This is a genomic window from Micromonospora mangrovicola, assembly GCF_047200535.1.
Classification (GTDB): Bacteria; Actinomycetota; Actinomycetes; order Mycobacteriales; family Micromonosporaceae; genus Micromonospora.
Window position 1 is genome coordinate 1 of the sequence record NZ_JBJZOG010000020.1, and the last position, 57,671, is coordinate 57,671.

General features: G+C 73.4%; 44 protein-coding genes (1 of these 44 running past the window's edge). 26 read left to right on the forward strand and 18 right to left on the reverse strand.

The window, feature by feature from the left end:
- Positions 1 to 196: 196 nt before the first annotated feature.
- The gene (locus tag ACL02O_RS10915; protein WP_412817889.1) at positions 197 to 2,851 is read right to left on the reverse strand and encodes an ATP-binding protein; all 2,655 of its coding nucleotides are present in this window, start codon (positions 2,849 to 2,851) and stop codon (positions 197 to 199) included.
- A gap of 110 nt (positions 2,852 to 2,961) precedes the next feature.
- Here ACL02O_RS10915 and ACL02O_RS10920 point away from each other — a divergent pair, with 110 nt between their 5' ends.
- Positions 2,962 to 3,309, forward strand: a complete 348-nt coding sequence (locus ACL02O_RS10920; RefSeq protein WP_412817890.1) for a nuclear transport factor 2 family protein — start codon at positions 2,962 to 2,964, stop codon at positions 3,307 to 3,309.
- Between the two features lie 20 nt (positions 3,310 to 3,329).
- Positions 3,330 to 4,712 (forward strand): MFS transporter, encoded by a 1,383-nt coding sequence (locus ACL02O_RS10925; protein ID WP_412817955.1) that lies wholly within the window; start codon positions 3,330 to 3,332, stop codon positions 4,710 to 4,712.
- Positions 4,713 to 4,764: 52 nt separating this feature from the next.
- Here the strand turns inward: ACL02O_RS10925 and htpG are convergent, their stop codons facing one another.
- Entirely contained in the window at positions 4,765 to 6,657 is a 1,893-nt protein-coding gene (htpG, locus tag ACL02O_RS10930; protein ID WP_412817891.1) for a molecular chaperone HtpG, read from the reverse strand.
- Positions 6,658 to 6,794: 137 nt separating this feature from the next.
- Between htpG and ACL02O_RS10935 the strand changes: the two genes are divergently transcribed.
- From ACL02O_RS10935 to ACL02O_RS10945, 3 genes are read left to right on the forward strand one after another with little or no spacing between them, the layout of a single operon-like run.
- Positions 6,795 to 7,523 carry a FadR/GntR family transcriptional regulator gene (locus tag ACL02O_RS10935; RefSeq protein ID WP_412817892.1) on the forward strand — a complete coding sequence of 243 codons (729 nt, stop codon included), beginning with the start codon at positions 6,795 to 6,797 and terminating at the stop codon, positions 7,521 to 7,523.
- Positions 7,520 to 8,347 carry a sterol desaturase family protein gene (locus ACL02O_RS10940; protein WP_412817893.1) on the forward strand — a complete coding sequence of 276 codons (828 nt, stop codon included), beginning with the start codon at positions 7,520 to 7,522 and terminating at the stop codon, positions 8,345 to 8,347. Before ACL02O_RS10935 ends, ACL02O_RS10940 begins: the two co-directional genes overlap by 4 nt.
- Positions 8,344 to 8,985, forward strand: coding sequence for a lysoplasmalogenase (locus tag ACL02O_RS10945; RefSeq protein ID WP_412817894.1), 642 nt, complete (start codon positions 8,344 to 8,346; stop codon positions 8,983 to 8,985). Before ACL02O_RS10940 ends, ACL02O_RS10945 begins: the two co-directional genes overlap by 4 nt.
- A 73-nt stretch (positions 8,986 to 9,058) precedes the next feature.
- Here the strand turns inward: ACL02O_RS10945 and ACL02O_RS10950 are convergent, their stop codons facing one another.
- The 3 genes from ACL02O_RS10950 to ACL02O_RS10960 are packed head-to-tail and all read right to left on the reverse strand — an operon-like array spanning position 9,059 to position 10,707.
- Positions 9,059 to 9,400: a TfoX/Sxy family protein gene (locus ACL02O_RS10950; RefSeq protein ID WP_412817895.1), complete on the reverse strand. Its 342-nt coding sequence runs from the start codon at positions 9,398 to 9,400 to the stop codon at positions 9,059 to 9,061.
- 12 nt (positions 9,401 to 9,412) lie between these two features.
- Positions 9,413 to 10,387, reverse strand: coding sequence for a TIGR03086 family metal-binding protein (locus ACL02O_RS10955; protein WP_412817896.1), 975 nt, complete (start codon positions 10,385 to 10,387; stop codon positions 9,413 to 9,415).
- Positions 10,387 to 10,707 (reverse strand): ArsR/SmtB family transcription factor, encoded by a 321-nt coding sequence (locus ACL02O_RS10960; RefSeq protein ID WP_412817897.1) that lies wholly within the window; start codon positions 10,705 to 10,707, stop codon positions 10,387 to 10,389. The genes ACL02O_RS10955 and ACL02O_RS10960 overlap by 1 nt, the downstream gene beginning before the upstream one ends.
- Positions 10,708 to 10,799: 92 nt before the next feature.
- On the opposite strand from ACL02O_RS10960, the gene smpB reads away from it, so the two are divergent.
- The 7 genes from smpB to ACL02O_RS10995 all read left to right on the forward strand — a co-directional run bounded on the left by smpB (position 10,800) and on the right by ACL02O_RS10995 (position 15,702).
- Positions 10,800 to 11,285 (forward strand): SsrA-binding protein SmpB, encoded by a 486-nt coding sequence (smpB, locus tag ACL02O_RS10965; protein WP_412817898.1) that lies wholly within the window; start codon positions 10,800 to 10,802, stop codon positions 11,283 to 11,285.
- A 41-nt stretch (positions 11,286 to 11,326) separates the two neighbouring features.
- A complete protein-coding gene (locus tag ACL02O_RS10970) occupies positions 11,327 to 11,788 on the forward strand; it encodes an HIT family protein (RefSeq protein WP_412817899.1) in 462 nt (153 codons plus the stop codon).
- A gap of 137 nt (positions 11,789 to 11,925) precedes the next feature.
- Positions 11,926 to 12,819, forward strand: a complete 894-nt coding sequence (locus ACL02O_RS10975) for an SGNH/GDSL hydrolase family protein (protein WP_412817900.1) — start codon at positions 11,926 to 11,928, stop codon at positions 12,817 to 12,819.
- 234 nt (positions 12,820 to 13,053) lie between these two features.
- Entirely contained in the window at positions 13,054 to 13,572 is a 519-nt protein-coding gene (locus ACL02O_RS10980; RefSeq protein WP_412817901.1) for an MFS transporter, read from the forward strand.
- A 50-nt stretch (positions 13,573 to 13,622) separates the two neighbouring features.
- Complete coding sequence (sqr, locus tag ACL02O_RS10985; RefSeq protein WP_412817902.1) at positions 13,623 to 14,852, forward strand: type III sulfide quinone reductase, selenoprotein subtype; 1,230 nt, start codon at positions 13,623 to 13,625, stop codon at positions 14,850 to 14,852.
- A gap of 5 nt (positions 14,853 to 14,857) precedes the next feature.
- Positions 14,858 to 15,172 (forward strand): TusE/DsrC/DsvC family sulfur relay protein, encoded by a 315-nt coding sequence (locus ACL02O_RS10990; RefSeq protein ID WP_412817903.1) that lies wholly within the window; start codon positions 14,858 to 14,860, stop codon positions 15,170 to 15,172.
- A 14-nt stretch (positions 15,173 to 15,186) separates the two neighbouring features.
- Positions 15,187 to 15,702 carry a DsrE/DsrF/DrsH-like family protein gene (locus tag ACL02O_RS10995; protein WP_412817904.1) on the forward strand — a complete coding sequence of 172 codons (516 nt, stop codon included), beginning with the start codon at positions 15,187 to 15,189 and terminating at the stop codon, positions 15,700 to 15,702.
- A 49-nt stretch (positions 15,703 to 15,751) separates the two neighbouring features.
- Here the strand turns inward: ACL02O_RS10995 and ACL02O_RS11000 are convergent, their stop codons facing one another.
- A complete protein-coding gene (locus ACL02O_RS11000; RefSeq protein WP_412817905.1) occupies positions 15,752 to 18,394 on the reverse strand; it encodes a glycoside hydrolase family 3 N-terminal domain-containing protein in 2,643 nt (880 codons plus the stop codon).
- A gap of 237 nt (positions 18,395 to 18,631) precedes the next feature.
- Between ACL02O_RS11000 and ACL02O_RS11005 the strand changes: the two genes are divergently transcribed.
- Positions 18,632 to 19,867 (forward strand): ricin-type beta-trefoil lectin domain protein, encoded by a 1,236-nt coding sequence (locus tag ACL02O_RS11005; protein WP_412817906.1) that lies wholly within the window; start codon positions 18,632 to 18,634, stop codon positions 19,865 to 19,867.
- Positions 19,868 to 19,927: 60 nt separating this feature from the next.
- On the opposite strand, the gene ACL02O_RS11010 is transcribed toward ACL02O_RS11005, so the two are convergent.
- On the reverse strand, positions 19,928 to 20,710 hold the full coding sequence (locus ACL02O_RS11010) for a metal ABC transporter permease (protein ID WP_412817907.1): 783 nt from the start codon (positions 20,708 to 20,710) through the stop codon (positions 19,928 to 19,930).
- A 5-nt stretch (positions 20,711 to 20,715) separates the two neighbouring features.
- The gene (locus ACL02O_RS11015; protein ID WP_412817908.1) at positions 20,716 to 21,414 is read right to left on the reverse strand and encodes a metal ABC transporter ATP-binding protein; all 699 of its coding nucleotides are present in this window, start codon (positions 21,412 to 21,414) and stop codon (positions 20,716 to 20,718) included.
- A gap of 64 nt (positions 21,415 to 21,478) precedes the next feature.
- On the opposite strand from ACL02O_RS11015, the gene ACL02O_RS11020 reads away from it, so the two are divergent.
- A complete protein-coding gene (locus ACL02O_RS11020; protein WP_412817909.1) occupies positions 21,479 to 21,676 on the forward strand; it encodes a hypothetical protein in 198 nt (65 codons plus the stop codon).
- A 58-nt stretch (positions 21,677 to 21,734) separates the two neighbouring features.
- Here the strand turns inward: ACL02O_RS11020 and ACL02O_RS11025 are convergent, their stop codons facing one another.
- Together ACL02O_RS11025 and ACL02O_RS11030 are read right to left on the reverse strand one after the other, a co-directional pair.
- Entirely contained in the window at positions 21,735 to 31,427 is a 9,693-nt protein-coding gene (locus ACL02O_RS11025) for a hypothetical protein (protein WP_412817910.1), read from the reverse strand.
- A gap of 252 nt (positions 31,428 to 31,679) precedes the next feature.
- Complete coding sequence (locus ACL02O_RS11030; protein WP_412817911.1) at positions 31,680 to 37,478, reverse strand: WD40 domain-containing protein; 5,799 nt, start codon at positions 37,476 to 37,478, stop codon at positions 31,680 to 31,682.
- Positions 37,479 to 37,574: 96 nt separating this feature from the next.
- Here ACL02O_RS11030 and ACL02O_RS11035 point away from each other — a divergent pair, with 96 nt between their 5' ends.
- A complete protein-coding gene (locus ACL02O_RS11035) occupies positions 37,575 to 38,801 on the forward strand; it encodes an ArsB/NhaD family transporter (protein ID WP_412817912.1) in 1,227 nt (408 codons plus the stop codon).
- Complete coding sequence (locus tag ACL02O_RS11040; RefSeq protein ID WP_412817913.1) at positions 38,798 to 39,637, forward strand: PhzF family phenazine biosynthesis protein; 840 nt, start codon at positions 38,798 to 38,800, stop codon at positions 39,635 to 39,637. Before ACL02O_RS11035 ends, ACL02O_RS11040 begins: the two co-directional genes overlap by 4 nt.
- A gap of 9 nt (positions 39,638 to 39,646) precedes the next feature.
- Here the strand turns inward: ACL02O_RS11040 and ACL02O_RS11045 are convergent, their stop codons facing one another.
- On the reverse strand, positions 39,647 to 40,162 hold the full coding sequence (locus ACL02O_RS11045) for a winged helix-turn-helix transcriptional regulator (protein WP_412817914.1): 516 nt from the start codon (positions 40,160 to 40,162) through the stop codon (positions 39,647 to 39,649).
- A 113-nt stretch (positions 40,163 to 40,275) separates the two neighbouring features.
- Here ACL02O_RS11045 and ACL02O_RS11050 point away from each other — a divergent pair, with 113 nt between their 5' ends.
- Together ACL02O_RS11050 and ACL02O_RS11055 are read left to right on the forward strand one after the other, a co-directional pair.
- A complete protein-coding gene (locus tag ACL02O_RS11050; protein WP_412817915.1) occupies positions 40,276 to 41,067 on the forward strand; it encodes an SDR family oxidoreductase in 792 nt (263 codons plus the stop codon).
- Between the two features lie 28 nt (positions 41,068 to 41,095).
- Positions 41,096 to 41,419 (forward strand): nuclear transport factor 2 family protein, encoded by a 324-nt coding sequence (locus ACL02O_RS11055; protein WP_412817916.1) that lies wholly within the window; start codon positions 41,096 to 41,098, stop codon positions 41,417 to 41,419.
- 17 nt (positions 41,420 to 41,436) lie between these two features.
- Here the strand turns inward: ACL02O_RS11055 and ACL02O_RS11060 are convergent, their stop codons facing one another.
- On the reverse strand, positions 41,437 to 41,886 hold the full coding sequence (locus ACL02O_RS11060; protein ID WP_412817917.1) for a hypothetical protein: 450 nt from the start codon (positions 41,884 to 41,886) through the stop codon (positions 41,437 to 41,439).
- Positions 41,879 to 43,219, reverse strand: coding sequence for a molybdopterin-dependent oxidoreductase (locus tag ACL02O_RS11065; RefSeq protein ID WP_412817918.1), 1,341 nt, complete (start codon positions 43,217 to 43,219; stop codon positions 41,879 to 41,881). The genes ACL02O_RS11060 and ACL02O_RS11065 overlap by 8 nt, the downstream gene beginning before the upstream one ends.
- A 167-nt stretch (positions 43,220 to 43,386) precedes the next feature.
- On the opposite strand from ACL02O_RS11065, the gene ACL02O_RS11070 reads away from it, so the two are divergent.
- Positions 43,387 to 44,448 carry an NAD-dependent epimerase/dehydratase family protein gene (locus tag ACL02O_RS11070; RefSeq protein WP_412817919.1) on the forward strand — a complete coding sequence of 354 codons (1,062 nt, stop codon included), beginning with the start codon at positions 43,387 to 43,389 and terminating at the stop codon, positions 44,446 to 44,448.
- 55 nt (positions 44,449 to 44,503) lie between these two features.
- On the opposite strand, the gene ACL02O_RS11075 is transcribed toward ACL02O_RS11070, so the two are convergent.
- Entirely contained in the window at positions 44,504 to 46,024 is a 1,521-nt protein-coding gene (locus tag ACL02O_RS11075; RefSeq protein WP_412817920.1) for a hypothetical protein, read from the reverse strand.
- A gap of 145 nt (positions 46,025 to 46,169) precedes the next feature.
- On the opposite strand from ACL02O_RS11075, the gene ACL02O_RS11080 reads away from it, so the two are divergent.
- Genes ACL02O_RS11080 through ACL02O_RS11090 form a run of 3 tightly spaced genes read left to right on the forward strand, consistent with a single transcriptional unit; the run spans position 46,170 to position 48,153 of the window.
- Positions 46,170 to 46,844, forward strand: a complete 675-nt coding sequence (locus ACL02O_RS11080; RefSeq protein WP_412817921.1) for a glycosyltransferase family 2 protein — start codon at positions 46,170 to 46,172, stop codon at positions 46,842 to 46,844.
- Positions 46,841 to 47,527: a TIGR04282 family arsenosugar biosynthesis glycosyltransferase gene (locus ACL02O_RS11085; protein ID WP_412817922.1), complete on the forward strand. Its 687-nt coding sequence runs from the start codon at positions 46,841 to 46,843 to the stop codon at positions 47,525 to 47,527. Before ACL02O_RS11080 ends, ACL02O_RS11085 begins: the two co-directional genes overlap by 4 nt.
- Positions 47,524 to 48,153 (forward strand): methyltransferase domain-containing protein, encoded by a 630-nt coding sequence (locus ACL02O_RS11090; RefSeq protein ID WP_412817923.1) that lies wholly within the window; start codon positions 47,524 to 47,526, stop codon positions 48,151 to 48,153. Before ACL02O_RS11085 ends, ACL02O_RS11090 begins: the two co-directional genes overlap by 4 nt.
- Before the next feature lie 78 nt (positions 48,154 to 48,231).
- Here ACL02O_RS11090 and sigJ read toward each other — a convergent pair whose 3' ends face one another.
- A complete protein-coding gene (sigJ, locus tag ACL02O_RS11095) occupies positions 48,232 to 49,113 on the reverse strand; it encodes an RNA polymerase sigma factor SigJ (protein ID WP_412817924.1) in 882 nt (293 codons plus the stop codon).
- A 144-nt stretch (positions 49,114 to 49,257) separates the two neighbouring features.
- On the opposite strand from sigJ, the gene ACL02O_RS11100 reads away from it, so the two are divergent.
- Entirely contained in the window at positions 49,258 to 50,046 is a 789-nt protein-coding gene (locus tag ACL02O_RS11100; RefSeq protein WP_412817925.1) for an SDR family oxidoreductase, read from the forward strand.
- A gap of 42 nt (positions 50,047 to 50,088) precedes the next feature.
- Here ACL02O_RS11100 and ACL02O_RS11105 read toward each other — a convergent pair whose 3' ends face one another.
- The 3 genes from ACL02O_RS11105 to ACL02O_RS11115 all read right to left on the reverse strand — a co-directional run bounded on the left by ACL02O_RS11105 (position 50,089) and on the right by ACL02O_RS11115 (position 54,086).
- The gene (locus ACL02O_RS11105; RefSeq protein ID WP_412817926.1) at positions 50,089 to 50,502 is read right to left on the reverse strand and encodes a PPOX class F420-dependent oxidoreductase; all 414 of its coding nucleotides are present in this window, start codon (positions 50,500 to 50,502) and stop codon (positions 50,089 to 50,091) included.
- Between the two features lie 205 nt (positions 50,503 to 50,707).
- Positions 50,708 to 51,541, reverse strand: coding sequence for a polysaccharide deacetylase family protein (locus tag ACL02O_RS11110; protein WP_412817927.1), 834 nt, complete (start codon positions 51,539 to 51,541; stop codon positions 50,708 to 50,710).
- 319 nt (positions 51,542 to 51,860) lie between these two features.
- Positions 51,861 to 54,086 carry a hypothetical protein gene (locus tag ACL02O_RS11115; RefSeq protein ID WP_412817928.1) on the reverse strand — a complete coding sequence of 742 codons (2,226 nt, stop codon included), beginning with the start codon at positions 54,084 to 54,086 and terminating at the stop codon, positions 51,861 to 51,863.
- 914 nt (positions 54,087 to 55,000) lie between these two features.
- Here ACL02O_RS11115 and ACL02O_RS11120 point away from each other — a divergent pair.
- From ACL02O_RS11120 to ACL02O_RS11130, 3 genes are all read left to right on the forward strand, one after another.
- On the forward strand, positions 55,001 to 55,930 hold the full coding sequence (locus ACL02O_RS11120) for a glycosyltransferase family 2 protein (protein ID WP_412817929.1): 930 nt from the start codon (positions 55,001 to 55,003) through the stop codon (positions 55,928 to 55,930).
- Positions 55,927 to 57,246, forward strand: a complete 1,320-nt coding sequence (locus ACL02O_RS11125) for a hypothetical protein (protein ID WP_412817930.1) — start codon at positions 55,927 to 55,929, stop codon at positions 57,244 to 57,246. The genes ACL02O_RS11120 and ACL02O_RS11125 overlap by 4 nt, the downstream gene beginning before the upstream one ends.
- Before the next feature lie 62 nt (positions 57,247 to 57,308).
- On the forward strand, positions 57,309 to 57,671 hold the start of the coding sequence (locus ACL02O_RS11130; RefSeq protein ID WP_412817931.1) for a GNAT family N-acetyltransferase. Its footprint extends 681 nt past the window's final position; the window shows 363 of its 1,044 coding nt (coding positions 1–363); the start codon lies at positions 57,309 to 57,311; the stop codon falls past the right edge of the window.

Here is a 57,671-nt window from a genome sequence, read left to right on the forward strand (position 1 = left end):
GTCACCGATGTCGGGGCCGGCCCGCTGCGGGTAAACGGGCTGGGCTGACCTGGCTCCTGGCCGAGCTCGACTGATTCGCCGACCAGCTGGGCAACGACGCAAACTCCGGCTGCGGCACCGACCCGACGATTGCCAGGGGTTCCCCGCGAGCCGGCCGGCAGGATCCGGGCGAAACGCGACGGGCCGCCAGCTCTGGTCAGGGGTTCTTCAGGTTCAGGTCGGCCAGTTCGGCGCGGGAGGCCACCCCGAGCTTGGGATACGCCTTGTACAGGTGGTAGCCGACCGTGCGGGCGGACAGGAACAGCTGCGTCGCGATGTCCTTGTTGGACAGGCCCGCGGCGGCGAGCCTGACGATCTGCAACTCCTGCGGGGTGAGCCGGGCGGCGCCCAGCTCGGTACGGGTCCGCGCCGCCCAGGGCGCCGCCCCCAACCTCTCGAAGCCATCCAGCGCGGCCGACAGGTACGTGCGGGCCTCGGACCGGCGGCGGGCCCGGCGCAGCCATTCCCCGTACAGCAGTGCGGTGCGGGCCTCGTCGAACGGCCGGTTGAGCCGGCGGTACGCGGACAGCGCCGCGAGGTACGACTCGCCCGCCGCCTCATCCGGACCGAGCAGCGCCAGGCAGCGCAGCACGACCGCGTCGATCCACGGCTGCCGGGCGTGCGCGGCCCAGCGCTGGAACTGGGTGAACGCCTCGGCAGCCGCGTCCGGCCGGCCCGCCCGGACCGCGGCCTCCACCAGGTCCGGGGTGCTGCGAATGGCCGGGATGTGGAACCGGGCCCGACCCTCGGCCAGCGGCGCCAGCCACGTCAGCGCCGACTCGGCGCGGCCGTGACCGAGTTCCAGCAGGCCGTGCGCGGCGTACACCCAGGGCACCTGCCAGGCCGGGTCGCGGCCCGCGACGCGCGCGAGCGCCTCGTCGGTGATCCGCCGGCACTCCTCCTCGTCCCCGGTCACCGCGCTCCGGTACGCAAGCGGTTCGCCGAGCCGGTCGATCCACTGGCGCTGGTCGATGTCGCGGGCGATCGCCAGGCCCTCCTCCGCCGCCGCGGCCCCTTCGGCCTGCCAACCGGCGAACTGCCAGCCACACGCCAGGTAGAACAGCGCCTGCGGCAGCCAGCCCACCCGGCCCTGCCGGCGCGCCAGGGCCACCTGTTCCTCGGCCACCTCGATGGTGACCGCCTCCTGTCCGAGGATCAGCCCGAGCCCGGCGATGAGGACGGCCGCACCCGGCTCGTTCGCGGCCGCGCGGGCCGCCGCGATCATCGCCCCGGGCGCCGCCCAGTCGATGCCGTCACCACCGTCCGCCGAACCGACGACCGGGGTGGCGGCGTGAATCAACAGGCGGGCTAGTGGCGTCAGCGGGTCGTCAGGCACCAGCGCTGACCGCAACCGCGCCACCGACTCCGACAGCTCCCGCTCCCCCGCGTACCAGCCGACATGCAGCGCCTCCACCAGCATGCTCAGCGCCAGGTGCTGATCGGTGGTGGTGACCCGGGCGGCACCGCGCAGCAGCCGCTCGTGCGCGGACGGCAGCGCCCCACGCCAGAAGTCCGCCGCGGCGCGCACCGCGGTCAGCCGGGCCGCCAGTACCGCGTCCCCGGGGCCGCAGCGCTCGGCCCGGGCGGCGAGCACGTCGGATTGGTCCAGGTCGCCGGCCTCGGCCGCGGCCTCGGCTGCCAGGGTGAGCCGGCGCAGCTCGGCGGCGGGTTCGGCGGAGAGCTGCGCCGCCCGCTCGTACGCGGCGGCCGCGGCGGCATGCCCGGCGCGCTCACCGGCCCAGGCCGCGGTGCGTTCCAGCTCGGCGGCGACCCGCTCGTCGGCGCCGGTGGTCGCCGACGCCAGGTGCCAGGCACGACGATCGGCGTCGACCGGGCGGTCCAGCGCGGCGGCCAGTGCGTCGTGGACGGCGATGCGCCGGCCGGGCGGCGTGCCGTGCCACACCGCGGCCCGGACCAGTGGGTGCCGGAACGACACCATCGCGTCCGCGGTCACCAACCCGGCCCTTACCGCGGCGTCCAGCTCCGCGCTGCCCGCACCCAGCTTGCCGGCGGCCCGCAGCAGCACGCCGAGCTCGCCGGTGTCCTCGGCGGCGGCCACCTCCAGCAGGGTGCGCACGCTCTCCGGCAGCGTCCGTACCTGCGCCTGGAACGCGTCGCGCAACCGGTCGGGGAGCACCCCGCCGCCGGACGTCGCCACGGCCGGCAGCTCGATCAGTGCCAGCGGATTTCCGACCGCCTCGGCGAGCAACCGGTAGCGGGCGCCGGCGTCCAGGTCGGCGGCGTGCAGCGCGAGCAGCGCAGCCGCGGCGGACGGGTCGAGCCCCCGCAGCGGAAGCTCCGGCACCCCGGGCGCCGGGAAGCCGTCGGTGCGGGCGGCGAACAGCATGCCGACCGGCTCGGCGCCGAGCCGGCGCGCCGCGAACAGCAGCGCGTCGGCCGAAGCCCGGTCGAGCCACTGGGCGTCGTCCACGACGGCCAGCAGCGGGCCGGCGTCGGCCAGCTCGGACAGCAGCGACAGCACCGCGAGGCCGACCAGAAACCGATCCGGCGCGCCCGCCGCGACCAGCCCCAACGCGCCGCGCAACGCCTCGGCCTGCACCGCCGGCACTCCATCGAGCCGATCCAGCACCGGGTGCAGCAGCAGGTGCAGGCCCGCGAACGGCAGCTCGGCCTCCGACTCCACGCCGGCGGCACGCAGCACCCGCAGCCCCGCGTCGCCGGCGTGCTCGAGCAGCGCGGTCTTGCCGATGCCCGGCTCACCGCGGAGCACCAGCGCACCGCTGCCGCCGGACCGCACGGTGTCCAGCAGCTTGCCGAGCACCGCCAGCTCCGAGTCCCGCCCGTACAGCATGCCGAGACGTTACCGGCACCCGCCGACAGAAGTACTGATGCGCGACGGATTCCGTGATCAGCGCCGCTCCATAGCGTCAGCAGCACCTGAGAACGAGATGGAGGAACCTCATGAAGGTCATCGACCGGTACCTGGAGAGCTGGAACGAGACCGACCCGGCGCGGCGGCGGGCGCTGATCGACGAGGTGTGGGCCGAGCACGGCCGGTACACCGACCCGCTCGCGGACGCCGAAGGCCGGGACGCGATCGACGCGACCATCGCCGCCGTGCAGGGTCAGTTCCCGGGGCTGCGGTTCAGCGCCGGCCCGGTGGACGCACACCACCACATCGCCCGGTTCACCTGGACTCTCGGCGGCGACGGCACGGAGCCGCTGGTGGTCGGCTTCGACGTCGCGGTGCTCACCGACGACGGCCGGATCGCGGCGATCCACGGCTTCCTGGACAAGGTTCCCGCGTGACCACCCTGGAGGGACCAACCATGACCACCACCGCCGCGCCGGCAACCACGCCACCACGGGCCGACACCGGCTGGGGCGCCCTGCTGGTGCTGCTGACCGGAACGTTCGTCACGCTGCTGGACTTCTTCATCGTCAACGTGGCGATCCCGTCGATCCAGGTGGACCTGCGGGCCGGGCCGTCGGCCGTGCAGTGGGTGGTCGCCGGGTTCGGGCTGGCGCTGGCCGCGGGTCTCATCACCGGCGGCCGGCTGGGCGACCTGTACGGGCGGCGCCGGCTGTACGTGATCGGCCTCGGCCTGTTCACGCTCGCCTCGGCGGCCTGCGGGCTGGCGCCGACCGCCGGCGTGCTGGTCGGCGGCCGGGTCGTGCAGGGTGTCGCCGCCGCGCTGCTGATGCCGCAGGTGCTGGCAATCATCAACACCGTCTACACGGGCGACCGGCGGTCCCGCGCATTCAGCGCCTACGGCGTCGCGGTGGGACTGGGCGCGGTGTTCGGACAGCTCATCGGCGGGCTGTTGATCCGCGCGGACGTCGCCGGCCTCGGCTGGCGCAGCATCTTCCTGATCAACGTGCCGATCGGCGCGGCGGCGGTGGCGGCCGCCCGGCGCCTGGTACCCGGGTCGCGCTCCGCGACCGGTGCCCGCCTGGACCTGGTCGGCACCGTGCTGGTCACCATCGGCCTGCTGGCCATCGTGTATCCGCTGGTGGCCGGCGAGCCGGCCGACTGGTGCCTGGCCGCCCTGCCGCCGCTGGCCGCGTTCGCGCTGCACCAGCGCCGACTGGCGGCGCAGGGCGGCGCACCGCTGGTGAACCCACGCCTGTTCACCGACAGCTCGTACACCGTGGGAGTACTGGTCAGCCTCGCCTTCCAGCTCACGATGGCGTCGTTCTTCCTGGTCCTGGCGCTGTACCTGCAGGACGGGCGCGGCCTGTCGGCGCTCGCCTCCGGGCTGCTCTTCGTGCCGCTCGGCGTCGGGTACCTGGTCACGTCGATGCTGTCCGGCCGGACCGCCGCCCGGTCGGGCCGCCGGACGCTCACCATCGGCACGCTGGTGGTCGCGGCCGGGTACGGCCTGCTCGCGCTCGCCGCGGACGCTCCGATCGGCTGGCTGGTGCCGGGGCTCACGGTGGCCGGCGCGGGGATGGGCTTCGTGGTCGCGCCACTGCCGTCGATCGTGCTGGCCGGTGTGTCACCGCGGCACGCGGCGGCCGCCTCCGGGGTGCTGTCCACGGCCCAGCAGGCCGGCAACGCGATCGGCGTGGCCCTGATCGGCAGCGTGTTCTACCACGCGCTCGACGCCGGCCCCGTCCCGCACGCGTTCACGCTCAGCCTCGACGTTCTGGTGGCGCTGGGCGTCGCGGTGGCGGTCCTGGTCCGGTTGCTGCCCCACCGCGCGGCCTGACCGACCGGAGAAGCCGGCCCCGGCGCTCGCCGGGGCCGGCTTCTGGCAGGGGCTAGAGGGTACGGGCGAGCCGGTCGGCGAGGATCCGGGTGAACCGGGACGGGTCGGCCAGTTCCCCGCCCTCGGCCAGCAGGGCCATGCCGTACAGCAGCTCGGCGGTCTCGGTCAGCGCGGCGGCGTCGGCGCGCTGCTCGTGGGCCTTGCGCAGCCCGGTCACGAGGGGGTGGGTCGGGTTGAGCTCGAGGATCCGCTTGACCTGGGGCACCTCCTGGCCCATCGCCCGGTACATCTTCTCCAGCGTCGGGGTCATGTCGTGCGCGTCGCCCACGACGCAGGCCGGCGAGGTGGTGAGCCGGGTGGAGAGCCGGACCTCCTTGACGCTGTCGGCGAGCGCGCCGCTCATCCAGCCGAGCAGGTCGGCGTACTCCTGCCGCTCGGCCTCGGCCTTCTCCTTCTCCTCGTCGGTCTCCAGGTCGACCTGGCCCTTGGCGACCGAGCGCAGGGTCTTCCCGTCGTACGCGCCGACCCGCTCGACCCAGACCTCGTCGACCGGGTCGGTGAGGATCAGCACCTCGTAGCCCTTGGCGCGGAACGCCTCCAGGTGCGGGGAGTTCTCGATGGTGGCCCGGTTCTCGCCGGTGGCGTAGTAGATCTCGGCCTGGCCGTCCTTCATCCGCTCGACGTACCCGCGCAGCGTGGTCAGCTCGGCCGGGTCGTTCGTGGAGGCGGCCCGGACCAGGTCGAGCAGCGCCTCGGTGTTGTCCGGGTCCTCCAGCAGGCCCTCCTTGACCACCGCGCCGAACTCGCTCCAGAAGGTGCGGTACAACTCCGCCGACATCTCCTTGAGGGTGGCGAGAACCTTCTTGACCAGGCGGCGGCGCACGGCGCGGATCTGCCGGTCCTGCTGGAGGATCTCCCGGGAGATGTTCAGCGACAGGTCGTGCGCGTCCACCACGCCCTTGACGAAGCGCAGGTAGTTGGGCATCAGCGCGTCGCAGTCTTCCATGATGAACACGCGCTTGACGTAGAGCTGCACGCCGCGGCGGCCCTGCGGGGTGAACAGGTCGAGCGGGGCGTGCGAGGGCAGGAACAGCAGCGCCTCGTACTCGAAGGTGCCCTCGCCGCGCATGTGGATGGTCTCGAGGGGGTCGGCCCAGTCGTGCGCGACGTGCCGGTAGAACTCCTTGTACTCGGCCTCGTCGACCTCGTCGCGGTTGCGCGCCCAGAGCGCCTTCATCGAGTTGAGGGTCTGCTCCTCGCGGGTCGTCGCGCCGTCCTCACCGGAGCGCTCGACGGTCATCCGGATCGGCCAGGAGATGAAGTCGGAGTATCGCTTGACGACCTCGCGGATGCTCCACTCGGCGGTGTAGTCGTGCAGGTTGTCCTCGGTGTCGGCGGCCTTGAGGTGCAGGGTGACCGAGGTGCCCTGCGGGGCGTCGTCGACCGGCTCGACGGAGTAGGTGCCCTCGCCGGTGGACTCCCAGCGGGTGCCGCCGTCCTGGCCGGCGCGGCGGGTCAGCAGGGTCACCTTGTCGGCGACCATGAAGGTGGCGTAGAAGCCGACGCCGAACTGGCCGATCAGCTCCTGGGTGGCGGCGGCGTCGGTGGACTCACGCAGCTTGCGCAGCAGCTCGGCGGTGCCGGACTTGGCGATGGTGCCGATCAGGGCGACCACCTCGTCCCGGGACATGCCGATGCCGTTGTCCCGGACGGTCAGCGTCCGGGCGTCCTTGTCGACCTCGATCTCGATGTGCAGGTCGGCGGTGTCGACCTGGAGGTCCTTGTCGACCAGCGACTCCAGCCGCAGCTTGTCGAGCGCGTCCGACGCGTTCGAGATGAGTTCCCGCAGGAAGACGTCCTTGTTCGAGTAGATCGAGTGGACCATCAGCTGGAGCAGCTGACGGGCCTCGGCCTGGAACTCCAACGTCTCAACCCGGTCGCTCACACCGACTCCCTTCCACCACTTCACGGACTCCGGCGGAAAGGATACGAGGCGTGCGCACCGGGGCAGCGCAGGGTGGCGGAAATCCGTCTGGTCCAACCAGTTGACGGGTTGATGTGTCCGGGGCCACACTGCTGGCCATGGCCTTCGCTCCCGTCCCCCGCGCCTCGGTCTCCGACCACGTCTTCGGCCAGCTCCGCGACGCCATCGTCAGCGGCCGCTACCGGCCCGAGGAGACCCTCCCCGGCGAACGGGAGCTGGCCGCCGCGTTCGAGGTGAACCGGCACGCGGTACGCGAGGCGCTGCGCCGGCTCCAGCAGCTCGGCCTGGTCCGGGTCAGCCAGGGCGGCGCGACCCGGGTGCTCGACTGGCGGGTGCACGCCGGGCTGGACCTGGCGCTGTCGCTGGCGCGCTCCGGCGACGTACTCCCGGTGGCGACGCTGGTCCGCGACATGCTGGAGATGCGGGCCTGCGTCGGCATCGACGCGGCCCGGCTCTGCGCCGAGCGCGCCGACCCGGCGGTCATCGCCGCGTTGGTCGCCGCCGCCGACGAGTACGGCTCGCTCGCGCCCGACCTGGCCCGGATGGCCGAGGCCAACATCGCGATCTGGCGGCTCGTCGTGCGCGGCAGCGGCAACACCGCCTACCTGCTGGCGTTCAACAGCCTGGTTGCCGGCACCCTGGCCATCGGTGACGTCCCCCCGGACGCCCGCGCCGCCGAACTGCTCGACGTGGCCGGCCACCGGCGGCTCGCCGCCGCCATCGAGGCCGGCCAGGGCGCGGCAGCCGCCCGGCACGCCCGGGCCCTGCTGACCGCCCCGGTCACCGCCCCCACCACCCCCGCCCCCCGAACGGAGGCCCGAGCATGATCCCCGCCGTGCTCTACGCCGTCCCGGCGTTCCTGCTGCTCATCATCATCGAGGCGGTCTCGTACCGGTTCCTGCCCGACGACGACGAACGCGGCTACGAGGTGCGCGACACCACCACCAGCCTCTCCATGGGGCTGGGCAGCCAGCTCATCGGCGTGCCGTGGAAGCTGCTCACCGCCGGCGCATACGCGGGCCTGTGGCTGATCGCGCCGATCCACCTCTCCCCCGGCAACTGGTGGACCTGGGTGATCGTCTTCTTCGCCGACGACATCGCCTACTACTGGTTCCACCGGCTGCACCACGAGGTACGCGTGCTCTGGGCCAGCCACGTGGTGCACCACTCCAGCGTCTACTACAACCTCTCCACGGCGCTGCGGCAGAGCTGGACGCCGATGACCTCACTGCCGTTCTGGCTGCCCCTGGCCCTGCTCGGCATCCCGCCGTGGATGATCTTCCTGCAGCAGTCGATCAGCCTGCTCTACCAGTTCTTCCTGCACACCGAGCGGATCAACGTGCTGCCCCGGCCCGTCGAGCTGATCTTCAACACGCCGTCGCACCACCGGGTCCACCACGGCTCCAACGCCGAGTACCTGGACCGCAACTACGGCGGCATCCTGATCGTCTGGGACCGGCTCTTCGGCACCTTCGAGCCGGAACGCGCCGCAGTCCGCTACGGGCTGACCAAGAACATCACGACCTACAACCCGCTTCGGGTGGCCACCCACGAGTTCGCCGCGATCTGGTCCGACGCCCGCGCCGCCCGCACCTGGCGGGACCGCCTCGGCTACGTCTTCGGCCGGCCCGGCTGGCAGCCCGCCCGGTGAGGCGCCCCTGGCTGGCCCTGTTCGGGGCCGTCGCCGCGGTCGAGCTGGTCGGGGTCGCGCTCGGCTCGACCGCGGTGCAGTGGGCGGCCAAGCCGCTGCTCGCCCCGCTGCTGCTGGCGTACCTGTGGTCGGTCCGGCGACGGGTCGACGGTGTCGCGGTCGGCCTGGTGTTCGCCACCGCCGGGGACGTGGCCCTGCTCGTACCGGGCCGCACCGCGTTCCTGGTCGGCATGGGCTGCTTCCTGGGCACCCAGGTCGGCTTCGCCACCGCGTTCCTGCGGCGGGGTCGCCCAGCGCCGCCCGCGGTGGCCGGCTACCTGGTCACCTGGGCGGCGGCGAACGCCCTGCTCTGGGGCGCGCTCGGCCCGCTGCGGCTGCCGGTGCTCGGCTACAGCCTGGCGCTGTCCCTGATGGCCGCCGCGGCGACCGGGGTATCGGCGCGCACGGCGGCCGGTGGCGCGCTCTTCCTCGTCTCCGACCTGCTGATCGGGGTGGGGGCGGCGCGCGGCGACCTGCCCGGCCAGGGCCTGCTGGTGATGACCACGTACGTCGCGGCGCTCCTGCTGATCACGACCGGCTGGGCCGCCGCCCCCGCGGGGGCCGGGGCGGCCCGCCATCCGGCGCCGTCCGTGCGTTGATCCACTTCGGACGCCGCAGGTCGCGGTATCCATCGCCCCGGACACCGCAACCTGCCGCACTCCCAGTTATCCGTTACTTCTTCAGCTTGGGCGGCAGCGTCGCGACGTACGCCTGCGCCTTGTTGATCCACAGGGTCGCCTGCTCTGTGGTGAATGACCGCGGCAGGGACAGGTAACCGCTCATCGGCCGCTCGGCTGGGCCGAACGGTCCCGCACCTTCGATCGTCGCCAGTTCGGCCAGGTCGTCGGTGGCGAGCTTCACGCCGACCGTCGAGCCGAACAGCCCGGCGAACATGTTGCCGTTGACGAACGCCCCGAGGTTGCCGAACATCGGCTTGACCTCCATCCCCGGCCCGTCGGGGATGTGGGAACGGAAGAACTGCTTGTCCGCCTCGGTGGGCTTGGGCATCTGCATCGTCGGCTCCGATCAGGCAGCCACGGGGCGACGACCGGTGAAGGCGGCCAGCCGCTCCATCGGGTCGGCGCCCGACGCCGGGGCGACCTCCTCGGCGAACGCCGAACCGCGGGCCCCGGGGACGAGCTGCTCGGCGAGCTTGTGGACGTAGGCCACGACCTCGTCACTGACGACCAGGACGGCGCCGCTGCCCTGGGCCATGTCCCATGCGTGCAGCAGGAATTCCACCGGCATGATGCCCGCGGCGAACCTGGCCGGCATCTCGCCGCCGCCGGGGCCGGGGACGGTGCCGTCGAGACCGCGAGCGCACCATCCCTCGATGGCCTGCGCCGCCATGGTCGCCACCCGATTCTCCAGCGAGCCCGTCTCGGGGTTCACGACCTCGACGCCGGCCATCGAGCCGAAGGCGACCATGGAGCCGAACAGGTGCTCGGCGAGGTCGTGGCAGGTGAACTGCGCGCACGGGGTCTGCTTGGCCCGGTCCTCGGACGTCAGCTGACGCAGGACCGCCTGAAGCGCGGCCAGGGTGGCCTCGGCGGCGGACAGCTCGTCGAGCTGCTCGGGAGCGGCGGACCACTCGTCGGGCCCGGCGTCCCCGGTGGCGGCAGCCTTCTCGAGGCGGCCGAGATAGTGGTTCCAGCCTTGGGCGTGCATCGCCGCCTGCTCATCGGTCAGCCCCTCGTGGGTGAGCGTGACCTGGGTGCCGTCGGCGACCGGCTCGAGCGTGATCGAGACGGTCGAGGTGTCGGCGGCGAGGTCCGGGTGGCCCTCCCAGCCCCAGCCGAACACGACACGCTTGCCGGGCTCGATCTCTCGGAAGGTGCCGACCGCCACGTGGCCCGGGGTGATGGTCCAGCGGTAGTCACCGCCCACGCGGAGGTCGACGCGGGCCGACACCGTCTGCCAGCGGCGCAGCCGCTCGGGTTCGGTGATGAGGGCGAACGCCTCGTCGATGTCGACGGGAAGAACGACGGTCCGGGTGAACATCAGTTATCTCTCTCAATCCGTTGAGACTGCATGGCCCTCGCGTCGGCAACCAACTGGTCGAGCTCGGCGGTCCAGAACCGGTCGATCTCGGCCTGCAGCTGACGAAGCCCCTCGGGAACAACGCGGTAGATGCGCTCCCGGCCGACCTTCTCGGCCTCCACCAGACCAACGTCCGCCAGCAACAGCAGATGCTGGGAGATCGCCGACCGGGTGACCGTGAACTCCGCCGCGACTTGACTCACCGTGCGCGGGTGCGACGCGAGCAGTTGCAGGATGCGTCGCCGCGTGGGCTCAGCCGCGGCGGACAGCGCGTCGATCACGGAAACACGTTAGCTACGGCTAACGCGTTTGTCAAAGCGGCCGACCCGCCCGGACGTGCCCCGGCGCCAGAGCAGGCGGGTATCCTGCCGGCGTGGCCAGGGAGAACGGGCGCAAGCTGATCGCCTCCAACAAGAAGGCGCGGCACGACTACACCATCCTCAAGACGTATGAGGCGGGCATCGTGCTGGCCGGCACCGAGGTGAAGTCGCTGCGCGAGGGGCGGGTGTCGCTGGTCGACGCATTCGCCCAGGAGCGCGACGGCGAGATCATGCTGTACGGCCTGCACATCGCCGAGTACGGCTACGGCACCTGGACCAACCACGCGCCCCGGCGGACCCGCAAGCTGCTGCTCAACCGGGTGGAGATCGCCCGGATCCTGGAGAAGCTGCGCGACGGCGGGATCACCCTGGTGCCGCTGTCCATGTACTTCGCCAACGGCTGGGCCAAGGTCGAGCTGGGTCTGGCGAAGGGCAAGAAGTCGTACGACAAGCGGCAGGCCCTCGCCGAGCGGGACGCCAACCGGGAGATCGCCCGGGAACTGGGCCGCCGCCTCAAGGGGCGCACGGCGGCCCGCTGAGCACCCCGTGCGACTCCGCGGGAGGCGCTAGCCTGCGGGCCATGGTCAACTCGGAACCGGCCTGCCCGATCTGTGCCAAGCACCGCGGCGAGGGACCCCTCGTCGGGGAGGCGCTCTGGGCGGACGGGCAGCTGATGATCTCCCACCATCCGGTCGGCCCGGACGGCACCGCCCTTCTGGGCCACCTGTTCGTGGAGACCCGCCGGCACGTGCCGTACCTGACCGACCTGACCGAGGGCGAGGCGGAGGCGATCGGGCGGATGGTCCGGCGGACCGCCGTCGGCCTGCGGGCGGAGCTGCGCCCCGACTTCGTGTTCACCGCCGTGGTCGGCATGGGCGTCGCCCACTTCCACCAGCACGTCTTCGTCCGTCCCGCCGGCACCCCCGACGAGTACGACTGGTTCTCCGGTCGCCGGTGGCCGGATGCTCCCCGGGGCACGGCGGCGGACATCAGCCGGCTGTGCGAACGCCTGCGCCCCCACCTGGAGCGGACGGGCGACTGACCGGGCTCGTGCGCGGCGCGCCCTCGGCCGACCGGCGTCCTCGACCGAAGCAATGAATGAAGAATGTAAATATTGACCCTCGGCGTTCACGCGGACAGAATCAGCGCACCCACCACCCCCCGTCCCTGGGAGCCACCATGATTCGTCCCCGCCTGCCGTTCCATCGGGCGGCCACCCGGATGGCCGCGGTCGTCGCCGCCACCGCCGGCGTGCTGCTCGCCTTCACCCAGACCGCCAGCGCCGCCGTACCGACCGGGCGTTACGTCGCGCTCGGCGACTCGTACACCGCCGGCCCGCTGATCCCCTCGCAGGTGGACCTGAACTGCCTGCGCTCCAACCGCAACTACCCGTCGCTCGTCGCCGCGTCCGCAGGCTCCTCGTCGTTCGCCGACGTGAGCTGCTCCGGGGCCACCACCAACGACATCCTCAACAGCGGCAGTGGCGAACTGGGCATCTCGGTGCCGCCCCAGCTCAGTGCGGTGACCTCGAGCACGGCGCTGGTCACCGTGGAGATCGGCGGCAACGACATCGGCTTCTCCGGCATCATCAGCGACTGCGCGCAGGCCAGCCTCAGCAGCCCGCTCGGCTCGCCGTGCAAGAACAAGTACACGGCCGGGGGCACCGACCAGTTGCAGGCCAGGATCAACGCCACCGCACCGAAGGTGGCCGCCGTGCTGCAGGCGGTCCATGCGGCCGCACCGGGCGCGCGGGTCGTCGTGATCGGGTACCCGGCGGTTCTGCCGGACAGCGGGTACGGCTGCTGGCCGGTCGTCCCGATCGCGTACCTGGACGTGCCGTACCTCCGCGGCGTCGAGAAGTCGCTGAACACGATGCTGGCCAACACCGCCGCCGCGAACAACGCCACCTACGCCGACGTCTACACCCCGTCGATCGGCCACGACGCCTGCAAGGGCAGCAGCACCCGGTGGGTCGAAGGTCTGTTCCCGGAGAGCTCGGCCGCCCCGTTCCACCCGAACGCCACCGGTGAGCAGGGTATGTCCAACGCCCTGCTGGCCAAGTTGAACAGCTGACCGGTCTTCGCGCCCCTCATTGCGGGCCCCGTCGCGTCGCGGCGGGGCCGGCCTGCTCGACACCCCGGGCCAGACCGCGCGTACGGCGCTGCTGCCCGAGGCGGCGGCCGCCGCCGGCGTGCCCATCGAGCGGGCGATCGGCTGGTCGAGGCCACCGAGCGCGGCGCCCGCCGGATCGGGGCGCCGGTCGCCGGCCTGCTGGTCAGCGCGCTCGGGGCGCTGACCGTGCTGGCGGTGGACGCGGCGACGTTCGCCGTCTCGGCGCTGGCGGTCGTGCTGCTGGTGCTGGTCACCAACCTCTTCAACGCGGCCAAGAGCAGCGTCCTGCTACCGGTCGCCGCCACGCGGGATCTCGGCGGGGCGACCGCGTTCGGCGCGCTGGTCGGGGCGATGGGCGGCGGAGCGCTGGTCGGGGCGATGGGCGGCGGAGCGCTGGTCGGCTCGCTGCTGTTCAGTGCAGTCGGGCACCGGCTGCCGCGCCGTGCCAGCTTCGTCGCCGCGTTCGCCGCCGCGGGCGGCCCACCGTTCTGGGCGCTGGCCGCCGCCCCGCCGCTGCCGGCCGTGGCCGCCGTCTTCGCGGTGTCCGGCCTCGCCGCCGGCGCGACCAACCCGCTGATCGGCGCCGTCAAGCTGAAACGGGTGCCCGGCCACGTGCGGGCCCGGGTGTACGGGGTGGTCGGCGCGGGTGCGTGGGCCGCCATGCCGCTCGGTGCGCTCGGGCTGGGGGCCCGGGAACGGGACCTCCGGCCCTGACCCGCCGATCACCTCCCGAATACCCTCAGGGGTATAGGAGGTGGTCCTCGATGAGACGACTTCTGGTACTGGGCGCGGGCACGGCCGGGACCATGGTGGCCAACAAGCTCCGCCGCCGGCTGGACCGCGACGAGTGGGACATCACCGTCGTCGAGCAGCGGGACCGGCACTACTACCAGCCCGGGTTCCTGTTCATCCCGTTCGGCGCGGCACCGGCCACAGCCTTCCGGCCCACCGGTTCGCTGCTGCGCTCCGGGATCACCCTGCGCCGCGGCGAGATCGACCGGGTGCTGCCCGCCGAGAGCGAGGTGCTGCTCGCCGGCGGCGAGCGACTCCCGTACGACCAGCTGGTCATCGCCACCGGCGTCGAGCCCCGCCCCGACCAGACGCCGGGCATGCTCGACCCCGACCGGTGGCGCAGGAACGTCTTCGACTTCTACACCTACGAGGGCGCGGTGGCGCTCTCCCACGCGCTGCGGCGGTTCCCGGGCGGCCGGCTGGTCGTGCACGTCACCGACCTGCCGATCAAGTGCCCGGTGGCGCCGCTGGAGTTCGCCTTCCTCGCCGACGCGTGGTTGCGCGAACGCGGGATGCGCGACCGGGTGGAGCTGGTCTACGCCACCCCGCTGGCCGGCGCGTTCACCAAGCCGGTGGCCGCCCGACACCTCGGCGCGATGCTGGACGAGCGGAAGATCGCCCTGGAGCCGGACTTCCTGGTGGAGCGGGTCGAGGAGCACCGCCTGGTCTCCTACGACGACCGGGAGATCGCGTACGACCTGCTGGTCACCGTGCCGCTGAACATGGGCGCGGAGTACGTGGCCCGGTCCGGGCTGGGCGACGAGCTGAACCTCGTCCCGGTGGACCGGCACACCCTGCTCTCCACCGCCTGGTCGAACATCTTCGCCCTCGGCGACGCCAACGACCTGCCCACCTCCAAGGCCGGCTCGGTGGCGCACTTCTCGGTCGAGGTGTTCGTGGACAACTTCCTCCAGCACGTCCGCGGCGAGCCGATGACCGGCCGCTTCGACGGGCACGCCAACTGCTTCGTGGAGTCCGGTGCCGGCCGCGGCCTGCTCATCGACTTCAACTACGAGACCGAACCCCTGCCCGGCAGCTACCCGCTGCCCGGCGTCGGCCCGTTCCGGCTGCTCAAGGAGAGCCCGGTCAACCACTGGGGCAAGCTCGCGTTCCGCTGGCTGTACTGGAACGTGCTGCTGCCCGGCCGCCCCGTACCCCTGCCGGCGCAGATGTCCATGGCCGGCAAGCACCCCGAGGAGTGATCGCGATGACCGTCACCAGCATCGCCGGACGCGAGATCCACGTCAACGCCGAGGGCTTCCTCACCGCGTACGACGAGTGGGACGACGAGCTGGCCACCGGGCTCGCCGCGCAGATCGGCATCGAGCTGACCGACGCGCACCGGCGGATCCTCGCCGCGCTGCGGGAGGACTACCGGCAGCACGGGGAGACCGCCACCCTGCGCCGGGTCACCGGCCTGACCGGCGTCCCCACCAAGGAGTTGTTCGCGCTCTTCCCGAAGAAGCCGGCCAAGAAGATGGCGTACGTCGCCGGCCTGCCCAAGCCGCGCGGCTGCGTGTGAAAGGAGGAACCGCCATGAGCACCACCGCCACCGCGACCCTGCCGACCGTGGTACCGGACTTCGACGCCGACACCGGCCGCAAGCTCGCCATCATCTGCTCCAAGGGCAGTCTCGACATGGCGTACCCGGGTCTGGTGCTGGCCAACGCGGCGCTCGGCGAGGGGGTGGAGACGCACCTGTTCTTCACCTTCTGGGGCTTCGACATGATCACGAAGTCCCGGATGGCCGACCTGAAGTTCACTCCGGTCGGTAACCCCGCCGCGCACCTCCCGCAGGGCCTCGGCGGCCTGCCCGGGGTGACCGCGTTCGCCACCCACCAGCTCCGCAAGCAGATCGCCGAGCTGGGCGTGCCCGACGTGCCGGAGTTCCTGGACCAGATCGTCGCCTCCGGCGGGCACCTCTGGGCCTGCCGGATGTCGGCCGACCTGATGCACCTCACCGAGGACGACCTCTACGAGCAGGTCGAGGGCATCATCAGCGCCGCCGACTTCATCGAGAAGACCGACGGGGCCCAGCTGCTGTTCATCTGAGGTGTCGCCAGGGGCCCCGGTACAACGTCGTACCGGGGCCCCTGCTCCGCTAGCGGGCGACGCGGGCGAGCAGGGCGAACGCCCGCACCGGATCGCCGCTGAGCTGGGCGTGGTCGGCGTCGGCGATCAGCGCCGCCCAGTCCGCGGGGGCGTCGCCGCGCACCACGGCGGCCTGGGCGGCGTCGCGGGCCACCCCGAGGACCGCCTCGACCAGCGCCGCATCCCGCTGCCCCGCACCGAGCTGCCGCCCGAGCGTCCGCAGCGTCGCGGGCGCGTCGCGCAGCGAACCGTCGGCGTTCCACCGGATCGACGCCAGGGCGGCCCGGAGCTGCGGCCGGTCGGCGGCGAGCGCCGCCAGCCGGTCCCGGCCCGGGTGCGTGCGCAGGCCCCAGCCGAACGGGAAGAGCGGCTGGTAGTCGGCGTCACCGACGTTGATCGGTACCTGCGCCTCGCTGCGCGGCCAGCTCACCGGCAGCCGGCCGGTGAACGGACGCCGGCCGAAGAGCACGTCCGCCACGCCGGCCCCCTCACTTCCCGGCAGCCAGGACGCGACGAGCGCGTCGATCTCGCCGAGCTGCTCGGTGAGCACCTGCGGCCGGCCGGAGACCACCAGCACCACGCAGGTGGGGACCTCGGCGCAGACCTTGTCGATGACGGCCCGGTCACCGGCCGGCAGACTCAGCGACTTCTCCTCCTGCTGGGGCACCGTGCACCAGCCGCACTCCGGGCCACCGACGTCGCCGTAGCCCTCCGCGTACGGGGTCTCGCCGACCACCACGACACCCACCTGGGCGTCGCCGGTGGGGGCGGAGGCGTCCGCGCTGTAGGTCACCTCGGCCTGCGGGGCGACCTCCCGGATGCCGTCCAGGATGGAGGTGCCGGGGATCGCGTCGCCGGCGACACCCTGCCAGGTGATGGTCCAGCCGCCGGCCTGGTTGCCGAGGTCGTCGGCGTTGCGCCCGGCCACGTAGATCGAGGCTTCCGGCCGCAGCGGCAGTGCCTGCCCGCTGTTCTTCAGCAGCACCTGCGACTCGGCCACCGCCTCCCGGCCGACCGCCCGGTGCGCCGCGCTGCCGACCTGGTCGATGTTGTCCGCCGAGGCGTACGGGTGCTCGAAGAGGCCCAGCTCGAACTTCCTGGTCAGGATGCGCCGCACCGCGTCGTCGATCCGGTCCTCGCCGACCCGTCCGGCGGTCGCCTCGGCCAGCAGCAGCTGCTCGAACTGCTCGGCGCTGTACGGCTCCATGAACATGTCGCTACCGGCGTTGACGCCGACCCGCACCTTGTACGCGGTCAGCCCACCGTTGGTCGGCTCGGCCGGGTCGGGGATCTGGTGGATGCCCTCCCAGTCCGTGATCACGAAGCCGTCGAAGCCCAGCCGGCCCTTGAGCTGGTCGGTGATCAGCTCCCGGTTGGCGTGCATCTTGGTCGGGTTGCCGAGGCCGTCCTCGGTCCAGTCCACGCTGGAGAAGGAGGGCATCACGCTGCCGACCTTGTGCCGGTGCACCGCCGGGCCGTACGGAGCGAGGTCGATCTGGGCGAAGTGCTCCCGGTCGGTGACGGTGACGCCCTGGTCGATCGGGTACTTCTGCTCCCACCAGGGCTTGCCCTCGTTGGCGGCGGCGGTGGCCTCGTCGTAGTCGGTGTCGCCGTCACCGGCGTAGTGCTTGGCGGTGGCGAGGACCCGGTCGGCGTCGTCGAGCTGCCCGGGCCGGCCCTGGAGGCCGTCGATGACGGTCTCCATCGACACCACCAGCGCCGGGTCCTCGCCGAAGCTCTCGTAGCTGCGCCCCCACCGCTCGTCCCGGGAGACGCAGACGCACGGGGCGAAGTTCCACGGGATGCCGGTGGCGCGCACCTCGGCGGCGGTGGCGTGGCCGACCCGTTCGACCAGGGCGGGGTCGCGGGTGGCGCCGAGGCCGACGTTGTGCGGGAAGACGGTGGCGCCGTACACGTTGCCGTGGCCGTGCACCGCGTCGATGCCGTAGATCAGCGGGATCTGCAGGCGGGTGCTCATCGCCTGAGCCTGGAAGCCGTTGACCATCTCGACCCAGGCGGCCGGGGTGTTGCTCGCCGGTGTCGAGCCGCCGCCGGAGAGGACGGAGCCGAGCTGCCAGCGGGCGACGGCGGAGGGGTCGTCGGCCACCGCGGCCCGCTCGGCCTGGGTCATCTGGCCGATCTTCTCGGCGAGGGTCATCCGGCCCAGCAGGTCGGCGACGCGCCGCCGTACCGGCAGCCGGCGGTCGAGGTACGGCAGGCCGTGCGCGTCCACCACCACGGTGGGCTGCGCCGCGACGGTGGCTCCCGCGGCGGTCAGGGTGAGGGGGACGGTCTCGGCGGTCTCGGCCACGCCGTCCCGCCGCAGGGTGACGGCGAGTGAGCGGCTGGACCCGGACGGGGTGCCGGCCGGGAAGGTGAGCGTGCCGGACGCGGCGGTGTAGTCGGCGCCGGGCGTGGCGGTGCCGATGCCGGTCGCCCAGCGCACGGTGAGCTTCTCGGTCAGCGGGCGGCCGTCCGAGGTGGACACGGTGACGCCCACCGGCGCCCGGCTCCCCTCGGCGGCCGGATACACCAGCCGGTCGGTGGCGACCGTGACGGTCCCGGCCGCCGCGGCGGCCGCGGGCGGCGCCGGGAGCAGGGACACGGCCAGGGCTCCGACCCCGGCGAGCGCGACGTACCTGGGCAATCTCATCTACTGCCTCCCCACTGGACCCTCGTCCCGATTAGGGATACTTCCGAACCCGATCGCGTGACGTCAATGTTTCCGGCCGGTTCCGGAACCGGAACCGGCCGGATCGGGGAGCGCTCTCTTGACAGCCCCCGACTTCGTTCATAGCTTCATCGAAGTCTATCTTTATGGTTTGTTTACCGTTCGGCCGACCCGTCCCCTCGGCCGAACGGTGACGACCGCAACCGCAGGGAGGCACCCGTGCGCAGCATCCGCACCCTCGCCGCCGTGGCACTCACGGCCGTGGGCCTCACGGCCGCGCTCACCATCGTCCCGAGCACCCCCGCCCTCGCCGGACCCGGCGCCGTCACCTGGTCCGACGACTTCAACGGCGCGGCCGGCACCCCGCCGGACCCGAACAAGTGGCGGTACGACACCGGCGGCAGCGGCTGGGGCAACAACGAGTTGCAGTACTACACCACCAGCACCCGCAACGCCGCCCTCGACGGCAACGGCAACCTGGTCATCACCGCCCGCAAGGAGAACCCGAACGGCTACTCGTGCTGGTACGGCAGCTGCCAGTACACCTCTGCCCGGCTGTTGACCAGCGGCAAGTTCGCCCAGGCGTACGGCCGGTTCGAGGCCCGCATCAAGATCCCCCGCGGGCAGGGCCTGTGGCCCGCCTTCTGGATGCTGGGCAACGACATCGCCACCAACCCGTGGCCCAACAGCGGCGAGATCGACATCATGGAGAACGTCGGCTACGCACCGTCCACGGTGTACGGCACCCTGCACGGGCCGGGCTACTCCGGGGCAAACGGCCTGGGCGGCTCGACCTCACTGCCGGGCGGCCAGGCCCTCGCCGACGCGTTCCACACGTACACCGTCGACTGGGCGCCCGACTCCATCACCTGGTACCTCGACGGGGTCGCGTACTCGCGCAAGACGCCGGCCGACGCGGGCGGCAACAAGTGGGTCTTCGACCACCCGTTCTTCATGCTGCTGAACGTCGCCGTCGGCGGCAACTGGCCCGGCTCGCCCGACGGCAGCACCGTCTTCCCCCAGCAGATGGTGATCGACTACGTCCGGGTGCAGGCCTGGGACAACGGCGGCGGCGGAACCGGCGGCCCGATCATCGGCTACGGCAACAAGTGCGTGGACGTGGCCGGCGCCAACACGGCCAACGGCACTCCGATCCAGCTGTGGACCTGCAACGGCACCGCCGCCCAGCAGTGGACCTGGAACGCCGACGGCTCGGTCCGCGCCCTCGGCAAGTGCATGGACGTCACCGCCGGGTCCACCGCCAACGGCGCCAAGGTGCAGCTCTACGACTGCAACGGCACCGGGGCCCAACGGTGGGTGTTCACCTCGGCCGGCGACATCGTGAACCCGCAGGCCAACAAGTGCCTCGACGCGACCGGCGTCAGCTCCGCCGACGGCACCCGGCTGCAGATCTGGGACTGCACGGGCGGCGCCAACCAGAAGTGGCGACGCTGACCGACCCACGCCGGGTCCGGACTTCGGCCCGGAGCCGGACCCGGCGCTCCGCCGCCCGCACTAGCCCCCTGATGCCACCCGCTTGCCGAAGAGCAGACTCAGCAGGAAGATCGCCGCGCTGATCAGGACGATCAGCGGTCCCGCCGGCTGGCCGGTGAACTCGAACAACACGATCCCGAGCAGCGACGAGGCCACCCCGACGGCCATCGAACCGAACGCGTACTGTCCCATGCTCCTGGTGACGAGCCGAGCGGCCGCCGGGGGAATCGCCACGAGCGCGGCGGTCAGCAGCGCACCGACCACCCTGACGCCCAGCGCCACGACGATCGCGATCAGAAGCAGATACAGCAGGTTGTCGCGCTTGACGTCAACCCCGGCCGAGGCGGCCAGGTCCTCTGAGATGTTGATCAACACCAGCCGCCGGTAGAGCCGATTCACCGCCACCGTCACGGCCAGGGACGCCACGACGGCGAGCGCCGTGTCGCTGACGCCCACCTTCGACACGTTTCCCACCAGCGCCGTCTCGGCCTCCTTGAGAGGCAGGAACAAGAAGGCGATCGCGACCCCCGAGGCGAACACGACCGCGGTGAGGGCCTCCATGGGCAGCTTCGTTCTGATTTCGATCAGCCAGATCAGGATGACGCCGACGACGACGAACGGGAAGGCCCCCAGGGAGATGTCGAAGCCGTAGAGGAGAGCCAGGGCGACTCCGGGCAGGGTCAGGTGACCGAGGGGACCGGCGACCAGTGCCATCCGCCGGCTCAGCATCAGCGACCCGAGATACGCGGCCGCGCCCGCGATCGACATCCCGGTGGCCAGGCTGAGCAGAATCCTCGTGTCCATCCGCGCTACTCGTGCGTGTGCTGGTAGTACGCCAGGCCGCTGCCGTACAACTGCTGCAGCCGCTCGGGGGTCAGCACGGCCTGGGGTAGCCCCTGGCACACCGCCCGCTTGTTCAGGCACAGCACCGTGGTGGAGAACCGGTGCACCATGGCGAGATCGTGCGTGACGAGCAGCATGGTCAGACTCCGCTCGCGATGCAGCCGGGCGAGCAGGCCGTAGACGGTCTCCTCACCCCCGACGTCGATTCCGGCGGTCGGCTCGTCGAAGAGGAGGACCTGAGGATCTCCGGCAAGACCCCAGGCGATCAGGATCCGCTGGAACTGCCCGGAGGAAAGGTCGCCCATCCGCTGGGCGGCCAGGTCCGCGCCGAGCCCCACGGCGGGCAGCAGGTCGCGCGCCCGGGGTGTGGCTTCGCCCTTCAGCGCGAAGAAGTCCGTCACGTTGATGGGGATGTCCCGGATGTGGGGCAGCCGCTGCGGCACATAGCCGAGGGTCGCGCCTTCGGCCCAGCTGATCGATCCCTCGTACGGCAGGAAGCCCAGCAGCGCGCGAAGCAGCACCGTCTTGCCGGCGCCGTTCGGCCCCAGAATGGTGAAGATCTCGCCACGCTTCACCGCGAAAGTGAGATCGTCGATGACACGGCGGTTGTCGAGGACCACGGTCAGGCCCGAGACCCGCAACACCGTTTCGTCATCGTGAGCCATCGAGGGCGCCCTTCCCCGGGAGCCGCCTTGCGAACCTGCGCCCGAATGCCGCAATCGTACGGTTTTGGCGATCATCGTGGGGCTGGTTCGCTGTTGTGCGGCCGAGGACGGTCGGCGACGTCCCCGCCGAACCGTGCCCGGGTTCCACAGCCACCCGCAGGCCGACAAGTGGCACGACGCGACCGGCGTCAGCTCCGCCGACGGCACCCGGCCGCAGATCTGGGACTGCGCGGGCGGCACCAACCAGACGTGGCGACGCTGACCGACCCACGCCGGGGCCCGACTCCCGTCAGGGGGGCCGGGCCCCGGCGCGTCCGCGCTCAGTCGGTGCAGGACGGGGTGTCGAAGTGCCCCGGGGTGGTCGGGAACGCCGCCCCGGCCCCCTGGTCCGGGTTGTCCCGCGGATAGACGTAGGACAGCTCGATGAAGGCCGAGGTGCCCGCCGTGGTGACGTCGGTCGCGCTGCGACCGGCGCCGGCGGCCCAGGCCAGCCGGGTGAGGAAGTCCTGCATCGCCGGGCTGTGCTGGCGGATGTCGTTGAACCCGCCGTACGCGGCGTTGCAGTGGGTGAACAGGTTGTACGCGCCGTTCCAGTCGAAGAGCCGGTCCCCGTTGTTCGGCCCGTTCTGCGCCACGTCACCCTGCAGCACGTCCCGGTCCCAGCCGCCGTAGATCCAGTCGGTGCCGTGGTGGTGCTGGTTGTCGGCCTCGACGCCGTTGTCCAGGTTGGTCGCCTCGAACCAGCGGCACGGGTCGATCGTCCCCGAGGCCAGGTCCACCGGCCAGGCCCCCGCCGCGCAGTTGTCCGGGTAGGAGCCGCGTGGCCGGAAGTCCAGCAGGTCGGCGCCGAGCACCGCGGCCACCGCCGGGCCGCTGGTCGCCCCGGTCCCGCCGAACAGGTGGTCGACGTACTGGTCCTGGTCGCCCCGGGCGGCGGCGCTGAACACGCCGTCCACCAGGCACTGCGGGTTGGCCGCGTCGAGCACCGGGTCGCACCCCTTGCCGCCCCAGAGCACGTCCGCGCCCTCACCGCCGAACACCTCGTCACCACCGCTGTCGCCGTTGGCGATGTCGTCCCCGAAGCCGCCGTGGATGTTGTCCGCGCCGGCCCCGCCCCGGATGTAGTCGCCCGCGCCCGTGGTCAGGCCCGGGTACGGCATCGGCGCCGAGGTGGCGGAGCCGATCCAGGCGTCCCCGTCGGTGTCGTGCAGCAGGTCCACCCGGCGGTCGTACCCGCCGGCCCGGAACCCGGTGTACGTCTCCTGCGGGACGGACGACAGGGTCGCGGTGAAGCCCAGCGCGGCCACGTCGTCGGCGTTGAGGTACTGGTTCACCACGCCGCCCCGGTCGCCCAGGATGGCGTCCCGGCCGTCATCGCCGTACAGGGTGTCGGCGCCCAGCTCACCGAAGAGGTCGTCGTCGCCGGCACCACCCCGGACCAGGTCGTCGCCGTCCTGGCCCCACACCCCGTCGTTGCCCCCGTCGCCGTAGAGCTGGTCGTTGCCGTAGGCCCCGGCCGGCTCACAGGTGGACTGGGCGGTGGTGCAGAACCGGGTGGACGGCCCGGGCAGCGCCGGGTCGTGGGTCCGGATCACCGTGGCGTCGGCCGGCACCGCGCCGGTCGGGTACCGCTCGGTGTAGACCCGCTCGGTCGGCTTCCCGCCGACCGTGGTCACGGTCCGCAGCAGCGACCCGTTGTCACCGAGGACCACGTCGTCGGCGCCGTTGCCCTCGACCACGTCAGCGGTGTCCCGGAACCCGGCGGCGGCGCTGCCGCCGATCAGGTCGTCCTGCCCGTCCGGCGTGCCGGCGCCGACCAGGTCGGCCGGGGCCGCCGGGTCGCCCGGCCAGCCCGGGTCGGGCAGCGGGGTGACCGTGCTGCGGCCGGCCGCGCCGAGGGCGTTGTCACCGCGCAGTGTGTCCGCGCCGCCGTTGCCCTCCAGGTAGTCGCCGTCCCCGTCGCCGGTCAACGCGTCGTCGCCGTCCTGGCCCCAGAGGGTGTCGACGCCGTCGCCGCCGCTGATCCGGTCGGCCCCGTACCGGCCGGCGGTGGCCGCCGCCCGGTCCAGCAGCACCACGATCCGCGGGCCGAACGGCGCGCCGTCCGCGCCGAGCCGCACCGTCACCGCCGTGGGCTGTTCGCCGGGGAGCGGGCGGAGCACCGCACCGTTGTCACCGATGATCGCGTCGGACCCGGGCCCGCCGAACAGGGCGTCGGCGGTGTCCGGCTGGCCCGTGGTGGCCGCCCCGGTCCCGTCGTAGGCGGTGCTGGAGCCACCGACGAGGTCGTCGTCACCGGCGTCGCCCTCGACCCAGTCGGAGCCGGGGCCGCCCTCGGCGAAGTCCGCGCCCGCGTCGGCGTGCACCCGGTCCGGACCGCCCTGCCCGAAGATGACGTCGTCCGCGTCGCCACCGGAGATCAGGTCACCGCCGCTGGTACCGGCCGCCGGGGTGAACCCGAGGTCGAGCAGGGTGATCTTGCGCGGCGTGCCGGTCCGGCCCTGGGTGACCCGGGTCGCGTCGGTGGTGGCCGGCGTGAACCGGGCGTTGTCCCCGGCGATCAGGTCGGCGTCGGCGTCGCCGTAGAGCTGGTCGCCGGTGTCCGGCCGGCCGGTGCCGGCGGCCGGCTCCTGCGAGGAGCCGCCGGCGATCTCGTCCCGGCCGGGTCCACCGTGGATAACGTCGGCGTCGTTGTTTCCCTCGAGCTGGTCGTCGCCGCCGTCACCGTCGATCCGGTCACCGCCGAGCCCGCCGTACGCCACGTCACCGTCCGGGCCACCGGAGATCACGTCCCCGGCGCCGGCGGTCGTCACGTCCCCGGCCAGGTCCAGCGGGTACGGCCCGACGTCCCCGATCCGCGGGGTGCCGTTGTCACCGACGATCCGGTCCACGCCCTCCTCGCCGTAGACGAAGTCCCGGCCGTCGGCCACGCCGGCCACCCGGCCACCGCCGTAGAGCACGTCGCCGTCGGGGCCGCCGAAGACCTGGTCCCCGCCCTCGTTGCCCTCGGCGGTGTCCTCGCCGGTCCCGCCGTAGAGGCCGTCGTCGCCGGTGTTGCCGAAGAGCAGGTCGACGCCGTCGTCGCCGTAGAGCTGGTCACCGTCCGGGCCGCCCCACGCCCGGTCGGCGCCGCCGCCCAGGTGCAGGGTGTCCTCGCCGAGCTGGCCACAGGCGCGGTCGTCGCCGCCGCCGAGGTCGGCCCGGTCGTCGCCGCTACCGGCGGTGACCACGTCCACCCCGGCACCGCCGAGGATGAGGTCGGCCGCGCCCTGGTCGGCCGGGGTGGGCTGGGCGTCGGCGACGTCGGCGTCGGCGCAGGTCTCGGCGGTGAGGCGCTTGTCGCCGAAGATGGTCGCCCCGCCGTCGCCGCCGATCACGTGGTCGCTGCCAAGGCCACCCGCGAGCAGCTTGGTCTGCGACTGGGTGCCGGCCGGCAGGGGCTGGTGGGTGACCTGCCGGGCCGGGCCGTAGCCGTCGGTGCCGTCCGGGTCGCCGACGCTGGACGGTTCGGCGATCACGTAGTCCTGGTCGGGGCCGCCGAACAGCTCGTCGGTGCCGTAGCCGCCGACCAGCACGTCGTCGCCGCCGTAGCCGTACAGGTGACCGGTCTGCCCGTTGGCGGAGTGCGAGACGACCAGGTCGCTGCCGGCGCTGCCGTGGACGGTGTCCTGGCCGGAACCGGTGTCGACCTTGTTGACCAGCCCGGCGTCGCCGCTGCCGGCCGCGTCCGGGTCGGACGGGACCGCGCTGCTCGCGGTGTGGATGGTGTCGTTGCCCTTGCCACCGTTGATGATGTCCGAGCCGGGGCCGCCGATCAGGATGTTCCTCCCGTTCGGCCGGTCGTCGACGACCACGCCGAGCACGTCGTCGCCGCCGTTGCCGTAGACCGTGCTGGCGCCGTGTCCGACGGTGACGTGGTCGGCCACGCCCGTGGTCTCCTCGGTGGCGTCCGTGAGCTTCGTCCAGTCGACCAGGCCGTCGAGGGTCTTGTCACCGACCGAGGTGTGCACGGTGGTGCCGCCGGGCCGGTCGACGGCGCCGAGGCCGCTGTCACCGGCCACCACGTCGTCGCCGTCGCCGGTGGTCACGGTGTCCTGCCCGGGGCCGCCGGCGACGCGGCTCACCTGGCCGGCCGCCTCCGCGGTGACGATCACGTCGTCGCCGTCGCGGCCGTCCACGTACGCCGGGCCGGTGCCGGTGCGGATCTGGTCCCTGCCGTCGGAGCCGAGGATCACCGCCGCCTTGTCGAACGCGGAGGTCCGGGTGCCGTCGCCGCTGGTGTCACCGTCGCCGAGCAGCAGGATCGACAGGGACGTCTTGTCCGGGTCGGCGACCTGGTAGCCCCGCCCGTCGACGACGACCCGGGCCAGGTTCGGATCGAGGAACTCCTGCTTGCGGCCGAGCGCCTCGACCGCGAAGCCGTCGAAGTCGTCGCTGGCGCCGGCGGTGCCCGCGTCGGCGTAGTGCAGCGCGTACACCTTCACCACGTCACCGGCGTAGGTGCCGCCGCCGTTGTCCCACGCCGGGTCCCCGCGCTGCTCCTTCTTGCCGAACTTGCCGGCGAAGACCACCAGGGTGTCAGCGACCGTGCCACCGAGCTCCGGTGGCTTCGGTTTGCAGTCGGGTTGCGCCCGGAAGTCCAGCAGGGTGGCGTTGACCAGGGTGAAGTCGAAGGTCTTCGAGAACAGGAACAGGTCGATGGTGATGTAGACCTTGAGGAAGACGGAGAGCTGGCCGCTGGTGGTGAACAGGCAGACCGGGTTGACCAGCAGTGCCTGGAGGAACTCGCTGGTCCGGAACTTGCCGTCGTTGTTGGGGTCGTTCCAGCTGAACCCGACGGTGAGCCGGATGCCACCCTCGATGCCCGCCTTGAGGATGAGCACGCTGACCTCGGCCCCGGCGGCGATCTCGCCGCGCAGGGTGACCACCGGGACGGGCGTGCCGCTGCTGTCGGTGGTCTTGAAGTAGAGGCCGTCGAGGAGGCTGACCGCGTCGAGGGCGGTGCCGTCGGTGGCGGCCTCGACGGCGTGCCGGATGCCCGCGGTGTCCAGGCCGGCGATGAACCGGGCGGTCACCGAAGCGCTGCCGGAGAGGGTGACCAGCACCGGCGGCGGGGCGTACACCGGGCCGAACGACTGTCGCCAGCTGAACCCGAGTGACAGCGGCCCGGAGTCGAAGCTGACCAGTTCGACGTCCTGTCCCAGCAGCAGCCCGAACAGTGCGCCCGGGTTGTCGAAGATCGGGAAGGTGAAGCCGGTCTTCTGGGCGTTGGACCTGCCGTCGGTGCCCGGCGCGAACAGCTTCTCCCCGTCGTCGCCGGCGGCGTTGTCCACGGCCGACTTGACCTCGGCCGCGCTCTTCGCCTGGGTGAACGGGTCGCTCCGCTGGATCAGGCTTTCCGCCGAGGCCGGGGAGGCCGCGGTGGTCAGCGCCCTGGCCGGGTCGACCAGGAACTGGCCGAGCGGGATCGAGCAGCTGTCGCCCGTGTCGCAGTCCGGTATCCGGTTCACGAAGGTGATCACGGCCCGGACGGTGTCGACGAAGTCGAGCTTCGGCCCGCCGGTCAGCGTGCTGAACGTCCTGGCCAGCCAGACCAGGGTGATGTCCGGCCCGCCGGTGGCCCTCGACAGGTCCGACAGCACCGGGATCGGCGCGTACAGGGTGTCGATGACCGGCTGGAGCGGTCCGGTGACCGCCTTGAGCTTCTCCACCACCGGCTTGAGGATCTTGCTGAAGAAGGCGCCGGCGTCCAGCGAGATGTCGGTGAAGGTCACCCGGAGCGGGGTGGTGACGCCGTCGCCGGTGGCGGCCAGGGCGCCCTGCTTGTGCGCCAGCTTCCAGGTGAGGCCGAGGCGGGCGCTGACGCCGGGCAGCGCCGAGCCCACCTCGTCGCCGGTGTTCACGACCGCCGCCAGCTTCCAGTCGATGTTGACCTCGGCGGTGAGGTCGGTGGCGATCAGCGAACCGAGGTCGGCGAACTCGGCGAGGGTGAGCTTGGCGTCCGGGTCGGCCGCGCAGTCGGCGGTCACCGTCGGGTCGAAGCAGCTCTTCTCCCCCGTCGAACCCTTCAGGTCGACCCCGAAGTACGCCCGCACCGCCGGCGCGGTGCCCTGCTTGGTCGCGTTCACCTGGATGAAGGCGAGCTGGGCGGCGAGGTCGCCGGTGGTGTCGAACTGGGCGCCGATCTGCACCTCGGGAGTGGTGTCCCCGTCGTGGGTGGGGACGTAGAAGCCCTCGTCCCGGTCGAGCACCAGGTCCAGGTGCAGCTTCCAGCCGAGCTTGGCCTGGATGCCGTCGGTGGCGCCCTTCTTCGCCTTCAGGGACAGGCCGGGGATGCCGAGGTCGAGCGGGACGTTGGCGGTGAGGCACCGGTCCGTGTCGCTGGCGTCCTTGCAGCCGTCGGCGGCCGAGGGCGCGCCGCGGGAGGTGGTGAGCCTGATCCGGATGGACTGGAAGTCCTCCGGCTGGCAGGGCGTCGCTGCCCCGCTGCGGCAGCCGACCACCGCGCTCACGCCCGGGTCGAGGTCGGCCAGCGCCGCGTTGAGGGCGCTCTGCATGCCGGCGCTGTCCAGCGTGGCGTCCGCCAGCGCCGGGCCGATCGCGGCCTTGACGTCCGCGCGCAGCTGGGCGACGAACTTCTGGCCCTGCTGGAGGTCGTCGCCGACCAGGGGCAGCTTGCCGTCGAAGCTGGCCAGCCGCAGCGCCTCCTCCACCTTGGCCAGGTAGCCGTCGATCCCGACGTTGAAGTCGGTGAGCTTCAGCGACAGGTTGGCGAAGCAGGAGGTGAGGTCGGGGGTGTTCGCCGTGGGCGTGAGGTCCAGCCCCATGGTGAAGGTGAGCAGGTTGGTGGCGTCGGCCGGCTCGCAGTTGTTGACGAACAGCGGCGCGCGGGCGCAGACCGGCGTACTCGCGCCACCGACCCCGCCGCCGCAGTCGACGCCGGCGGTGGTGAACGTCGGCGTCAGGCCGAGCAGGTCGCTGACCGGCCCGTCGGCGGCGAGGCCGCCGAGGCCGACGCTGAGGTCGGCCCTGACCGTGGCGAACTCGGGGTCCTTGCCGAGGTCCAGGGCGAGCGGGCCGACCCGGGCGGCGAGGGCCGCGTTGGTCACCCCGCCGCTGACGGTCACCTTGGCCGACGAGGTCTTGTCCAGCAGCGGCGCCGCGTTCAGCTTGAGCGGCAGCAGCAGGCCCAGCTGGACCCGGGCGTCGACGTCGAGGGCGAAGGTGCCGGAGCTGTCCAGGCTGACCAGGTCGCGGGCGCCGTCCCAGGCGAAGGCGAGCGGCCCGGCGGTGCGGACGTCGCGCTTCCAGTCCAGCCCGATCCGCAGGTACGGGCCGCCGGCTCGCTCGTCCAGGGCGAACTGGATCCCGCTGCCCGCGCCGATGGCGTTGTTGAGCAGGTCGAGGGCGTCCTGGAGGGTGTCCGGGGGCGCGGCGAGCAGCTTGTCCAGCGCGTCGGCCAGCTCGGGCCGCAGCGCGTAGGCGGTGCCGTTCTCGGGCTTCGGCGTACCGGCCGCCGCGACCCGCAGGGTCTGGCCGTCCACCCGGTCCAGTACCCGGTACGCCTTGCTGCCGATCACCACGGTCCGGCCGGCCAACCGCTCGTCGAACGCCGCGTCACCGCTGCGGTTGCCGTCCTTGAGCAGGAAGTTCGCGCCATCGGCGAGGAAGGTGACACCCTTGCCGACGCCGCTCTCGTCGGCGCCGAGCAACTCCCGGGCCGAGCGGCCGAGCAGCGGGATCTCGGTGTCCAACGGGCCACTGCCGCCGCCCGGCTGGACGAGCGCGGCGTTGACCAGCCGCAGCGCCTCGACGACGACCGCGAACAGCGCCTTCGGGTCGTCCGGGTTGAAGTCGACGGCGAAGAGCCCGGCCAGGCTGCCGGTGTCCACGACCGGTTGCTCGCCGGCCTGCCAGCTCACGTCGACGCCGACGCCCGTGCCGAGGGCGCCGGTGGCGCCGGGGACGCCGACCGTGACCCGGCCGGTGGTCTTCACCGACGTGGCGACGGCGAGCAGGTTGGCCGGCTCGGACTGCAACCGGCGGAACAGCTCGCCGAGGCTGATGTCCTGGGCCTGCTTGAAGCTGACCTGGAGCATCCGCTGGCCGGCGGCGGCCGGCCCGACGGCGAGGTCACCGCCGAGCTTGACCTTGAGAAAGCCGGCGTTGGCGTAAAAGTCGACCCCGGTGGTGATCGGGAAGTCGGCGGCGAACAGCGGCGTCGCCGGGTCGGTGCGCAGCAGCACCCGGTCCGCGTTGGCGGCCGGACTGCCGAGGTCGTCGCGCAGGTCGAGAACGAGGGTGACGGCGGCGCTGTACTTCGGCTTCACGGTGGCGAAGCTGGCCTGGGCGTTGGCCGTCCGCAGGCCGACCTTCTTGTCCCCGCCGGCCGACTTGGTGAGCGTTCCGGCCAGCTCGACGGCGCCGATGTTGGGGCTGGAGCCGCTGATCACCCAGACGGCGTCGTCGGCCGGCTGGCCGCCGATCCAGTTCCCGGCCAGGGTGACCGAGGTGGCGGTGTTCGCGGCGATGGTGCCGGCCGAGGTGCCGGCGACGACCCGTTGGCCGACCAGCTCGCCCGCGGTGAACCGGTGGTCGTCGGCGGCGAGGCTGAAGCCGTTGGCGCTGAAGGTGGCGCCGCGGCCGGAGATCGAGGCGGCGCCCGGGTCCAGCGGCACCGCGACGGTGGACTCCCGCTCCAGCTTCAGCCGGAAGACCAGCTTGTCTCCCGCGAAGGAGAGGTTGTCCACCGGCAGGCCCTCGGCGGCGAGCAGCTTGACCAACTCCTGGATGGAGCTGAACTTCGGCTGGCCGGCCTTGGCCGGGTCGTCGGTGGCCGGGTCGAACCCGGGGTCTTCGGGCTTGGGGTGGACGTACTTCTTGAGGAAGCCGGTGAGCTTCTCGTTGACCTTCACCGCGTCGGCGAACGTGCCGCGCAGGAACGGCAGGCTGAGGTTGCCGGCCGGGCCGCTCTGCTGCACCCCGCTGAGCAGGGTGGCGAGCTGGGCCAGGCCGGAGGCGAGGTCCAGCGGGCTCATGTTGCGGAACTTGGCGATCGTCTCGTCCAGCCCGGTGGTGGTCACGGTCGGGCTGCCGACGGAGATGTCGTTCCAGTCGACCGCTACGGTCGCGGCGACGGCGGGCAGGTCGAACGGTGTGCCGGAGGTGGCCGCGCCGAGCTTGACCACGCCGTGCACGGAGCCGGGGCCGGGCTCGGTCTCGGTGTCCGAGATCCGGCCGCCGCCGGAGTTGTCCAGGGCGACCTGCACCAGCCCGGCGAGGGAGCCGGCGGCGCCCAGCTCGCCGGTGCCGGGCCCGCCGGCGGTGTCGAAGGCGAGCCGGCCGTCGCCGTTCGGGTCGGTGAGGGTGACCTTGACGTGACTCCGGGCGGTCAGCGTGCTGCCGGCGGTCAGCGCGACACCGAGGATGCCGACCGAGGCGGTGGCCTGGTCCAGGTCGGCGCGGAGGTTTGCGGCGGCGTCGACGTCGATGCGCGGGGTGTCCCCGTCACGGACCAGGTAGGTCTCCCCGGCGGCGGTGTGCCGCGCCTTCAGGTGCAGCGTCGCCCAGCCGGTGACGTCGACCGCCTTGGCCACGGTCACCCCGCCGACGGCCAGGTCCTTGTCGGTGACCTGCCGCTTGGTGGTGAGCAGTACGTCGAGCAGGTGGTCCCCGCCGCTGGTGCTGACCGCGCTGGTGAGCCGGGTGCCGCCGCCCAGGTCGACGTCGTCCTTGGTCAGTCCGCTCGCCAGCGCGTCGGAGGCCTTGCGGGCGAGCCTGTCGGTGTCCACCAGCGCGCCGGGGCTCACCCCGAGCAGGGGCAGCGGCTGACCGAGCAGGCCGACCCGGGACAGTCCGCCCTCCGCCCAGGTGGCGGTCCGCGACATCAGGTCCTTGAGCGCGGTTTCCCACGCCTCGTCCGCCTGGGCGGGCGCCGCGGTCCACACCAGAGCGAGCGCGGCGGCCACCACCGTCGCTGTCAGGCCGGCGAGCAGCCGCCGTAGTGCCACCATGAGCCACCTCGTTCCTCGATGGCCGTCACCGACGGCGCTGGTCCCGCGCCAGCACATCGATCGCGGAAGGGACCCACAACGACTGTGTCGAGATGGTGACAGAGCGTCAGGCCGATCGGTCGACGGCAGTTCACCGAGGGTGCCGTCCCCACTGGGCGCTCAGCTCATCAAATCGACCGACCCGGATGGAAGGATCGGCCGCCGACGGGGCGCGCGGGCGGCCCGCCGCTGTCCGCCGCCCTGCGGGCGGCGTCAGAACGGCGCGTCCACCGCCAGCCGCCGCACCTGGGTCAGGTACGGGTCCAGCTCCCCCACCTCGAACCGGCAGGTGCCGATCACGTGCCAGAACTGGCCGCCCGGGTCGCCGTCCAGCTTGTACCGGCCGTCCGGGCTGACCGCCGCCCAGCCGGCCGGCAGGCCGATCAGGGTGGCCCGCAGCTGGGCGTGCTCCGGGTCGGCGACGTCCCACAGCCGGACGGTGCCGTCGTCGCCGGCGCTGGCGAGCAGGCTGCTGTCCGGGCTGAACGCCACCGACCAGACCCGCCGGGTGTGCGCGGCCAGCGTGCCGTGCAGCCGACCGGTGCCCGGATCCCACAACCGGATGATCAGGTCGTCGCCGGCGGTGGCCAGCAGCGCCCCGTTCGGGCTGAACGCGCAGGACCAGAGCCGGCCGGTGTGCTCGGTGAGCACGGTCCGCCGCTCCCCGGTGAGCGCGTCCCACACCACGGCGGTGCCGTCGTTGCTGGCGCTGGCGAGCAGCGTCCCCTCCGAGTTGAAGCAGACCGCGTACACCCGGTCGGTGTGCTGTTCGAGGGTGAGCCGGCAGGTGGCGCCGGCCGCGTCCCAGAGCCGGACGAGCCGGTCGTCGCAGCCGGTGGCGATGGTCTCGCCGTCCGGGCTGAACGCCACGGCCCGGACCCGGCCCCGGTGCGGGGTGAGGGTGGCGAAGTGCCGGCCGGTCCGGCGGTACCAGAGCCGGACCGTGTCGTCGTCGTTGGCGGTGGCCAGGGCGTCGCCGTCCGGGCTGAACGCGGCCGCCCAGACGTGGTCGGTGTCCACGTTGAGCTCACGCTCGTCGGCGCCGGTGTCGGTGTTCCACAGGTGCACCCCGCCGTCACCGCTGGGCGAGGCGACCAGCGGCTCGCCCGGGCAGAAGACCGCCGAGAGCAGCCGGTCGGCCGGGCTGGCGAGCTCCCGGACCAGCCGGCCGGTACGCGGCTCCCAGAGCCGCACCACGCCGTCGTTGCCGCAGGCCGCGAGGACCTCGCCGTCGTCGCGGAAGGACAGCGCGGTGACCCGCCGGCCGTGCCCGCGCAGGGTGTGCTGGAGCTGCCCGCTGTGCACGTCCCACAGCCGGGTGGTGCCGTCGTTGCTGCTGGTCGCCACCTGGGCCTGGTCGGGCCGCCACGCCACCGGCCAGACCGAGCCGCGGTGCCGGGTCAGCTCGTGCCGGAGCTGGCCGTCGGCGGTCTCCCAGAGCTGGATGGCGCCGTCGCTGGCGGCGGTGGCGAGCAGGGTGCCGTCCGCGTTGAACCGGACGCTGTAGATCGCGCCGCGCTGCCGGCCGAGCACCCGGACCGGCCGTCCGGTCTCCACGTCCCACAGGCGCAGCGCGCCGTGGGTGTCGCCGGTGGCCATCAACCCGCCGTCGGGGTGGACGTCGAGGGCGTACACGTCGGCCTCGTGGCCGCGCGGCTGGCGCAGCAGCTCGCCGTCCGTGGCCCGGCGGATCCACACCCGGCCGTGCTGGCCGACCGCGACCAGGGTGCGGCCGTCGGGGGTGTGCACCACCCGGTACACCACCTCCGGCTCGCGTACCTCGAAGGCGAGCCGGCCGGAGACGATGTCCCAACCGCGGACCACACCGGCGCTGTCGACCACCACGATCCGGCGGCCGTCCGGGCTGAACGAGGTGCCCCAGATCGGCGCCGCATGGCCGGGCCACTCGTGGCGCAGTCGGGCACTGCCGGTGTCGTAGAGCCGGACCACGCCCGCCGCATCGCCCACCACCAGCCGGCCCCGCGCGCCGTCGGTGAGCAGCGGCCACACCCAGCCGGCGAAGACGTCCTCGATGACGTGCCGCACGTCGCCGTGGTCGGCGTCCCACAGCCGTACGGTGACGTCGGCCGCGCCGGTGACGAGCTGGTGCGAGGCGGTGTCGAAGCGCACCGCGTACACCCGCCCCCGGTGGCCCTGCAACGTGCGCACCGGCAGGCCGGTGGCCGTGTCGCAGATCAGCACACCACCGTCGTCGCTGCCCACCGCGAGCACCGCCCCGTCCGGGCTGTACGCGACCGGCACCGGCAGCCGGCCCACCTCGAAGCCGTACGAGACGCCGACAGCCGGCGGGGCGAGACCGGGCGCCACCGGACGGCCGGGGGCGACCACCGCGCCGCGCAGCTCCGGCGCGCGCAGCAGGGCGGCGTCGGCGTTCACGTCGATCAGCGCGGCCCGGTGCCAGCGGCTGCCGGAGATCCGGGCGCCGCGCAGGTCGGCCCGGAACAGCCGGGCCCCGCCCAGTTCGGCCCCGCGCAGGTCGGCCCGGGCGAGCCGGGTCTGGTCCAGCCGCGCGCCACGCAGCCGGGCGTGCTCCAGCCGGGACTCGGTCAGGTTGGCGGCGACCAGACGGGTGTCGGTCAGGTCCGCCCCGGTGAGGTCGGCCCCGGCCAGCTCCCGGTGGGACAGGTCCTCGCCGCGCAGCACCGCACCGCGCAGGTCGGCCAGGCCGGGCAGGCGCAGCCGGGCACTGAGCCGCAGGGCGTTGGCCCGGACCGTCTCCCCGGCGGTCTCGTCGCCGAGCACCCGCGACGTCCATGCGGTACACCGGGCCGGGTCGGTGAGGTCGCCGAGGAACTCCACGGTCAACGCGGAGAGTGGACGTGCGGCCAGGGCGGACGGCTCCTCGCCCCGGTTGAGCTGCGCGGCGATCCCCTCGGCGACCAGCCACTCCATCACCGAGGCGTGGATGAACCCGAAGAGCCCGTCGTCGGTACGGACCAGCAGGCTGCCGGCGCCGATCGCGTGCGCGGCCTGAGGGCCGGACAGCCGCGACTCGGCCAGCCCGGCGAGCTGGCCGGTGGCCTCGGTCAGCTCGGCCAGCCGCAGGTACGACTCGCCGCTCTCCCAGAGCTGGAAGGCGAGTCGGCCCACCGCGTGCCACAGCTCGGGGCGGCGCAGGCTCACCGGCGCGCCCGGGATGCCCTGGGTCCGCCGCTCCTCGAAGTCCAGCCAGGCTTCGAGGATCTCCCGGTAGAGCGTCGCCGCGCTGAACGTGCCGCCGGCCTTGGCCACGGCGGCCAGCCGACCCTCGTCGAGGTTGGCGATGAAGCCGAGCATGCGCGGGTTGCGGGACAGGCCGAGCAGATCCTTCACCCCGGCGAGCAGGTCCAGCCGGTCCCGGGCGGCCCGCTCGTCCCCGCCGTAGCGGTGGCGCAGGAAGGTCTCGATCTGGCCGGGGGTGAAGTCCTCGATGGCCAGCACCCGGCGGTGCGGCAGCAGGCCGACCCGCTCGCCGAGCGCGGTCAGCACCTGCGAGTTGGTCTTGAAGTGCTGGGTGCGGCTGCTCACCACGATCTTGGCGTTGCCCTCGGCGGCCTGCAGCAGCGTCTCCAGGTGGTCGGCGGCCCGGTCGTAGGTCACCCGCGCCACCAGCTCGTCGAAGCCGTCGAAGAGCAGCACGATCCGGCCCTGACGCAGCATGTAGCGGAACGCCTTGAGGTCGATCACCTGCTCCCCGTGGTTGGCCAGGTGCGCGGCCACCAGGCCGTCGACCGAGTGCGCCTTGTCCAGCGCGCGCAGCTCCACCAGGATCGGGATCAGGTCGGGGGCGGCAGTGGGCAGCCGCCGGGCCACCTCGCGCAGCGCGAACGTCTTGCCCCGACCGAAGTCGCCGAGGACCAGCGCGAACCGGCCGTCCGGCGCGGAGGCCAGTTCGAGCAGCTCGTCCACCACGTCGTCACGGACCTGCTGGTCGGTGCCGACCAGGTGGCGGTAGCGCTGCGGCACGTACTGGCCGGGCGGGTAGAGCCGGTCGGCCTGCAGCCGGGCGGTCTGTGCGGCGACGTACTCGCGCAGGTCGAGCAGGCCCTGGAACTCGGTCAGGTGCAGCACCCGGATCCCCCGCCGCTGGGCCTCCTCGGCCAGGCCGCGCGGCACCCGGTCGCCGTCGTAGACCAGTTCGGAGGGGATCTCCGGGTCGGTGGCGTGCACCCGGCGGGCGAAGTGGTCGACGTCGGCGGCGGTGGGGGTGCCCACGTGGGCACCGACCCGCTGCTGCCGGACCACCCCGTCGGCCCGGTAGGTGACGAACAGGTGCGGGGGCTCGACGGAGACCCGCCGGACCAGCACCCGGTCGTGGCGCGCCTCGCAGACCTCGGCGAGCCGGTCGAGCAGCCGGTGCAGCGGGGCGGGCGCGACCACGGCCGGCGCGGCGGACGGACCGTCGGCCGGCGCGCCCTGGGTGGGCCCCTCCGCCGCGGTCGGCAGCCGCGGGTCGGGCACCTGCGCCGGACCGACCGCCCCGAAGGTCGCCTCGGCCCGCGACCAGCCCACCGCCGTCGGCTCGCCCACGTCGTGCCGGTCGTCGCGGCCCAGCACCCAGCGGGTCAGCCCGTCGGCGGCCAGCCGGAGCACCTGCGCCCGGCCGTCCCGGGAGATGGTGGCCAGCGGCACTCCCGGGTCGACCCGCGCGCCGGGCGCGGCGTCGGAGAGGAGCAGGTTGAGCATCGGCCCGACCAGGCGGTGGAACGAGGCCCGGTCGCGCAGCGTCACCCCGTCCGGGACGGCCAACTCCTCGGCGTACGGGGTGCGCGCGCCGGGGCCGTGCGCCATCGCGCCCAGCCGCAGCCAGCCGGACTGCTGGTAGTGCCGCAGCCGCTGGGCGAACCAGGTGGACTGGGCCTCGCCGAGGAAGCCGTACCGGTCCTCCTCGCGGTGGGTGACGGCGATGGTGGAGTTCAGCCCGGCCACCACCACCCGCAGGTCGGGCACGGGGAACAGCGTCCACGGCTGCTCGCTGTCGAAGATCCGGTCCTCGAGGCCCTGGTACAGCTCGTCGAAGAGGCGCGCGTAGTGGCGCCACTTCGGCCAGTACGGCGGCTGCGGGTCGACGTCGTCGGCCTCGCAGGTGGCGAAGTACGCGCGGCTGGCGGCCATGGTGACGTCGCGGGGGCCCGGCACGACCACGAGGCGGTGCGGCTCCAGGCCGAGCAGCACCCGCAGGCCGGTGAGGAAGGTCAGTGCGTCGGAGAACTCCCGGGGGCTGCCCGACTCGGTCAGGTTGCCGGACACCACCAGCAGGTCCGGCCGGGGCACCCCGTCGTTCAGCAGCAGGGTGAGGTCACCCATCAGGTGTTCCTGGAGCTCGCCGGGGGTGACCGGCGCGCCCGGGGCGATGACGCCCCGACCGAACCGTGGCCCGGCCACCTGGAGCACGGTGAGCGCGCCACGGGCCACCGGCGTGACGGTCGCGGAGGGCGGGAAGGGCGGCGGGTTGATCGGCGTACGCCGGGCGCGGCGCGGCGCGGGTGGGCCGGCGGCCGGGGTGGCGAGCACCCCGGCCGGGTCGGCGGGGTGGTGCGGGAAGGCCGGTTGCCGGGCCGGCTTGGCCCGGCCGTCGAGCGCCTCCCGGATCCGGTCGAGCACCCGGCCCCGCGCCTGCGCCGGGTCGCTGACCCCGACCAGGTCGACGTACGTGATGGTGGCCAGCAGACCATCGATCGGGCAGTCCTCCACCCGCACGGTGACCAGCTTGTTGCCGGTGCCGTCCGGGTCGGCGCGCAGCGCGGCCTGCCACTCCAGCTTGCCGTACGTGGAGTGCAGGTAGCGCTCGGAGAGGACCGCCACCACGACGGCCGCCTCCCGGACGCCCCGGTCCATGAAGTCGATGAAGTTGGTGCCGGCCACGAAGTCCCAGGCCTGGAGCAGCGTGCGGTAGCCGGCGGCCTCGAACTCCCAGGCCAGCCAGGTCGCCCAGCGCTCGTCGGCCGGAGAGTAGCTGATGAAGAAGTCGATGGGGCGGTCGGACCGGGTGGGGTGCGCGCCTACAGCCACCTGGCCATTATGGCCACTCAGGGTCAATCCGTGGCCACCGTCGGCAGCCGCGTCGGGCGGGGCCGACCCGGTGCCGGTGTGGGAGGATCATCCCTCGTGGAGACCGTCGGCGAGCCGCCGTCCGCCGCGCCGGACCGATCCCGCTGGGGCCGGCTGCACGTGCTCGACTGGATCGCGATCGGGCTCGCGGGGGTCGGGCTGGTCTGCGTCCTCACCGGACTGCTCCCGCGGGCCGACGCCGAGGCCACCGTACGCCGGATCGTTCCCATCCTGATCTTCCTCGGCACGGTGGTGGTGCTGGCCGAGCTGACCGCGGTGGCCGGGGTCTTCGACGCGCTCGCCGCCCGGGTGGCGATCGTCGCGCGGGGCAACTACCGCGCGCTGTTCTGGCTCTGCGTCGGGTTCGCCTCGGTCACCACCATCGCGCTCAACCTGGACACCACGGCCGTGCTGCTCACCCCGGTGATGATCGCGCTGGCCCGGAAGCTGGGCGTGCCGCCGACGCCGCTGGCGATGACCACGGTGTGGCTGGCGAACACGGCCAGCCTGCTGCTGCCCGTGTCCAACCTGACCAACATCCTGGCCAGCGACCGGATCGGCCTGGATCCGGTGCCCTGGGCGGCCCGGATGTGGTGGCCGCAGGCGGTCGCCATCGCGATCACCATGCTGCTGCTCTGGTGGTGGTACTGGCGGCCGGCGCGGGCCGGCGCGGACCCGTTCGTCCCGCCGCCCCCGCACGTGCCGCCGGATCCGGTGCTCTACCGCACCGCGCTCGCCGCGTGCCTGCTCTTCGTCGCCGGGATCCTGGTCGGCGTCCAAATCGGACTCGCCTCCGGGGCGGCCGCCGCGATCCTGGTCGCCGGTTTCGCCGTGCGCGCCCGGGGCAGCCTGCGACCCGCGTTGATCCCGTGGCGGCTGCTGGTCTTCGTGACCGGACTGTTCCTGGTGGTGCAGACCATCGGCCGGTACGGGCTGGACACCGTGATGGGCACGCTGATCGGCGGCGACCAGGGCGCCGAGGGTGCGCTGCGCGCCGGCGGGGTCGGCGCGCTCTTCGCCAACGTGGTCAACAACCTGCCCGCGTACGTCGCCGGGGAGGCGGTGATCGCCGTCGACCACCACACCCAGCTGCTGGCCCTGCTGGTCGGCACGAACGTCGGCCCGCTCGCCACCCCGTGGGCGTCGCTGGCCACCCTGATCTGGTACGAGCGCTGCCGCGCCGCCGGGGTGGCCGTGCCGCTGGGCCGGTTCGTGGCCACCAGCGCCGCACTGGCCGCCGTGGCCACCACCGCGACCGTCGCCGCCCTGCTGGTGGGTCCGTGACGGGCCCCGTCACCATCGTGCACGCCTGCCGGCGGGCCGGGCGGGGCGGCAGCCCGACCGCCGTGGTCGACGAGACGTCGTCGACCGACGCCGACCGGCGGGCGGTGCCGGTCGCGGCGGGCACCTCGCACGCGGTGTTCCTCTCCCACGCGACGCGGGGCGTCGTGCCGCTGCGTTTCTTCACCGCCACCGGGGAGTTGCCGGCCTGCGGGCACGGCACGGTGGCCGCGCTGGCGGTGCTCGCCGAACGGTCCGGCGCCCGGGAGTACGAGACCGTGCTGCGGTCGGGCGGCCGTACGTTCGTCGGCCGCGCCACCGTCGCCGGCAGCCGGTGCGAGGCCTTCTTCGATCCCGGACCGGTGGAGCTGCGCGTCGCCGCCCCGGCGGAGCGCGCGTCGGTCCTGTCCGCCCTGGGTCTCGGTCCCGGGGCACCGTGCCGGGTCGCCTCGGTGGGCCGGCCGCGGCTGCTGGTGGAGGTGCCCGACCGCACCGCCCTGGCGGGCCTGGCCCCCGACCTCGACCGCCTGCGGGAGGCGTGCGACCGGTCGGGCCTGTTGGGTTGCTACGTCCACAGCGCGCCCGCACCGGACGGGCGCGTCGCGGCGCGGATGTTCGCCCCGTCGATCGGGGTTCGCGAGGACATCGCCAACGCCAACAGCACCGCCTGCCTGGCCGCGCACCTGGCCGGGCGGGGCCGGTGCGCGCTGGCGGTCGACATGGGCGACTCGCTCGGCGAACCCTCGACCGTGGTCGCCACCGCCCGCCCCGGCCCCGCCGGCCCACTGGTCCTGGTCGGCGGCGCCGCGACCGTCACCGGGAGCCTGTCCCCCGGCTGATCCGCCGGGCTACCGCTGCTCTGGTCGCGGGGTCCGCTCCGGCGCGACGCCCGCGTACCGGGCGCGCATCACCTCGCTCGCGGCGGGGCCGGCGGCGAAGACGAACTTCTCCGGGTCCAGCGGTCGCCCGGTCGCCCGGTCGACCACGACCGGTTCGACCTCGGCGCCGGTCTCCCGGTCGATGAGGATCATGCTGCGCCGCTCGGGTGCGAGTCGGGAGTTGCCCCAGGCGGCGAGCGCCACGATCACCGGGCGCAGGCTGCGGCCCAGGTCGGTGAGGACGTACTCGTAGCGGTCCGGATGGGTCTGGTAGCGGCGGCGCTCCAGCAGCCCGCTGGCGGTGAGGGTCCGCAGCCGGCTGGTCAGCATGCTGGAGGAGATCCTGAGGTTCTGCTGGAACTGCTCAAACCGGGTGTAGCCGTCGAAGGCGTCGTGCAGGATCAGCAGGGTCCACCACTCGCCGACCACGCCGAGGGTCGCCGAGAGCGGGCACTCGCGGTCTTCCAGGCGGATCTTCCCTGCCATGCGCGCTCCTCCGAGTTGGTGCTAATGTAGCAGTGACTCACTTCTAGTTCAGCAGTTACACGATACGACGCCGCCGGGCATCCGTACCGCGCTGCCCGAGGAAAGGATCTGCGATGGAGCGGCACCTGCCTGACCGGGACTCACTGGCCGGCCGGCGGGCCCTGGTCACCGGGGGCACGAAGGGCGCCGGGGCGGCGATCGCCGACCGGCTGCGCGAGGCGGGGGCGACGGTCTGGGTGACCGCCCGCAACCAACCGCCCGGCTACCCGCATCCCGACCTGTTCATCGCCGCCGACACCGCGACCGTCGACGGCGCGGAGGCGGTCGCCGAGCGGCTGTCGCCAGCCGGCGGCGTGGACATCCTGGTGCACGTGGTGGGCGGCTCGCACGCCCCGGGCGGCGGCTTCGCCGCCCTCGACGAGGCGACCTGGCTCGCGGAACTCAACCTCAACCTGCTCGGGGCGGTACGGCTGGACCGCCGGCTCGTCCCCGCCATGATCGAGTCGAGGCGCGGCGCGATCGTGCATGTCTCCTCGATCCAGCGGCGCAAGCCGCTGCACGAGGCCACCCTGGCCTACGCCGCGGCGAAATCCGCGCTGACCACGTACAGCAAGGGTCTCGCCAACGAACTCGCCCGGCACGGCATCCGGGTCAACAGCGTGGCGCCGGGGTTCATCCAGACCTCGGCGGCCGACGCGCTGATCGACCGGCTCGCCGCCGCCTCGGCCGTCGACCGCGAAACCGCCCTCGATCAGTTGATGGACAGCCTCGGCGGCATCCCGCTGGGCCGTCCCGCCCACCCGGCGGAGGTGGCCGACCTGGTCGCCTTCCTCGTCTCGGACCGCGCCTCGGCGATCGTCGGCGCCGAGCACGTCATCGACGGCGGCACCATCCCGACGGTCTGACCCGTCCCGACCACCGAGGAGCAATCCCATGAGCACCGCACCCGACATCATCCGCCGCTACTTCGAGCTGGCCGGCCAGGCCGACAAGGACGCATACTTCGCCCTCTTCGCCGACGACGCCGTGGTCGAGGACGAGGGAAGGACCCACCGGGGCATCGCCGAGATCCGCGAATGGCGCCGGGAGACGCCGCTGGTCTCCTACGAGATCACCGACGTCGAGGAGACCCCAGCCGGCACCGTGGTGACCGCCACCATCAGCGGCGACTTCCCCGGCAGCCCGTTCGCCGGCCTGAAGTTCCGGTTCGAGGACTACGACGACGCCCACGTCCGCCAGCTGCGTATCGCCCCCTGACCGGCTGGCCCACCGGGTCAGCGGGTCCGGCGGGACAGCCGCCGGGCGACGTACAGCAGCGCGCTGGCGGCGAAGAGCCCGGCGCTGACCGCCAGCCACTGGCCGAACCGGGCCCGGGGCGCCATGCCGGTCGCCGCGGCGTACGTGCCGTCGCCCAGACCGAGGACCCCGGGCAGGTAGACCAGGAAGAGCAGCCCGACGCCGAGGGCCGGGACCCGGAGGTGGTTCAGCAGCGACGGGCTTGCGCCCCGCCGCCAGGTGACCCGCAGCGCCCGGTCGACCGACGCGTACGCCGGGAAGAGGACCAGGTCGTGCGCAATCGCCGCGCCCACGAACCACAGCAGCATCCGGCCGGCCGTCGGCTCGCCGGCCAGCCGCAGCGCGATCCAGCCGGTCACCGCGAAGCAGCCGAGCAGGAGCAGCAGGTGCCAGGGCGCGGCGCCGTACGCCCGGCGGAACTCAGCCATCGCCGCGCCCCTGGAAGGTGATCTCCTCGACCCACTTGGTGCAGTGCACCCCGGGCAGCGCGGGCACGATGATCCGTGCCGGGTAGCCGTGGTCGGGGCTGAGGTCGACGCCGTTGACCCGCAGGGCGAGCAGCGCGTCGGCGTCGGCCACCTGGTTGCCCTGGAGGGTCGCCTGGCGGAACAGGCCGCCCCGTTCCAGGGACCGGACGTGCGCCCGGTCCGGTTCACCGGGGCCGACCAGCGCGGCGAGGTCGCGCAGCCGGACCCCGGTCCAGGTCTGGGAGGTGGACCAGCCCTCCACGCAGGCGATCGGCAGGGTCGCCGTGTGCTGCGTCATGGCGAGCAGCCGGCCCCGGTCGAGCGTGACGGTGCGGTCCGCGCCGCGCAGGGTCAGCCGCCAGCCCGGGCCGGTCTGGTCCGGGGTGACGCCGGCCGCGGCGACGCTGCGGTTGACCGGGAAGCCGGTCGGTCCGTCGGCGATCCGCCGGCCCCGCGGCAGCAGCAGCGCGGTGCGCCGCAGCGCGTCGACGCTCTGCCCGACGGTCAGCGCCGCCAGCAGGAGAGACCCGCCGCCGACCAGGGCCAGCACTCCGCGCCGGCTCATCGTCGCCGGCCCGGGCCGCGGGGCCACCAGGCCGTCCGGATCCGCCGGCTCCGGCCGCGTCCGGTCGAGCGGGGTACGCCCGAAGCCGGGCCCGCGCAGCGCGGCGACCAGCCGGGGCAGCTTGATCGCCACGTGGGTGACCAGGGCGGCGGTGAAGACCCAGGCGCCGTACCAGTGGGCGGTGTAGAAGTCGAAGCCGAACAGGTACGCGTACTGGATGTTCAGCAGGCCGGTGGCGATCTGGAAGAGGATTCCACCGACCAGCAGCAGCAGTGACAGCCGCTCCACGACCTGGGCGACCGAGCGGGCCGGCGGCCAGTCGAAGAGCTTGGGCACCACCGACCAGAGCTTGCCGAGCACCACCGGCACGAGCACGATGCCCAGCGTCACGTGCAGCCCCTGGGTCACCCGGAACAGCCAGGCGGGTCGGGTCGGCCAGTCGAAGACCGGCGGGTGCAGCCAACCCACGTCACGGGGAAGCGCCTGGTCGAAGCGGGGCCCGTAGGCGATCCAGTCGAGCAGCCCGGTGACGATCACCAGGGGCAGGCCGACCAGGAGCGCCACGCCGAGCACCGAGGTCAGCCAGGGCCCGCGGACCGGGCTGCGCCAGGCGTGGGCGACCGCGTCGGCACCGGGCGGCCGGTGCCGGTCCAGCCCGCGCCACAGCCGGGCCGGGGCGGCGTACGGCGGACCGTCCGGACCGGCCGGTGCGGGTGGGCTGGCGGGCACTTGTCCTCCTCGGTGCGTCGTCCGGGCCTGAGCCAGACGCTAGACGCCGCAGCCGCCGGCCGGTCCGGTTTGCCGCATTACCGAAGCCTTACCGCCGTCTCTTACGGAGTGCTGACGTCCACCGCGAACCGCCCGACCGGGACCCCGCGGTGCCCTAGCGTGGGCGCATGCGGGTACTGGTCACCGGCGCCGCCGGCTTCATCGGATCACAGATCGCCGACCTGCTGGTCGCCGAGGGACACGAACCGGTCTGCCTGGACGCGCTGCTGCCCCAGGCGCACGGTGGCGCGCTGCCGGAGTGGTCCCGGCGGCACGACCCGGTGGTCGGTGACGTCCGCGACGCCGCGCTGCTGGACCGCCTGCTGATCGGGGCCGACGCGGTCTGCCACCAGGCGGCGATGGTGGGGCATGGCCTGGACCCCTCGGACGCCCCGGAGTACGCCAGCCACAACGATCACGGCACGGCGGTGCTGCTCGCGGCGATGCACCGCGCCGGGGTGACCCGGCTGGTGCTGGCGAGCTCGATGGTGGTCTACGGCGAGGGGCGCTACACCTGCACCCGGCACGGCGTGGTCCGGCCCGCGCCGCGCCGCACCGCCGACCTCGCCGCCGGCCGGTACGACCCGACCTGCCCCGAGTGCGGCGGCACCCTCGACCCGGCCCTGGTCCCCGAGGACGCCCCGCTGGAGCCGCGCAGCACGTACGCGGCCAGCAAGCTCGCTCAGGAGCACTACGCCGCGGCGTGGGCCCGGCAGACCGGGGGCGGGGTGTGGGCGCTGCGCTACCACAACGTCTACGGGCCCCGGATGCCCCGCGACACCCCGTACGCAGGGGTCGCCTCGCTGTTCCGCTCGGCGCTGGCCGACGGGCGGCCGCCCCGGGTGTACGAGGACGGCCGGCAGCGCCGCGACTTCGTGCACGTCACCGACGTGGCCCGGGCCAACCTGCTGGCGCTCACCGCGCCCACCCCGGACGGCCTGGTCCCGGTGAACGTCTGCTCCGGGGAGCCACGCACCGTCGGCGACCTGGCCGTCGCCCTCGCCCGGGTGATGGGCGGCCCGGCTCCGGAGGTGGTCGGTGGGGCGCGGGCGGCCGACGTCCGGCACGTGGTGGCCGATCCGAGCCGGGCGCGGGAGCTGCTCGGCTACACCGCCCTGGTCGGCTTCGTCGACGGGGTGACCGCCTTCGCCACCGATCCGCTGCGCGAACCCGCCGCCCTGGTCGGCTGACCCGACGACGAGGGCGGCCGGGTGTCACAGGCAGGTGGGCCGGCGCGGCGGCCGCTCAGGAGACCGTGAGGAGCAGATGGTTGACGGCGAGCGCGGTGAGCGCCTGCCCGACCAGCCACCAGCGGCGGGCCGGTGCCGGCAGGTGCGCGACGGCGACCAGCAGCCACACCACGAACGGCAGCCAGATCCGCTCCACCTCAGCCTTGCTCATCCCGGACAGGTCGGCGGCGAGCACCACCGACGCGGCGGCGGCGGGCAGCAGGACCGTCGGCCCGAGCCGGGCCGCCCGCGCGACCAGCCACCGGCCCGGCGCGGTCAGCGCCGCCGGCTCGCGTCCGGGCAGGCTCAGCCGCGCCACCGCTCGGGACATGGTCGGACGGGTGGCGGGCCCGGGCCGGGGTCGGTCGTCGCGCGGTTGCCGGTCGCGCTTGGACGCGACGTCGGGCGAACGCCAGACGGCCCGCGCGGCAAGCGCCGCGCGGCGCAGCGCCGGCCCGAGCACCGGCCCGGCGGAGAGCAGCAGCGCCGCCAGGTTTGCCCAGACCCAGTAGCCGTACGGGCGGTCCGCCGCCCAGCCCTGGTAGTACCGCTCGACGACCCGGTCGTACCCCTCCCACCAGCGGAAGCCGGCCAGCACGAACAGCGCGGTCACCGCGACGACGCCGGCCGTCGCGGCGAGCGCCGCGGCCCGGCGGCGGTCGCGGCGCAGCGCCAGCACGGCCACCGCCAGCGCGCCGACCAGCACGAACCCGTACGACAGGTGCAGCGCGAAGCCGAGCAGCAGGCCGCCGGCCAGCGCGGCGACAGGTCCACGGACCGCCAGCAGGGCGAGACCGGCGGCGACCACGCCGGTGAAGATCGCGTCGCCGGAGGCGCCCAGCCAGACCGCGCCCGGCAGCAGCACCAGGAACGGCAGCACCGCCCGGGCCGCGTCGGCGGCCCCCAGTGCCCGCAGGGTGACCGGGACCGACACCGCGGCGGTCGCCCCGACCAGCACGCAGCACAGCGCCGCGGCGGTGCCGCCGCCCAGGCCGATCCGGTCCAGCCAGACGAAGACCAGCAGCGCGCCCGGCGGGTGGCCGGCGGTGTGGGTGGACCACGAGTCGGGCTGGAAGTCGAGGATCCGGCCGGTGAAACCGGCCAGCATCCGGGGGATGTCGACCACCCCGGGCACCTCGTGCAGATACTCCGCCTGCACGGTGAGCCGTCGGGTCAGCCCCGCCGACCAGCCGTCCACCAGGGCCAGGGACAGCGTCCAGGCGACCGCCGCCAGCCAGCCGGCCGCCAGCAGCGGCCCCCACCGGGCGGTACGCGCCCAGGGCAGACCCGGCCCGAACACGGCCGCGGCGATCAGCACCGCCGGCAGGGTGCCCCAGCCGGCGTGCGGTCGCCAGGTGGCGTAGAGCGGCGCGGCGTCCGCGTGCAGGCCCACACCGCGCCGGTTGAGCACCAGCCCGACGACGACGGCGGCGGCGAGCAACGCCGCCTCGACGGCCAGCGCGTACCGGTCGCCCCGGCTGCGGGGCACGGCCCGGTCCGCGGGGGCGACCCGGGTCAGCATGGGTGCGGCTCTCATGACGACCGGACGGTACGGCGTGTGCGGAGACCGCGCCCGCCAAACCGTCGACACGTCACCGGACGGTAAGAAATCCCTGCTCGGTAAGGGTTCCGTAAGCACGATCGGGGCGTGCGCGGGCGCGCGGCGGCCTAGCGTCGGCGACATGCCGACACAGATCGACGTGGTACTGCCGTGCCTCGACGAGGCCGCCGCCCTGCCGGGCGTGCTGACCGCGCTGCCGCCCGGCTACCGGGCGATCGTGGTGGACAACGGTTCCCGGGACGGCTCGCCCGAGGTGGCCGCCCGGCACGGCGCCCGGGTGGTCCACGAACCCCGCCGGGGCTACGGGGCGGCCGTGCACGCCGGGATCGAACACGCCGAGACGGAGCTGGTCTGCGTCCTCGACGCCGACGGCTCCTTCGACCCCGCCGAGCTGCCCGCCCTGGTCGCCCCGGTGGCGGCCGGCACGGCGGACCTGTCGGTGGGCCGGCGCCGGCCGGTGCGCGCCGGGGTCTGGCCGTGGCACGCCCGGGCCGGTACGGCGCTGGTCGCCGCGCTGCTGCGGCAGCGGGGGGTGCCGCTGCGCGACCTCAGCCCGATCCGGGTGGCCCGGCGGGAGGCTCTGCTCGCCCTCGGGGTCACCGACCGGGCCTTCGGCTACCCCCTCGAACTGATGATCCGGGCCGCGGCAGCCGGCTGGCGGATCCACGAGCGGGATGTCGCGTACGCCCCGCGCGCCGCCGGCACCCGGTCCAAGGTTTCCGGCTCGGTACGCGGCACGCTGCGGGCCACCCGCGACTTCGTCGCCGTGCTGCGTCACGTGGAGGGTCGACGGTGACCGTCCTGCTGGTGGTGGCCAAGGCCCCGGTGGCCGGGGCGGTCAAGACCCGGCTCTGCCCACCCGCCACCCCGGCGCAGGCGGCCCGGATCGCCGCCGCCGCGCTGCGCGACACCCTGGACGCCGTCGCCGCCACGCCGGGCGTCACCCCGGCGCTCGCGCTGGCCGGCCGGCTCGCCGATGCCGAGGACGGCGCGCAGCTCACCGCCGCGGTGGCCGGTTGGCCGGTCCTGCCGCAGCGGGGCGACGACTTCGCCGCCCGGCTCGCGCACGCCCACGCCGACGTGGCGGCCGCGTACCCGGGACGACCGGTGCTCCAGATCGGCATGGACACCCCGCAGCTGACCGCGGCGCGACTGGCCGCGGCCGTACGCCGGTTGGCGGCGCCCACCACCGACGCAGTGCTGGGCCGGGCGGCCGACGGTGGCTGGTGGGCGCTGGGCCTGCGCGACCCGCGGCACGCGGCCGTGCTGCGGGCGGTGCCGATGTCCACGCCGGCCACCGGACGGCTCACCTCGGCGGCGCTGGCCGGGCGCGGCCTGCGCGTCGGGTCCCTGCCGGTGCTGCGGGACGTGGACGGCTGGACCGACGCCCTCGCGGTCGCCGACCTGGTTCCCGACGGCCGGTTCGCCGGTGAGGTCGCCGCGCTCCGGCGCACCCTGGTGCCGGGGGGCCTGCGGTGACCGTCGACGGCTTCGGCACCGCGTTGCGGCATCGGGAGGTCGACACGCACTGGCTGGTGCACGCCGACGGCACCCGCCGCCGGCTGCAGGTGGAGCGCTGGCACGGGCCGGCCGAGGCGGCGACCGCCTCGGTGGTCGCCCGCTGCGCCGGCCCGACGCTGGACCTCGGCTGCGGGCCGGGCCGGCTCACCCAGGCGCTCACCCACGCCGGGCTCACCACCGTCGGCGTGGACGTCTCACCCCGGGCGGTGGCGCTGACCCGGGCACGCGGGGCGGTCGCCGTCCAGGCGGACCTGTTCGACCCACTGCCGGCCGAGGGCCGGTGGCGGCATGTGGTGCTGCTGGACGGCAACATCGGCATCGGCGGCGACCCGGGGATCCTGTTGCGCCGTTGCCGGGCGCTGCTCCACCCGGGCGGCAGCGTCCTGGTCGAGCTGGACCCGCCCGGCAGCGGCGCGTGGCAGGGGCATGCGCATGTGGTCTCCGGCCCGCACCGGGGGCCGAGCTTCCGTTGGGCGCGGCTGGACACCCGGGCGGTGCACGACGTTGCCGCCGAGGCCGGGCTCGCCGTCCGCGAGGTCTACCCGGTCGGCCGGCGCTGGTTCGCCGAGCTGGTGCTGGCGTAGCGCCCGGCTCCGGTGCCCGGGACCGGCGGGGCGTTCCCGCCGGTCCCGCGCCGCGGCACGTTCACCGCCGCCCCGGCGTCAGTCGTCGAGCCCGGCGAGGTCGAGCCGGCGCAGCCGCTCCGGGTCGGCGATCACGTCGATGGTGGCGATCCGCCCATCGGTGACGGTGAAGGCCATCACCGACAGCGGACGGCCGGCCGCGCTGACCAGGACGCCGGCCGCGCCGTTGACCAGCACCGGGCGCGCGAACGGGGAGAACCGTCCGAACGTGGTGGCCTGCGCGGCCACGGTCCGGGCGCCGGTGAGCACGGTGGTGTGCCGGGCACGGGCGCCGCCGTCGGCGCGCAGCACCACGTCGGGGTGCAGCACGGCGATCAGCCCCTCGAAGTCGCCGTCGCGGGCGGCGGCCAGGAACGCGTCGACGACCTCCCGCTGGCGGGCCAGGTCCGGGTCGGGTGTCGGAGCCCGGCCCTGCACGCGACGGCGGGCGCGGCTGGCCAGCTGCCGGGCGGCGGCGGGCGACCGGTCGATCATGTCGCCGATCTCGTCGAAGGGCACGGCGAACATGTCGTGCAGCACGAACGCGAGCCGCTCGGTCGGGGTCAGGGTGTCCAGCACCACCAGCATGGCCAGCCCGACCGAATCGGCCAGGACCGCCGCATACGCCGGGTCGCCGGCCTCCCCGGTGCGTACGACCGGGTCGGGCATCCGCACCTCGAGGGGTTCCTCGCGACGGGTGCGGCGGGCCCGCAGAGTGTTGAGGCAGACCCGGGCGACCACCGTGGTGAGCCAGGCGGCGAGGTTGTCCACGCCGTCGGTGTCGGTACGCGCGAGCCGCAGCCACGCCTCCTGCACGGCGTCGTCGGCCTCGGTGTGCGAGCCGAGCATCCGGTACGCCACCGCCCGAAGCTGCGGCCGCTGCTGCTCGAACCGCTCCGCCAGCCAGCTCTGTTCAGCCATGTCTGGTTCCTCTCTCGCGCTGCCCTGCCGGACCGACCCCGACCGGACCTCCCGCGTGACGACGCGTGGCGCCGATCACTCCGGTCACACCTGGCCGTTCCTCCGGGTCGAGCGGATGCAACCACGAACACCACGGAGGACGACATGAGCGCACCCATTTTGGTCACCGGCGGCACGGGCACCCTCGGCCGGCTCGTCACCCCGCTGCTGCGCGACACCGGGCATCCCGTGCGGGTGCTCAGCCGCCACGGTGGCCCCGCCGCCGACGGTCTCGAGCAGGTGACGGGCGACCTGCTCACCGGCGCGGGTGTCGAGTCCGCCGTGCGGGGCGTACGGACCGTCCTGCACCTGGCGGGCGGGCCCAGGGGCGACGACCGGGCGGCCCGCCACCTGGTCCGGGCCGCGCGACAGGCCGGTGTGCGCCGCCTGGTTCACATCTCGGTCGTCGGTGCCGACCGGGTGCCGCTCGCCTGGCTACGGTCCAAGCTGGACGCCGAGCGGGCGATCACCGACTCGGGCCTCGGGTGGACGACGTTGCGCGCCGCCCAGTTCCACGACCTGGCGCTGAACGTGGTGGAGAAGATGGCGAAGCTTCCCGTCGTGCCGGTGCCCGGCGGGCTCCGGCTCCAGCCGGTGGACGCCCGCGAGGTGGCGCACCGGCTGGTCGAGCTGACCCTGGGCGCGCCGGCCGGACTGGTGCCCGACCTGGTCGGGCCGAACGTGTACGCACTGGACGAGCTGCTCCGCAGCTACCTGCGCGCGGTCGGCAGGCGGCGGCTGTTCCTGCCGGTCCGGATGCCGGGCAAGGCCGGGCGGGCGTACCGGAACGGGGACAACCTCACCCTCGACGGCGCCGACACCGGCCGGCGGACCTGGGAGGCGTTCCTGGCCGAACGGCTGCCGCGGCCCGGCCCGGCAGCCGCCCGGCGGTGACCGGGGATCCCGGGGCCGTCGCGGCGGGCCGGGCGGTTGTGGTCATGGCTCTCGGGAGACGGTCCGTTGACCGGCGGCCGGGTTGCCCGGGTCGACGCCGAAGCTGATGATGCGGCGCGGATGGATCCGGATGATCGGTCCGGCCAGGTGGCCGGCGGAGTCCGGCGGATCCGTGAGGGCTTCGGCGTCCCCCCGGATCTCCAGGCACCGGACCGTCCACGGGTCGAACGAGACGATGTCGTCGACCACGAAGGCGACCTTCGACCCGCCCGCCACGTTACGGAACTTCTGGCTGGCGGCCAGGTTGTGCCCGCCGATGTCGATGGTCTGGAGTTCGGCGTGGTAACCGAACCCGACGGGGCTGTTCTGCACCGTCCCGTCCGCCCGCACCGTGGCGAGCCGGCCGAGTGGTTGCTCCCGCAGGTAGTCGATCTCCCGCTGGGTGAAGATTGCCATGGCGCCTCCTCCTGCTGTGGGGGATCAGGAGTACTGCGATGGCGGCTGTCCTTCGCGGACACCGCCGGGTCGAGCCGTCTGCCCGGTCACGGCCGGAGTGGCCGTGCCGGCCGTGGCAGCGTACCGCGCCGACGCCGCCCTGGTGGACCGACGAGGACGGCGTCGCCGGTCACGTGGCCTGCTGCGCTGGTTGGGGCAGCGCCCGTCAGCCGCCCTTGCCCGGTTCGGGCGCGGCGCCCTGCGGCTGCCCCACCTGTTGCAGCGGCGCTGACGGCGCCCTGGTCCGGCCGGTCGCGGGTGGGTCGACGGGCAACGCCTCGAGCTGGAAGCGGCTCACCAGGTCGGGCAGCAGGGTCGCGAGGGCGGTGACGGTGTTCTGCCGGTCGCCGCCACCGTCGTGCAGGAGCACGATGGCGCCCGTCTCGGTCCGGCTGGAGACGGTGGCGATGATGGCGGCCGCCGGAGGTTCCTCCCAGTCCCGCGGGTCCACTGCCCAGTGCAGGCCGGTCATGCCCAGGTTCTCGGCGACGGTGACGAGCTGTGGGGACCAGTTCCCGCCCGGCTGCCGGAAGTACTTGATCGGCGCCTGAGGTGCGGCGGCGCGGATGGCCTGGCTGGTACGGAGCAGGTCACCCTCGATGTCCTGGCGGGACCGGCTGCCGAGGTCGAGGTCTTCGTTCCAGCTGTGGTTGCACAGGGTGTGGCCGTCGGCCGCGATGGCTCGCACGAGCTCCGGATACGCGTGGGCGTTCCGGCCCAGCAGGCAGAACGTCGCCTTGACGCGGAACTGGCGCAGCGCCTTCAGGACGAGCGGGGTCCACGTGGGGTCGGGCCCGTCGTTGAAGGTCAGCGCCACCTGCGCGGAGCCGGTGGTCATCAGGACACCGGCGGGGATGGGGGATGCGGTGGCGGACGGCGTGTCGTCGGACGGGGACGCGTGCGGCAGCAGGGGCCGGCCGATCAGATAGGCGCCGCTGAGCAGCACCGCCAGGACCAGGGTCAGCACGGCTGTGGCGCGCAGCGCCGTGGACCGGCGCATCAGGCTGTCCCTCGGCCGAGTGCCGTCGGGGGGATGTCGTAGCTGGTCACTGTCGCTCCTTCCGATTCGACAGGCGCCACGCTAGCCGCCTACCATCCCAATCCGGGTTAATATCTACAAATCCTGCCACTTCGGCGGCGCGAGCAACGACACCCGGACCAGCCGGGCCGAACGATGTTCACAACCGACGGCGCGGCTGATCGGGGTGAGCCGGAGTACCTGGGGTTCGATCCACTGTGCCGCCCTGTCCGGACCAGCCGATGGATGGTCTCCGGCGGCCCGGTGAGGACGCCGCGCCGGAAGGCCGGCAGCCGCATCGTCAGCCGGGCCGGTCGACGGAGCCGGCGAGCTCGGCGACGGCGGCGGCGTAGTGCGGGTCCGTGTGGTACGGCCAGTGTGCCTCGATCGGCGGCGGGACGGTGTCCGTCGGCGGGACGGTGACCGAGCGGGGATCGCGCAGCCGCACATCGACCCGGTCGGCGGGGTCGGCCCGCCGGCCGCCGGGCCGACGGGTGGAGAAGATCGCTCCGCCGATCGGGTCGGTGCTCCGCCAGAGGTTGCGCCACCGCCACCCGACCCGCGCGCCGATCTCACGCATGACGTCGTCGCCGAAGTAGGCCGGCATGAGCCGCCCGTAGAGCCGGCGCAGCGGAGACCCGTACGTGAGCAGGCCCACCCGGCGCAACGCCTCGGGTGGCAGTTGCAGGATGGCCGCGGCGGCCAGCGCGGAACCGTGACTGTGCCCGGACAGCAGCACCTTCTGCTCCCGGCTCAGCCCGCTCACCCGCCGGGCCAGCTCCGGCACCGCGCGTTCCGCGTAGCAGGGCGGCGCGAACGGGTGGATGGTCCGGGGGAAGAAGGTGCCGAGATCCCACAGCACCCCGACGGCCCGCCGTACCTCGGGAGAGAGGTAGGCCATCACGCCGATCATCAGCAGCCCGAAGACGATCAGCCCGAGCGAGATCGTCCCCGCGTCGATGAGGTAGGCGGCGAGCCCGACGAACGTGCGGCGACCACCGGCGACCCGCTGTGCCAGCTGGGTCGGCCCGATCTCCGCCAGGTCGAGCGCCGTGAACGCGAGGCTGAGCAGCGACAGCACGAGGTAGACGATGAGCAGTGGACTGAACTGCTCGGCCAGGCGTGCCCTGCTGATCGCCCGGCGCACCGTCCCCATCCGCGCCACCGCCTCCGGTGGCGGGTCGGGAAAGTCCTCCTGGCTGATCCGGGCGGCCAGCCGCTCGCGCCCGCGCCGGGTGAACCGGCCGGCGTACAGGCCCACGACGGCGACCAGCAGCACGGTGACGAGGGCGCCCAGCGCGTCCCACCGGTAGGCGATCGGCGGGTCCAGCGGCGGGGCGCCGGGTGGAGGCGGATGCTCCGGGCCGGGAATCGCGCCCCGGTCCAGCACGTCGGCCGCCCGGTAGACGAAGCCCGCCGTGAAGGTCGCCGAGAGCCCCACCGAGATCGCGCCGAACACCGGGGTGCCCAGACCGCGGAAGAACGCCCGCGCCTCGCGGGGCGCCCGTCGCTGCTGCCACACGGTGACCGCCGCGAGAACGGTCAGCAGCGCGGCCTGCCCGAGGATCACCGAGTTGACGGTGAGGGCGAAGCCGGGCAGCGCTCCACCCACGGGCACCTGGCGCCGCGCCAGCAGAGCGTACCCGGCGGTGAGCGCGGTGACCGCGGCGACGGCCCCGCGCAGCGGTCGGATGACCGACCTGGTCCAGTCCCATCCGGAATGCGGGGCGTTCAGCGCTGGCAGGCAGAGCAGCACCAGGCAGGCCGTCAGGAGCAGCAGGGTCGCGGCGAGCAGCGCGACGCCCATCGCGCCGGGGCTTCGGGCGGTGAGCGCGACGAGCACGCTGACGTCCAGCGTGAAGTACGCGATCGCCACGTGGATCGACCGGAGCCGCCCGACCAGCGCCTCCCCCCGCCAGAAGCCGTCGGCGTCGAGCCGGTCGCCGGCCGGGGCTCCGGAGGTGCCGTGCCGGACCTGGAAGTCCTCGAAGGCCCGCGCGGACCGGGAACCGATCCACCAGACGAGCCGGATGGCGGCGGCCGGCAGCACGGCGAGGACGACCAGCCGCGGCCCGATCGGAAGATCGGCGAGCCAGCCCAGGTAGCCCCGCCCGGCGGTGCACGGCCGGTACGGCACGCACTGCCAGCCGATCAGGTCCAGTACGACACCGGCGACGGCCAGCACGAACATGATCGTGACGGTGGCGCCGAGCAGGCGGCACAGGGCTTTCACGGCGCCACCCCCGCCCGGGGGTCGCAGCCACGCCGCCAGGTTGCTGAACATGAAGGGCAGCAGGAACAGCAGCGCCACGGTACGGGCCACCGTACCGACGGTCAGGTTCCGCCAGTGGTACGCCTCGATGACGACGCCGGCCGGCCCGGTGGTGACACCGAATCCGGGACGCGGCCGGTAGAACCCGGCACTCCGGTCGCCGGCGACCCGGACCACCACCGGGTGGTCCAGCAGCGCCTCCGGCCGCACCCCGGAGACCCCGTGTACGCGCAGCTCAACCACATCTCGCGCCATCTGCCCCTGATCACGCCGTCGGATCGGCGGCGGGCCCGTTCGAGCCCGCCCGGCGCGCGGTTACCCCGGAACGGAACCGCCATGCCTGATGGACGACCGGACAGCGCGGGGCGGGGAGGCGGCCGGGTGTTCGCGGATCTCCGACGCCGACGGCGGCCGGCAGGAGTCGGGATCGCGCGCCGGCGTCGCGGCACAGTGGACCACGGCGCCGGGACGCCGGGCGACGCGGACCGGGCAGGCACGCTCCCCGGCCAATGGCTCTGCAATTACCGACAAATGCGGTCGCGGTAAAAGATATTGGTCACGGTTGACCTCCGTTCAATCGGCAACACCCTGGGGCCGGGTGAACATCGGAGCCGTACGCATGGGCTCTGAGCAGGTAGAACGCAAGATCACATGGCGAGTCGGCGCCATTCCGGACAGTTCTGCGCGATCCACTGCGGCGCCCGGAGGTCCCGCGCACGCCACCACCCCTTGAGCGCCGGATCAGGCATCGGCGGCACCTCCGGACGTCGCACCTCGGGGCGTTTCCCGCCCGGATCCACCGGTCCACAAAGGCGATCAACTCGTGACCGGGATGCCGGCACCAGCACCGAGAGCATCAGCCGGCCACCCACCCGCGTCCGTCTCGGCGGGCGATCCGCCCGGCACCTCGTCCACAATCAACCTGATCCATCACATAAATCCGGCGTGTTCACCTTTGCGCGATGTTAGCTTTGCTTCCGGTTCATCCCGGGTCCAAATACGCCAGATCGGGATGATTCGGACATACAGCACTAAAGCCCGCAACCTGCGTCGGGCACGGGGGAAGAGGAGCAGATGAGAGGTACAGCCACTGTCACCGCCGGCGGATCGAGGGAGGCCCGCTTCGCGCCGCGGACCGGCCTCGCGACACCCCACGGGGAGGGAGCGCGGTGACGTTGAACCGGGACCTCGACACGCACGTCCCCGACCTGCTCGCCGAGCCGCCACCGACCGCACCGTCAGGGCACGACAACCGGCGGTTGAGCATCCTGCGGATGCGGGAACGGCCCGCGGACGAGACCGGCGTGGTCAGCGGTCACCCGGAACGACAGACCGTCAGTGTGGTCATCCCGACGCTCAACGAGGAGAAGAACATCGCGTGGGTGCTCGAGCGCATACCGCCGATCGTCGACGAGGTGATCCTCGTCGACGGGCACTCGCGGGACCGAACGGTCGAGGTGGCCCGCGCGATCCGGCCGGACATCGTGGTGCGGACCCAGCACTGCCGGGGTAAGGGCGATGCGGCGCGGGTGGCGTTCGCCGCGGCCACCGGCGACCTGATCGTGATGATCGACGCCGACGGCAGCATGGACCCCCACGAGATCCACCGCTTCGTCACCCCGCTCATGAACGGGTACGACTTCGTCAAGGGCTCCCGGTTCCTGGCCGGCGGCGGATCGACCGACCTGACCCCGCTGCGCCGGACCGGAAACCAGGCCCTGGTCCGGCTGACGAACAGCTTCTTCCTCGTCCGCTTCACCGACCTGTGCTACGGCTTCTGCTCGTTCCGTCGCGCCTGCCTGCCCGCACTCGCGCTGACCGCGCACGGCTTCGAGATCGAGACCGAGCTCGTGGTCCACGCGCTGAAGGCGAACCTACGCATCGCCGAGGTGCCGAGCAACGAACTCCCCCGCCGCTGCGGCACCTCCAACCTGCGCACCTTCCGGGACGGCCAGCGGGTGCTGCGGACCTTGATCCGGGAGCGGGTCCTGCGCCGCCCGCGGCCGGTGGTGGACCCGATCGACCACCGCGTGCTGCACCGGTGGCAGCCCTCGGCCACCGAGCCGAGCAGCCCGACGCTGAGCGAGGTCTCCCGATGACGAAGTTCTCCCTGCGCCGCGCCTGGGTGACGGGCGGAACCTACGCCCTCGCCCTGCTGCTGGGCGTGCTGGGCGGCGCCGCAGTCGTACCCGGCGGCCTCGCCGCCCCGGCCGACGCCGCCACCGGCGACATCGGTTACGTCGGCCCGTCCACCTCGGGCGACGGCTCCGCGGCGACCGGCGAGAAGCCGGAAAGCAAGCTGTGGTGGAACGACGGCGCCTGGTGGGCCGTGCTCTTCCACACCGGCAGCCAGACCCACCACATCTTCCGGCTGGACCGCTCCACCGAGCAGTGGGTCGACACCGGCACCGTGGTCGACAACCGGCCCAAGACCCGGTCCGACGTGCTGTGGGACGGCACCCGGCTCTACATCTCCTCGCACGTGCGGGCCAGCTCCTCCACGAGCGCGTCCTCCGGGAACCCGGCCCGGCTCTACCGCTTCAGTTACAACGCCGCGACGAAGACCTACACCGGCGACACCGGCTTCCCGGTCCAGATCACCAACTACTCCAGCGAGACCCTCACCATCGACAAGGACTCGACGGGCACGCTCTGGGCGACCTGGACGCAGGGCTCGAAGGTCTACGTGAACAACACGACGGGCGGGGACGCGGTCTGGGGCACCCCGCTCGCGCTTCCGATCGCCGCCGCCAGCGGCCTGTCCAGCGACGACATCTCGTCGGTGGTGAGCTTCGGCGGCACCCGGGTCGGCGTGATGTGGAGCAACCAGGTGAAGTCGGCGATGTACTTCGCCGAGCGCACCGACGGCGCGTCGCGCTCCAGCTGGGACGTCACGCGGACGGCGGTCCAGGGTCCGAACAGCGCCGATGACCACATCAACCTGAAAAGCCTCCAGGCCGACGCCTCCGGCCGGGTCTTCGCGGTCATCAAGACCGGGCTCGACGACGCCGGAGCCACGTCCTCGGCACCGTTGATCATGCTCCTCGCCCGGGACCCGTCGACCGGCAACTGGTCCAGCTACCCGGCGGGGCGGATCAGCGACTGCCACACCCGGCCGGTCCTGCTGCTCGACTCCGAACACCAGACGCTGTACGTCTTCATGACCGCGCCGGACAGCGGCTGTCCCTACTCGGGCTACCCGGGGACGATCTTCATGAAGAGTTCCCCGATGGGCAGCATCGCGTTTCCCGCCGGCCGCGGCACACCGGTCATCAGGGACGCCGCCTCCCCCAACATGAACAATGTCACGACCACCAAGCAGAGCGTCAGCAGCGCCACCGGCATGGTGGTCATGGCCAGTAACGACGCCACCCAGCGCTACTGGCACGCCGATCTCCCGCTGGGCTGTTCGTGAGCGCCGGGACCAGTCTCAGGCCCCGCCTCGGGCCGGCACCCGGCGCCCGGCGACCGCTGCGGGTGACCAGTCCCGCCCCGGCCGAGGCGTGGGAGCAGGTGCTGGCCACCGCGCCGAACGCCCTGCCGAGCCAGACCCCGACCTGGCTGCGCTGCGTGTGCCTCGTGGAAGGCTACGAGGACGTCTCGCGGCTGTACGAGACCGCCGACGGCAGGCGCCTCGTCCTGCCGCTCGTACGGCGCCCGGGGCTCGGCCCGGTCCTCGCGACGGACCTCGGCCTCCCGATCGGCTGGGGACCGGGCGGGCTGATCTGCGACGGCGGCGAACTCCGCCCGGAGGACGTCCGCATGGTGGTCGCGGACCTGGCGCGGCGTCACGTGCTCAGCACCCTGGTCCGCCCGGACCCGGCGGCGGCCGGGACGTGG

Coding starts and splice junctions, on each gene's coding strand:
- ACL02O_RS10915 (WP_412817889.1), bottom strand. CDS start 2,851: ATGCTGTACGGGCGGGACTCGGAGCTGGCGGTGCTCGGCAAGCTGCTG.
- ACL02O_RS10920 (WP_412817890.1), top strand. CDS start 2,962: ATGAAGGTCATCGACCGGTACCTGGAGAGCTGGAACGAGACCGACCCG.
- ACL02O_RS10925 (WP_412817955.1), top strand. CDS start 3,330: ATGACCACCACCGCCGCGCCGGCAACCACGCCACCACGGGCCGACACC.
- ACL02O_RS10935 (WP_412817892.1), top strand. CDS start 6,795: ATGGCCTTCGCTCCCGTCCCCCGCGCCTCGGTCTCCGACCACGTCTTC.
- ACL02O_RS10940 (WP_412817893.1), top strand. CDS start 7,520: ATGATCCCCGCCGTGCTCTACGCCGTCCCGGCGTTCCTGCTGCTCATC.
- ACL02O_RS10950 (WP_412817895.1), bottom strand. CDS start 9,400: ATGCAGATGCCCAAGCCCACCGAGGCGGACAAGCAGTTCTTCCGTTCC.
- ACL02O_RS10955 (WP_412817896.1), bottom strand. CDS start 10,387: ATGTTCACCCGGACCGTCGTTCTTCCCGTCGACATCGACGAGGCGTTC.
- ACL02O_RS10970 (WP_412817899.1), top strand. CDS start 11,327: ATGGTCAACTCGGAACCGGCCTGCCCGATCTGTGCCAAGCACCGCGGC.
- ACL02O_RS10975 (WP_412817900.1), top strand. CDS start 11,926: ATGATTCGTCCCCGCCTGCCGTTCCATCGGGCGGCCACCCGGATGGCC.
- sqr (WP_412817902.1), top strand. CDS start 13,623: ATGAGACGACTTCTGGTACTGGGCGCGGGCACGGCCGGGACCATGGTG.
- ACL02O_RS10990 (WP_412817903.1), top strand. CDS start 14,858: ATGACCGTCACCAGCATCGCCGGACGCGAGATCCACGTCAACGCCGAG.
- ACL02O_RS10995 (WP_412817904.1), top strand. CDS start 15,187: ATGAGCACCACCGCCACCGCGACCCTGCCGACCGTGGTACCGGACTTC.
- ACL02O_RS11000 (WP_412817905.1), bottom strand. CDS start 18,394: ATGAGATTGCCCAGGTACGTCGCGCTCGCCGGGGTCGGAGCCCTGGCC.
- ACL02O_RS11010 (WP_412817907.1), bottom strand. CDS start 20,710: ATGGACACGAGGATTCTGCTCAGCCTGGCCACCGGGATGTCGATCGCG.
- ACL02O_RS11015 (WP_412817908.1), bottom strand. CDS start 21,414: ATGGCTCACGATGACGAAACGGTGTTGCGGGTCTCGGGCCTGACCGTG.
- ACL02O_RS11025 (WP_412817910.1), bottom strand. CDS start 31,427: ATGGTGGCACTACGGCGGCTGCTCGCCGGCCTGACAGCGACGGTGGTG.
- ACL02O_RS11045 (WP_412817914.1), bottom strand. CDS start 40,162: ATGGCAGGGAAGATCCGCCTGGAAGACCGCGAGTGCCCGCTCTCGGCG.
- ACL02O_RS11050 (WP_412817915.1), top strand. CDS start 40,276: ATGGAGCGGCACCTGCCTGACCGGGACTCACTGGCCGGCCGGCGGGCC.
- ACL02O_RS11055 (WP_412817916.1), top strand. CDS start 41,096: ATGAGCACCGCACCCGACATCATCCGCCGCTACTTCGAGCTGGCCGGC.
- ACL02O_RS11060 (WP_412817917.1), bottom strand. CDS start 41,886: ATGGCTGAGTTCCGCCGGGCGTACGGCGCCGCGCCCTGGCACCTGCTG.
- ACL02O_RS11070 (WP_412817919.1), top strand. CDS start 43,387: ATGCGGGTACTGGTCACCGGCGCCGCCGGCTTCATCGGATCACAGATC.
- ACL02O_RS11075 (WP_412817920.1), bottom strand. CDS start 46,024: ATGAGAGCCGCACCCATGCTGACCCGGGTCGCCCCCGCGGACCGGGCC.
- ACL02O_RS11080 (WP_412817921.1), top strand. CDS start 46,170: ATGCCGACACAGATCGACGTGGTACTGCCGTGCCTCGACGAGGCCGCC.
- sigJ (WP_412817924.1), bottom strand. CDS start 49,113: ATGGCTGAACAGAGCTGGCTGGCGGAGCGGTTCGAGCAGCAGCGGCCG.
- ACL02O_RS11100 (WP_412817925.1), top strand. CDS start 49,258: ATGAGCGCACCCATTTTGGTCACCGGCGGCACGGGCACCCTCGGCCGG.
- ACL02O_RS11105 (WP_412817926.1), bottom strand. CDS start 50,502: ATGGCAATCTTCACCCAGCGGGAGATCGACTACCTGCGGGAGCAACCA.
- ACL02O_RS11110 (WP_412817927.1), bottom strand. CDS start 51,541: ATGCGCCGGTCCACGGCGCTGCGCGCCACAGCCGTGCTGACCCTGGTC.
- ACL02O_RS11115 (WP_412817928.1), bottom strand. CDS start 54,086: ATGGCGCGAGATGTGGTTGAGCTGCGCGTACACGGGGTCTCCGGGGTG.
- ACL02O_RS11125 (WP_412817930.1), top strand. CDS start 55,927: ATGACGAAGTTCTCCCTGCGCCGCGCCTGGGTGACGGGCGGAACCTAC.